This window comes from Stenotrophomonas sp. FBCC-B152 (assembly GCF_059134105.1).
Genome location: NZ_CP101442.1, coordinates 3,970,001 through 4,027,024 on the forward strand (window position 1 = coordinate 3,970,001; position 57,024 = coordinate 4,027,024).

Here is a 57,024-nt window from a genome sequence, read left to right on the forward strand (position 1 = left end):
CGGCTGGATCGGGGTGGTCAATACCGTGTTGGCCCCGTTCGGCGCCTACGGCCTCAACCTGGCGGCGATCACGGCGGCCATCTGCATGGGCCGCGAAGCGCATGAGGACCCGGCCCGGCGTTATACCGCCGCCGTGGCCGCCGGCGCTTTCTACATAGTGGTGGGTCTGTTCGGGGCGACGGTGGCCGCAGTGTTCGCCGCCTTCCCTAAAGAACTGGTGGCCTGCGTGGCCGGCATCGCGTTGTTTGGCACCATCGCCAACAGCCTGGCCATGGCCCTGCGTGAGGAAAGCGACCGCGAGGCCGCACTGGTCACCTTCCTGGTGACCGCCTCGGGCCTGTCGCTGGCCGGGATCGGCTCGGCGTTCTGGGGCCTGGTGGCCGGTGGCATCTGCCTGGTGGCACTTCGGCCGCGCGCTCGCGCCCTGCCCTGAGCGCTGGCCGCGCTTACAGGGGCAGGACGCGGAGGGTCTGCACCAGGCTGTGCTGCGCGCCCGGGGCCAGGGTGACCACGTCCGGGCCGGCGTTGGCCGCCTCCAGGCACACGTAGTTCTTCCAGCCGGCGCCGACGTCGGCCATCCTGGCCGCGCCTGCTTCGCCGGGGTTCCAGGCCACCAGCGAGCGGCTGCCCTGGGTGGTGATCTCGATGCTGCGCTTCAGCCCGGGGTCCTTCAGCACGTAGCGGCCGCCGGCCTGGGTATAGATGCGGTCGCTGCGGCCGGGGTCACGCGGGTCGTTGAGCGACCAGTCGCCCTGCTGGATGCGCGGGGTGGCGTAGTTCTCGAACTTGTCCAGGTAGGCCAGGCCATCCAGCCCGGACACGCTGACCTGCATCGCGTCGCTGACCTTGAAGTAGTTGTGCAGGGCCTGGGTGAAGGTGACCGGCTGACGACCGGTGTTCTCGGTGACCAGGCGCTGCTCGAGGGTGCGGCCTATCCGCAGCTGCATGGTCAGGCGCAGATCGAGGTTGTCCAGCGCGGGCGGAGCCAAGGTCAGCACCACGGTGCCGTCGGCGTCGCGCTGCGCGCTCTGCAGGGTCCACGGCACGTTGCGCACGAAGCCGTGCGAGGGCACGTCACTGCCCTGCCCCTGTTTGCCGAAGTACGGCCAGCACACCGGGCTGCCGCCGCGGATCGGGGTCGGCAGCGCCTGCGCGGTGGGCGACAGCCACAGCACGTCCTGGCCACCCTTGGGGACGAACGAGAGCAGCTGCCCGCCGAACACCGAGATGGCGGCGCTGGCCAGCGGCGTTTCCACCTTCCAGGCCGGGAAGCCCTGGATGTCGACGATGCTCAGGCCCTCGAGCTTGGGCAGCGCGGCGCCGGGGGCGGCCGGCGACTGGACGAGGCGGGCATGGTTGGGCGGCAGGGAAAACGCGGTGCTGTCGGGCATGGCGGTAGTGGGCTTGGGTAGAGGAGGTGCGCTGCGCAGCGCGGTGAGGATGCGTTGGCCGGCACGGCCGTCCGGATTGGGCCAGCCCAGCGCCTGCTGTTCGGTCTGGATCGCGCGCCGGGTGGCAGTGCCGACCATGCCATCGGCGGCACCGATGTCGTGGCCGCGGGCGAGCAGCAGGGTCTGCAGCTCGCGGCGCTCGGTGCGCCCGATGCCGGGATCGTCGGTGGGCCACGCCGCCACGATGCCGGGGCCGCCGCGCAGGCGGTCGGCCAGGGTGGCGATGGCCAGGGCGTAACTCTCGGCGGCGTTGTAGGCGTAGATCGCGTCGTAGTTGCGGAACACCAGCCAGGCCGGGCCCTTGGCGCCGGTGGGCAGCAGCAGCGCGGCGTTGGCATCCCCAGGCAGGCCCGCAGGCGCGAGCGCGCCGCCCCCGATCGGGGCGATGCCCAATGCACGCCAGGCCGCGAGCGGCTTGCGCTGGGTGCGCCCGGCCAGGTTGGCATTGAAGCCGGCGGGGATCTTCACTTCAATGCCCCACGGCTGGCCGGTGCGCCAGCCGGCCTGCTTGAGGTAATTGGCGGTGGAGGCCAGCGCATCGGGAATGCTGGCGACCAGGTCGCGGCGGCCATCGCCATCGCCGTCCACCGCGATGCGCGCATAAGTGGAAGGCATGAACTGGGTGTGGCCAAAGGCGCCGGCCCAGGAGCCGGTCAGGCCATCGGCACTCAGATCCCCGGCGTCCAGCAGCTTGAGCAGGGCCAGCAGCTCGCCGCGGAAGAACGGCTGGCGGCGGCCGTTGCAGGACAGGGTGGCCAGCGACTGCAGCAGCGGGCGCTTGCCGAACACGCGGCCGTAATCGCTCTCCACGCCCCAGACCGCGACGATGGTGGCCGGATCGACGCCGTATTGCGCCGATACGCTGGCGAGCAGGTCGCGGTGCTGGTCGAGGCGGGCGCGGCCGTCGTCGACGCGCTGGGTATCGACCAGGGCGGCCAGGTAATCCCACAGCGGCGTGGTGAACTCCGGCTGCGCATCCAGCAGCGGCAGCACGCTCAGGTCCGGGGTGAGGCCGGCGGTGAGCCGGGTGAACCCGGCCGCGCTGACGCCCTGCTTGAGCGCCTGCGGCTGCAACGCGGCCAGGCAGCGGTCGAAATCGTCCTGCGGCGCGGCAGCGACCGGGGTGCTGGCGAGCCACAGCGCGCCCAGCAAGCCGACGGTGGAAACCCTCATTGGCGTGAATCCCTGCAGCCAAGTGTTACCGCATCATAGCGGCAACCCATGCGGTTCAGGCCCGTTCCAGCAACCGCAGGCCGAAGGCGGGGGCATCGGCATTCCACTGCATGCGCACGCGCAGGCCGGCCTCTGCGATCAGCGCGCCGAAGGCGGCGTCGGTGTATTTGTGGCTGTATTCCACCGTCATCGCTTCCCCGTCGGCGAAATCGAACGCGCGGCCGGCCACGTGCACCCGCTGTGCGCAACGGCTGACAAGCTCGGTTTCAATGCGCAGGCGCGGCACGCTGTAACGCGCGCGGTGCTCGAAGCCGTCCAGGTCGAAGTCGCTGCCGATCTCGCGGTTGAGCCGGCGCAGCAGGTTGAGGGTGAACGCCGCCGTGACCCCGGCCGCGTCGTTGTAAGCCGCTTCGATCAGTGCCGGGTCCTTGTGCAGGTCGATGCCGATCAGCGCCAGCCCGGTGGACCCCATGGTCTGGCGCATGGCATCGAGCAGCGCCACGGCATCGTCGTGGGCGAAGTTGCCGAGCGTGGAACCGGGAAAGAACAGCAGCCGGCGTGCCGGTTCGCGCTGCGGTTCGGGCAGCGTTACCGGGCGGGTGAAATCAGCGCAGACCGGCAGCATCTCGATCTCCGGCAGCGCTTCAGCCAGCCGTGCCACGCTGTCGAGCAGCGCCGCGCGCGAGATCTCGATCGGGGTGTAGGCCACCGGATCGGCCAGTGCATGCAGCAGCAGTTCGGTCTTGCGGCCACTGCCACTGCCCAGTTCCACCACGTGCAGGTGCGGCCCCACCGCGCGGGCGATCTCGGCGCTGACCTGCTGCAGCAGCTGCAGCTCGGTGCGGGTGGGGTAGTACTCGGGCTGGCGGGTGATCTGTTCGAACAGCTGCGAGCCGCGCGCATCGTAGAAATACTTGGACGGCAACTGGCGCGGATGCTGGGACAGGCCATGCAGGATGTCGGCGGTGATCCGCGCGCAATCCGGTTGCAGGTCGGTCAACGCATCCAGGGCATCACTGACGGTACTCATGCGGCATCCTTGGCCAGGCGCAGGCCGGCGAACTGCCAGCGCGCCGACGGTGCGAAGAAATTGCGGTAGCTGGGACGGATGTGGTCGGCCGGGGTGGCGCAGCTGCCGCCGCGCAGCACCCACTGCCCGCACATGAACTTGCCGTTGTATTCGCCGAGGTTGCCCTCGAAAGTGCGGAAGCCCGGATAGGCCCCGTAGGCGCTGCTGGTCCATTCCCAGACATCGCCGAACAGCTGCACGTGGCCCTGTGCGCTGTCGTGGTCGGGTGCGGCCGGATGCAGGCGCTCGCTGTCGGCGAAGTTCCCCTGCGGCGCCTGCCCGGCGGCGGCCGCTTCCCATTCGAATTCGGTGGGCAGGCGCGCACCGGCCCAACGGGCGTAGGCGTCGGCTTCGAAGTAGCTGAGGTGGCAGACCGGTGCATCGGGGTCGAGCGGGCGCCAGCCAGCCAGGGTGAACTCGCGCGCCAGCGCGTCATCCCAGTACAGCGGGTGCTGCCAATGTTCCTGCTCGCACAGGCTCCAACCCTCGCTCATCCAATGGGCCGGCTCGCGATACCCCCCTGCTTCGACGAAGCGGCGGAACTCGGCATTGCTGACCGGGCGATTGGCCAGTGCATGGGCGGGCACCAGCACGCGGTGCACCGGTGATTCGTTGTCGTAAGCGAACGCGGCATGCGCCGGCCACGCGGGCGCGCCGATCTTGACGATCTGCTCGGGGCTGTGGATCCACGCCAGCGGCGAGGCGGTGCCGGTGCTGCGCGGCAGGTCGTCGCGGTAGGCCGGCTGCAGCGGGTTGCTCCACAGCGCGTGCTTGATGTCGGTGAGCAGCAGCTCCTGGTGCTGCTGTTCGTGGTGCAGGCCCAGCATCAACTGCCGGGTGGCCTGCTCATCCAGTGCATCTGCCTGCAGCGCCGCCAGCACGCGCTGGTCGACCAGGCTGCGGAAGCGCAGCACCTCGTCCAGTGACGGCCGTGACAGCAGGCCGCGCTGCGGCCGGGCATGCGCCGGGCCGATGCTCTGGTAGTAGCTGTTGAACAGGTAATGCCAATCGGCGTCGAACGGGACGTAGTCCGGCTGGGTCGCCAGCACGAAACGTTCGAAGAACCAGGTGGTATGGGCCAGGTGCCATTTGCTCGGGCTGGCATCGGGCATGCTCTGCACCATCGCGTCTTCGGCGCTGAGCGGTGCGGCCAGGGCCACGCTGCGGGCGCGTACCCGGGCGAACTGGGCCGCCAGCGCGATGGCGGCGGTGACGGCGGAAGGAGGCGGGGCAACGACGGCGTTCATCGCACGAAGGATCGGCGAGCATGGGTGAGCGCGATGTCATGGCGCGGCGTACGTGGTGTTACGCCGTTCAAGTTGAATAGGCGATCAGGGCAGCGCGTCGAGATAGAACCAGCGCCCATCAAGGCGCACGAAGCGGCTGTGCTCCTGCATCTTCACCGCGCTGCCGCCGCCGATCCGGTAGCGCGCGGTGAAGCGCACCTGGGCGTGGTCGGCATCCTGCAGGGTGTGTTCGTGCACGGTCAGGCCCAGCCAGCGCGTGCGCTGCCCGGCCGGTTCGTCGAGCGACAGGGTCTCGGGGCGGGTATCGGGATGCCAGCTGGCCAGCAGGTAGGCCGGCAGCTGTTGCACGTACGCGCTGTAGCGCGAGCGCATCAACGCCTCGGCATCGGGCGCGGGCTCACCGCCGTGGAATCGGCCGCAGCAGGCGGCGTAGGCGACGGGGCGGCCGCAGGGACAGGGATCGGCAGGGGTCATGGGCGTATTGTGCCGCGAGGAGGCGTATGCTGGCGCGCTTTCCGCCGTGATGCGCTGCCGTGTTCGAGCTGGTTCCCCCTGAACTGTTGTGGTTGGTGGCGATCGCCTTCATCGCCGGCCTGGTCGATGCCGCCGTGGGGGGGGGTGGGTTGGTGCAGCTGCCCGGGCTGTTCACGGTGCTGCCGCAGCACACCCCGGCGATGCTGTTTGGTACCAACAAGTTCAGCTCGATGTTCGGCACCGCCGCAGCGGCATTCCGCTACGCGCGCAACGTGCGCTTCCCGTGGCGACCGGTACTGTTCGCGGCGGCCACGGCGTTCGTGTTCTCGTTCGCCGGGGCCACGGCGGTCAGCCTGCTGCCCAAGGACGCGGTACGCCCACTGGTGCTGGTGCTGCTGGTGGCGATGCTGGGCTACACATTGTGGAAGAAGGACTTCGGCGCGCTGCACCGGCCGCGCGAGATCGGCCGCAGGGAGCTGGCCACCGCGCTGGCGATCGGCGCGGTGATCGGCTTCTACGATGGCTTCTTCGGGCCGGGCACCGGCAGCTTCCTGATCTTCCTGTTCGTGCGCTTCTTCGGGCTGGATTTCCTGCGCGCCTCGGCTGCCTCGAAGGTGGTCAACCTGGCCACCAACGTGGCCGCGATCTCGTTCTTCGTGCCGACCGGCAACATCCTGTGGCTGTTCGCCATCCCGATGGCCACCGCCAACATCGTCGGTTCGGTGGTCGGGACCCGGCTGGCGCTGCGCGGCGGCACGCCGTTCATCCGCAAGCTGTTCGTAGGCCTGGTGGTGGTGCTGATCGCCCGGATGGGCTGGGACACGTTCGCCGGCTGAGCAGGTCAGTCCTCGACCTGCTCCGCCACCGCGCGGGTGCGCTCGGGCAGCTTGAGCCGCTTGCCTTCTTCGTCGTACTCGATCAACAGCACGCCGGAGTCGTGGCGGCCGCTGATCTCGACGAAGCAGGCGCCGCCGATGAAGGGCTCCAGCGTCATCACTGATTTCAGCGGGGTGGCCACCACCATCTGGAAGCCGAAGTTCTCGAAGATGTTCATCGCCAGGGCGGTGAACTCGTTGTCGGCCTTGTCGAACGCTTCGTCCAGCACCACGGCGGCATAGCTGGGCAGCTGGCTGTCGGCGCCGCCGAGCTGGTAGCGCAGCGCCGCCGCCAGGCAGGTGGTGGCCAGCTTCTGCCGCTGGCCACCGGACTTGCCGGCGCCGCTGCGGTAGATCTCGACCTGCTGGCGGGTGGCGGCGTCCAGCTCGACACCGATGAACTCCACATGCAGGCGCACGTCGAGCACGTTCTCGCGCCAGCGCTTGTCCTCGCCTTCCTGCGAGCCCAGCCGCTTGACCAGCTCGCGCAGCACGGCGAACTGGGTCTCGGCGACGTCGCGCTCTTCGGTCTGGTGATGCGACAGCACCTCGCGCAGGTGCTGGTGGAACTCGAGCACCTCCGGCAGGCGCCGGTCGCTGAGCTCGATGGTCAGCAGGGTGCCGCGGTTGAACGGCACCTGCTCCAGCGATGCGTTGACCTCATCCAGGCGCTGGCCGATCGACTTGCGCGCTTCGGCGCTGTGCCGCTGCAGGGCCAGCAGGTTGTTCTTGCTCTGGTTCTGCAGCAGGTCGAAGAAGCGCTCCTCGTGCTGGGGCAGGCCATCGCGCTCCAGCCGCGCCAGGCGGGCCAGGTAATCCTCCGCGGAGGCCACCGATGCGGTGAAATCACCGGACTCCTCCGGCCATGCCTGCGCGAAGCGGCGGAAGCAGCCCACCAGCTGGGTCTCGACCCGGTGCACGTCCTGCTGGGACGAGGCGAGGCTTTCGTTGATGCCCTTGCTGATCTCGCGCATGTGCGCTTCCAGCGTTTCCAGGCTGAGCCCGCCGAGGATGTCCAGGCGCTTCTTCAGCCCGGCTTCCTGGGTGGCCCCCAGCGCCGGCAGCACCAAGGCGCGGCTGCGCTGGCGCTGGGCATCGAGCTTGTCGCGTTCGCGCGAGAGCTGGATGAGTTCGACCCGGGTGTCTTCGTAGGTGCGCCGGGCCTGCACGATGTCCGCACGGGCCTGGTCGATCTGCTGGGCCAGGCGGGCCAGGTCGGTATTGCCTTCGCGCAGTTCGCGCAGCGCGGTTTCAATGTCCTGCAGGCGCTGCAGCGCGGTGGCGACGTCGACCTCTTCCCACACCACGTTCACCAGCTGGTGGCAGGCCAGCCGACGTTCGTTGTCGAGGTCACGCTGGCCACGCAGGCGCACGACATCCTCGTCGCAGGCGGCAATGCGCTGCGCCAGCTCCTGCGCCTCGCGGCGGAACACCGCCAGCTTTTCCTGGTTGTTGAAGCCCAGCAGCCAGCGACGGCGGTCGCCGATCGCGCTGCGGTCATCCTTTTCGAAGCGGTCGCCGGGATGCTTGACCTGGCCTTCGCGCGAGATGCCGCGTTCGACATCGCGCAGCTGCCTGGCATCGACGCACTCATAGTCGAAGCGCTTGCCCAGCTCGCGGCGCAGCCACGGCTCGAACACGCTGTCGCGCAGCTCGAGCTTGTGCAGCAGCGAGCGCGCGGAGGGCGAGCGTGCAATCGCGTCGTCGTTGCGGCGGACCCGATAGTAGGTCAGCCGCATGCCCAGCTGGGTGCGATTCACCCAGGCGTTGATCTCGTTGTAGTGCTTGTCTTCGACCAGCAGCGACTGTGCGAAGCCGAACAGCACGCGCTCGATCGCGCCCTGCCAGGCCGCCTGGTCGTCGTGGACCTGGATCAGCTCGCCCACGAACGGCAGTGCCGCCTCGGGCACGCCGGTCTCTTCGGACATCCGGCTGCGCAGCTTCTGCAGCGGGGCGGGAATGCTGGAGGGGTTGCGCTCCATGGCCTCCAGTTCCGCGCGGACATCGGCGAAACGGCGGGTATCGTCCTGCTTGCCGGCCTGGCGCTCGGAGATGGCGTCATCCAGCGCGGCGGCGGCCTGCTGGCGATTGTCGAGTTCGCCCTGCGCGCGCGCGATCAGCGCAGCGAATGCATGGGCGTCATCGGGAAGTTCATTCTGCAGCTTGGCCGCAGCCTGGCGGGCCTGTTCGCGCTTGGACTGGCGGCGATCCTGCTCGGCCTGGGCGCGGCCCTGTTCGCGTTCGAGTTCCTCGATGCGCTCGCCGCCCTGCTGGCGACGCTGCAGCTCGAGCTCGGCCAGGTGCTCCTCATGGTTGCCCAAGGCCTGGCGGCGCTGGGTTTCCTCACCCTGCAGGCCGCGATTGCGCACGTCGATTTCCTGCAGGCGCTTCTCCAGCAGCAGCTGCAGGCGCGATTCGCGGAAACTGTCCAGGCCCAGCTTGAGCGTCTCCTCGTCGGCACGCTGCAGGTTCATCGCCTTCAGTTCGGCATGCAGCGCGCGCGCCGGCAGCAGGGTCTCCACCTGCAGGCGGGCGGTGACCACCGACTTGTGCGCGCCGTCCAGTTCGGCGAAATCGCTGACCAGCCGTTCGGCGGCGTCGAAGGTGCGCGGCGTATCCAGCATGAAGTCGCGCAGGAAGACGTTCAGGTCGCCCAGGTTCTTGGCCGACTGCGTCTTGTGCAGCAGGCGCAGTGCCATTTCATTGTCGATGCCCAGCAGGTGCCGGAAGCGCTCGGCGTAGCCGGTGAAGCTGTCGAAATGATGCACATCGCCCAGGCGCTGCTTGAGCTTGCGCAGGTCCAGGTCGAAGCCGCCCAGGTCCTTGGCGATATCGAACGGGCGTTCGGCGATCAGGTAGTGCTTGCGCACGTCGGCCGCCGCCGCGCCGTTGCCGGCGATCCAGAACAGCCGCACCAGGCTGACCACGCGACCATCGCCGGCGCGGTACTCCAGCACCAGCGCGGTCCAGGTGGCGCCCTTTCGCAGGTACTGGGTGGCGATTTCGCCGGTGCCACGGTCCTGCTGGTCAGCCCACGCGCCACGCACGTACGACACCAGGTTGCGGTCGCGGCCGCTGCGTTCGGCTTCGCGCGCGGCGGCGTTGAAGTCGACGATCGACGGCGGCACCAGCATCGCCGACATGGCATCGAGCAGGGTCGACTTGCCCGAGCCGGAACGGCCGACGAACAGGAAGCCGCGCTCGGCGATCGGAACCTCGGTCAGGCCGTTGAAGGTGCCCCAGTTGTGCACCTGCAGCCGGCGCATGCGGAACTGCTGCTGGCGCGGGTCCGGCAGCCCTTCGGTGAACAGGGCAGGAGTGTTCTTGGAGATGGCCATGCGTTATCGGTCGTTCCGTTCAGGCTTTGGCAGCAGGGGTTTCGCGCAGCTGGCGGTACACCGACGAGAGTGCGGACACGTCTTCGGCGGAGAACAGCAGCTTCAGTGCGGGCGATACTTCGTGCCGGTCTTCCTGGCCCGCCAGGCGGGTCAGGATGTGGTTCTCTTTCATCTTCTGCACCGCCGACGCGACGCGACGGTTGAACCCGGCGCGGTCGGTGGAGAGGTTCTTCTCATAGATGGCCAGGGCTTCGGCCATCTCGGTGTCGGCCACGACCGCGCGATTGCCACGGGCGTCGGCCTCGGCCAGCTGCTGGCGCAGGTACAGCAGCAGCACCGAGTCGATGAAGGTCAACGGCGAGCTGCGCAGCAGTACCGGTGCTTCAACGTCTTCGGTGTCGGCCTGGCGGGTGAACGCCACGCCGCTGTCGCGGTCCAGCACCAGTTCCAGGAACAGGTCGGCCAGCGACGAGCGGATGGCCGCTTCGCTGCGGATCAGTGCCGGCCACAGCTTGGGGTGGCGCAGTTGATCGATGCTGGGGCCGATCAGCAGCTGGCACAGCGCGCGGCGCCCTTCCAGCGGGAGGCGGCCGGTATCGCCCAGGTAGTAGACGTCGTTGTTCCGCCGCGGCAGCGGCGTGACCACGACCGGCTCTGCATCGAGGTCGTGTGCGTCGCCGTCGATCAGGGCGGCGTCGTTGGAATCTTCATGCCAGTTCATGGCGTTTCTCCTGGGTGAACCAAACCAACGGGATACGGGCCCGCCGCCACTGTCCATCGCCGCCGCGCCAATGCGCGGTTTCCTGTTCGCCTTCCACCACCGTGCCGTGGCGCGTGCCCAGCGACAGGTAGCCGATCACGCTGCCCAACCCCTGCGGCGCCTCGCGCTGCGACAGCGCCTGGGCAATGCTCAGTTTCGGCTGGATGGCCAGCAGGTCGTGGAGGTCGCGGCGCAGGGTGCGGAAGTCGATTTCCGACGAGGCCACCAGGTCGCCGACGCTTTCCAGCGAAATGCTGGCGGCATCGTTGCGTTGCACGCTGCCATCGACATGGGCGCTGCGCGGGTCATGCAGTTTCCACTGCGACCACGAGCGCAGGCGGCTGGTGGTGAGCTGCAGGTCGCGGCCGATCGGCCGCTGGGCGGTGAATTCATCGCGCAGCGCCAGGGCTTCGGACTGCGCCTGCTTGAGCAGCTGGTTGAGCCGGCGCTGCTCAAGATACCCGCGGCTCTGCACGAAGCCGCGCAGGCTGCGCGCGAAGTGCTGCAGGACATCGTGGACCTGGCCACCGCGGTCGAGCATGGTGCCGGTGAAGCCGCGCAGGAAGGCGCGCTCGTCGCGGTCCAGCTTGCGGGCGAAGCCGCGCGCGAGCACGGTTTCCAGCGCCGCATCCAGCTGGGCGCTCTGTTCGGCATCGTTGAGCAGCCGCCAGAAGGCCTGGAAGCTGCGCCCGGCGTCGCTGTCGCCGATCACATCCACGCCTTCGAACAGCCGCGACAGCACGTCGCCGCGCTCGCTCTCGTCGTCGATGATGCGTTCACGGAACTCGCGGTTCAGGCGCTCGAAGTCGTCGCGGACGCGGCGGAAGTCTTCGGTGAGGTCGTCGGCCAGGCCGATGATCTGGCGCGCGCGTTCCAGCGCGCGCTTGCCATCCAGGGTGGCCACGCGGCCAACGCCGACCCGCGCGATCTCCGCGTCGATGCGGTCGCGCTCGTCGCGCAGTGCCGACAGGCGAGCGTCCGGATCGGATTCGGTCTGTGCGGCCAGCTGCGAGAGCTGCTCGATGACCAGCGCCAACCGGCTTTCGGTGGCGGCCACGCGGCTCTGCTCCAGACTGTCGGCGAAGCGGATCGCCTGCAGCGCCTGGGTGGATAGTTCGTACTGCTCCTGGTCGGCGCCCTCGGGCAGGCGCCGCTCCAGCCAGCCCTGCGCCAGCCAATGGGCGATGTAGGCCTGGGCGGTGCGCGGCAGCTCGCGCGACAGTTCTTCGCCGTTGAGCTGGTCCAGGGCGCGCTGCAGGCGGTCGTGCAGCACGGCCGCCGGCAGGGTGCGCTCGCCGTCCATCAGCAGGCTCTGCAGCAGGCCGATGATTTCCGGGGCATTGGCAGCGGCCAGCAGCTTCCACTGGGGCTGCTCACGCAGGGTGCGGTAACGGGTGATGCGTTCGCGGTGCTTCATGCAGCCAGGACATCCGGATAGACGCCGCGCGGCCAGGCGCCGCGCAGCGGGAGGGGCACCGGCCCGGCAAGGTATTGCCGGGCGCGCGAGGGTCTCAGCGCTTGCCGCCCACTTCAATGAAGCGCAGGAACTCGGCCCGGGTGCGGGCATCTTCGCGGAAGCTGCCCAGCATCTTGGAGGTGACCATGCTCACGCCGCGCTTGTGGATGCCGCGGGTGGTCATGCACTCGTGCGCGCCTTCCACCACCACGCCCACGCCGATCGGCTGCAGCACGTCCTGGATGCACTGGGCGATCTGCGCGGTCATCTTTTCCTGGACCTGGAAGCGGCGGGCATAGGCCTCCACCACGCGGGCCAGCTTGCTGATGCCGACCACCTTGCCGGCCGGCAGGTAGCCGACGTGCACGCGGCCGATGATCGGCGCCATGTGGTGTTCGCAGTGGCTTTCGTACTCGATGTCGCGCAGCACGATCAGCTCGTCGTAGCCGGCAACCTCTTCGAAGGTCCGTTCCATGTAGGCGCGCGGGTCGTCGCGGTAGCCGCTGAACCAGTCGCCATAGGCTTCGGCGACGCGCCGCGGGGTGTCCAGCAGCCCTTCACGGGTGGGATCTTCACCGGCCCAGCGCAGCAGGGTGCGCACGGCCGATTCGGCCTCGTCCTGGGTCACCGGGGTCACGTCGTTGTCTTGTTTGCTCATTACATACAGCACCCGAAGGGGGGCGAGCATCGTACCCGACAGACCCCCCGGGCGTCCCCCGGGCGTTGGGCTGCGGTTGGGCCAAGGGTATTGATAGGAATGAAATTAGTAGTATCCTATCGATCTGCCATGAAACGCTCCCTCGACGAACGCACCCAGCTGCAGATGCAGCTCAGCTCCGGCCTGCTCCACTCAGGGCGGCAATGGCAGCGCCTGGCCGACCAGGCCTTGGGCAGCTATGGCATTTCGGCCGCCTGCACCATGCCGCTGCTGATGATCGGCCGGGCCGGCGGGGGTATCCGCCAGGTCACCCTGGCCCAGCAGCTGGGCATGGAAGGCCCCTCGCTGGTGCGCCTGCTGGACAAGCTGTCGGCCAGCGAACTGGTCCGCCGCGAGTGCGATGCCAGCGACCGCCGGGCCAACCTGCTGTGGCTGACCGACAAGGGCGAAGCGCTGGTAAGCGAGCTGGAAAGCCAGCTGATCGGCCTGCGCCAGGACGTGTTTGGCGAGTTGAGCACCGAGGAACTGCGCACCGTGCTGAAGCTGTGGAAGCTGCTGGCCGATGCGTCCGACCGCGTGACGTAAGCCGCTGCCCTGCCCCACCGCCCGGTGTTGTCCTGCGACGCCGTGGCCTTCCCCTTTCCGCTTTCCTGCGAACTTCCTGCCCCGATGTACGGTGAATTCAGTCTCTATGGTGTGTTCGTCCCGACCCTGCTCGGGCTGATGCTGCTGGCCTACCTGCTCAAGAGCGGGCTGCGCCTGGTCCTGCAGCGCACCGGCGCCTATCGCCACATCTGGCACCCCGCCCTGTTCAACCTGGCCGTGTACGTGATCGTGCTCGGCGGGTTGTTTTCCCTGATGCGTTGGATGCAATCGTGAACAAGATCCTCAAGCACACCTTCCCGGTCGTCCTGACCGTGGTTGCCGTCATTGCCGCCCTGCTGGTGCTGCGCCACCTGTGGTCGTACTACATGGACGAACCGTGGACCCGCGACGCGCACGTCAGCGCCGACGTGGTCCAGGTCGCGCCGGACGTGTCCGGGCTGGTGGAAGCGGTGAAGGTGGCCGACAACCAGCCGGTGAAGCGCGGCGAGGTGCTGTTCGTGGTCGACCGCGCGCGTTACCAGATCGCGCTGGAACAGGCCCAGGCCACCCTGGGCGAACGCCGCGCCACGCTGGAGCAGCTGCGCCGCGAGATCGCCCGCGACCGCAGCCTGCAGGACCTGGTGGCCACCGAGGACGCCGAAGTGCGCCGCGCCAAGCTGCAGGCCGCGCAGGCCTCCACCGCCACCGCGCAGGCCGCGGTGGACCTGGCCAAGCTCAACCTGGCCCGCACCGAAGTGCGCAGCCCCAGCGACGGCCATGTCAACGACCGCACCGTGCGTGCCGGCGACTACGTCACCGCCGGCCGCCCGGTAATGGCGGTACTGGACACCGGCTCGTTCCGGGTGGACGGCTACTTCGAGGAAACCCGCCTGCGCGGCGTGCATGCCGGGCAGAAGGTCGACATCCGCCTGATGGGCGAGGCGCAGCCGCTGCAGGGCCACGTGCAGAGCATCGCCGCCGGCATCGAGGACCGTTACCGCAGCGAGGGCTCCAGCCTGCTGCCGAACGTGACCCCGGCGTTCGACTGGGTGCGGCTGGCCCAGCGCATCCCGGTGCGCATCCACATCGACAACATCCCCACCGGGGTGAACCTGATCGCCGGGCGCACCGCCACGGTCACCATCGAGCCGGACGCCGCCACTGCCACCCCCACGCCGGCGCAACCGGCACGGCCGGCCCTGTGAACCGCCCGGCCCTGCACCGCATCGCCTTCGCCCTGGCGCTGACCAGCAGCCTGGCCGCATGCCGCACGGTCGGCCCGGATTACGCGGTACCCGCCGGTTCGGCGTTCCAGCGCCCCGAGGCCAATGCGGCCTTCATCGACACCGGCAACCCGCAGGTGGCGCCGGGCGCCGCGCTGCCGGCACGCTGGTGGGAGCTGTACCAGGACGCCACGCTCAACGGGCTGGTGGAACAGGCGCTGCGCGACAACGTGGAACTGAAGGTGGCCGATGCCAACCTGCGCCGCGCCGCCGCCGTGTACGAGCAGGCGCTGGATGCCGGTGGTTTTGAGTACGAAGCCGAGGCCGGGGTCAGCCGCGCGCAGCTGTCGGCCGAATCGTTCCTGCTCGAGCACGAGCTGCCGCCGATCAACCTGGCCGACGGCAAGTTCGCGGTGTCCTACCAGTTCGACCTGTTCGGCAAGCTCAAGCGCGCCTCCGAAGCCGCGCGGGCCGACGAGCAGTCGGTGGCCGCCGCGATGGACCTGGCGCGGGTCTCGCTGGTGGCCCAGGTGGCCGGCAGCTACGTGGAGATCTGCCACGCCAACCACGAACTGCACGTGGCCGAGCATTCCCTGCAGTTGCAGCAGCGCAGCCGCGAGGTGACCCAGCGCCTGATCAGCGCCGGACGCGGCACGCCGCCGGAACTGGCCCGCGCCAATGCCCAGGTGGCGATGCTGGAAGCCGCACTGCCGCCGCTGCAGGCGCAGCGCCAGGCCTCCGAATACCAGCTGGCCGCCCTGCTCGGCCGCACCCCGGGCCAGCTGCCCGAGGGCGTGGACGCGTGCGACCGCGCCCCGACCCTGGCCCAGCCGCTGCCGGTGGGCGATGGCCGCACGCTGCTGCAGCGCCGCCCCGACATCCGCCAGGCCGAACGCAAGCTGGCCGCGGCCACCGCGCGGATCGGCGTGGCCACGGCCGAGCTGTACCCGGACATCCGCCTGGGCGCGTCGCTGGGCGCGGCCGGCCTGCTCGCCGATTTCGGCGAGCCGCTGACCCAGCAGTGGTCGTTCGGTCCGTTGATCTCGTGGACGCTGCCGTCCTCGGGCACCCACGCGCGCATCCACGCCACTGAAGCCGGGGCCGATGCGGCGCTGGCCGAGTTCGACCACAGCGTGCTGCAGGCGCTGCGCGAGACGCAGACCGCGCTGAGCCGCTACGCACACGACCTGCAGCGCCTGCAGTCCCTGCAGCAGGCGCAGGCCCAGGCCGCACTGGCCGCCGAGCAGAACCGCCGGCTGTACCAGGGCGGGCGCACCCCGTACCTGTCCAGCCTGGATGCCGACCGCACCCTGGTCTCGGCCGATGCCACGCTTGCCCAGCAGCAGGCGCAGGTCTCGCGCGACCAGATCCAGCTGTTCCTGGTCCTCGGCGGCGGCTGGAACGCCGACGCGGTGGCACAGGACTGACCCATGCTGCTGCTCGACCGCCAGGCCTGGCTGTTCTCGGTAAAAACCTTCCTGGCCGCCCTCGCCGCGCTCTACATCGGCCTGGCCGGCAACCTCTCGCGCCCGTACTGGGCGATGGCCACCGTCTACATCGTGACCCAGCCGATGCTGGGCCCGACCCGGGCCAAGGGCGTGTACCGCATCGTCGGCACGCTCATTGCCGGCGCGGCCACGCTGTGGATGCTGCCGCACCTGGTGGAAACCCCGCTGTTGCTGAGCGCAGCGATGTCGCTGTGGCTGTCGGCGTGCCTGTTCATCGCCCTGCTCAACCGCGGCCCGCGCGGCTATGCATTCCTGCTGGCCGGTTACACCACCGCGTTCATCGGCTTCCCCGCCGTGACCTCGCCGGACACCATCTTCGACACGGTGGTGGCGCGCAGCGAAGAAATCATCCTGGGCACGGTAGTGGCGGTGCTGTTCGCCTCGCTGTTCTTCCCCACCTCGGTGCGGCCGATGCTGCGCGCGCGGATCGGGGGCTGGATGGGCGATGCCGCGCAGTGGTGCCGGCAGATCCTGCTGCGCGGCCAGGCACATGGCCCGCGCAACCGGCTGGCCGCCGACCTGGTGCAGTTCGAGGCGTTGATCGAATTCCTGCGCCGCGATGACCCGCGCCATGCCGGTGCGGCGGTGTCGATGGAACGGCTGCGCGAGCGCATGCTGCTGATGCTGCCGGTGCTGTCCTCCATTGCCGACCGGCTGGGCGCGCTGCGCGCCGGCGGTCGCGCGCTGCCGCCGGGGCTGGAGCCGCTGGTGAACGACATCGCGCACTGGCTGGAACGGCCCGGCCGTTCCAGCGCCGACGACTACACCGCCCTGCGCGCGCGGATCCTGGCGCTGAAGCCGGCGGTGGATGGCGAACTGGACCACCTGCTGCTGGTGACCCTGCTGCTGCGCCTGGAAGAGCTGGTGGACCTGTGGCAGGACTGCGCCACGCTGCAGGACGCCATTGAACACGGCGGCGCGCCGCGCGATACCGCCCATTACCGGGTGCGCGCCAAGCGCGTGGGCGCGGCCCGCCACGTGGACTACGGGATGGCGCTGTTTTCCGCCGCCAGCGCCGGCGTGGCGCTGATGACCTACTGCGCGCTGTGGATCGGGCTGGGCTGGGAAGGCGGTGGCAACGGCGCGATGATGGCCGCAGTGGCCGCCGCGTTCTTTGCCGCGCAGGACGACCCGGCGCCGAGCATGCTGCAGTTCCTGCTGTGGGCGATCGTGGCCAGCCTGGTGGCCGGCGTGTACCTGTTCGGCGTGTTCCCCGCCGTGCACGACTTCGGCAGCCTGGCGCTGGTGCTGGCGGTGATCTTCCTGCCGCTTGGGCTGCTGCTGCACCGGCCCAAGACCGCGCTGATCGGGTTGCCGCTGACGGTCAACCTGGTGGCCCTGCTGAACGTGCAGAACACCTACAGCGCCAACATCCAGAGCTTCATCAATTCGGCCGTGGCGATGTTCATCGGCATCGGCTTTGCGGTGGTGATGACCCGCCTGTTCCGCTCGGTGGGGGCCGAATGGACCGCCCGCCGGCTGGTGCGCCAGGGCTGGACCACGCTGGCCGAAGCGGCCGAAGGCCGTGGCCAGCAGGACCGCCAGCAGTTCGCCACGCGCATGCTGGACCTGCTGGGCCTGCTCGCCCCGCGCCTGGCCGCCACCCCCGAAGGCAGCGACATCGCCTCGGTGGACATGCTCACCGAGGCCCGCATCGGCCTGAACATCCTGCAGCTGCGCCGCGCGCGGCATGGGTTGCCGGCGGCGAGCATGCAGGCGATCGAGGCGATCCTGGACGACGTGGCCGCGCATTACCGCGCCCAGGTGGCGCTGCGCCGGCCGCAGCCTGCGCCGCCCGCATTGCAGGCCAAGCTGGAGGCCTCGCTGAAACGGGTGCAGACGGTGGAGGCCGGCAAGGCCCGTGACGAGGCGCTGATGGGCGTGCTGGGGCTGCGTTATGCACTGTTCCCGGAGCAGCCGGCGGTCACACAGGGGGGAGTATCCTGACGCCCTGCATTCCTGCATGGAACAAGGTGATCCCCAATGAGTTACGACGTGATGGTATTCGACCCGGCCGTGGCGCCACGCGACGCCGAGGCGTTCCTGCAGTGGTACGACGCGCAGACCGAATGGAACGAGAAGCACGAGTACGACGATGCCGCCGTGTCGGTGCCGGCGCTGCAGGCCTTCTTCGCCGAGCTGGCCGAAGACTTCCCGCCGATGGACGGTCCGCTGTCCGATGACGAGGATGACCGCCCGCAGGTGACCGACTACAGCATCGGCACCCACGTGATCTATGCCTCGTTCGACGACGAGGTGGCCGAAGATGCCCATGGCCAGGTGCAGATCCTGGCCAACAAGCACCAGGTGGGCTTCTTCGACGTCAGCGGCGACGGTGCGATCGTGTATCCGGATGGCACCGTGCTGATCCCCGGGGAAGAAGAAGAAGAAGGCGACGCCTGATTCTGGAAGGTCTGGTAGAGCCGGTCTCTACCAGAGTTCGCCCTGGGCGGGCGCCGCCGCCGCATCGATCGTCGTGGCGCCCGCGCCCAGCCGCTGTGCCAGCCCGGACAACCGGCTGGCATGCCGCGCCAACGCGGCCTGCAACACCTCCGCACTGCCCAGTACATGCAGCGCCTGCCGCGCGCGGGTCATGCCGGTGTACACCAGCTCGCGCGACAGCACCCGGTTGTCGCGCCGCGGCAGCTGCAACCAGACCTCATCGAATTCCGAGCCCTGTGCCTTGTGCACGGTCATGGCGAAGGCGCTTTCATGCGCGGGCAATGCCGCCGGGTGGAACGCGCGCGGCTGCTCGGGGCTGTCGCCCGGGAACCAGGCCAGCATCGCGCCTTCGCGGCTGCGTAGGCATAGCCCGATATCGCCGTTGAACAACCGGTGCCGGTAACTGTTTTCGGTGATCAGCAGCAGCCGCCCGTGGAAGTAGCGCGGGCCACTGCCCGGGCGCGCGCTGCCGGCCAGGGCGGCTTCGATCCGCTCGTTCAGGCCGCGCGCACCCTGCGGGCCCTCGCGCAGCGCGGTGAGCAGGCGCAGCCGGCCGGCCTGCGCCAGCGCCTGCACCGGATCATCGGCGTCGCCCAACCCGCGCCAGTGCGCCAGCAGGGTGTGCCGGTGATGCAGAAGTGGATCGACCTGGTCTTCATGGAAGGCCACGCCCGCCAAGATGTTCCCGCGCAGCAGCTGCAGCGCGGCGGCGCTGTCGCCTTCGCGCACCGCGCGCGCCAGCGGCGCCAGGTCCAGCGCATCGCTCTGCCGGTAGCCGCGCTGCAGCTGCACGCGGCGGCCGGCGAACGCGCGCGGCGGGGCCAGCGGCAGCAACGCAGGGGCGGCCAGCAGCGGTCGCAGCGCGGCCGCATCGTCGGCCTGGGTGCCCAGGCCGTCGCCACTGGCCTGCAGGATCGCGCTGAGCACATCGCCGGCCTCCACCGACGGCAGCTGGTCCGGGTCGCCCAGCAGCACCAGCCGGGTCCCGCTGGCCACCGCTTCGACCAGCTTGGTCATCAGCGGCAGGTCGATCATCGAGGCCTCGTCCACCACCACGATGTCGTACGGCAGCGGGTTGTCGGCATGGTGGCGGAAGCGTGGCGAATCGGGAATGACGCCCAGCAACCGGTGCAGGGTGGCGCCGGTGGTCGGCATGGCCTCGGCCAGTTCGGACGCCACACCCACCAGGCGCAGCCGCTGCAGCGCCTGGCGCAGGCTGTCGGCCATGCGCTCGGCGGCGCGGCCGGTGGGCGCGGCCAGTGCCACCCGTGGCAGATCCGCACCGGCCTGCTGCGCCTGCGCGGCCAGCAGCACCAGCAGGCGTGCGATGGTGGTGGTCTTGCCGGTACCGGGACCGCCGGTGACCAGCACCAGCGGATGGCGCAGCGCCACTGCCGCCGCGCGCGCCTGGTGGTCGATGCCGTCCAGCGCCTGCGGGAACAGCTGGGCGAACAGCGTTGCCAGCCCGGCCGGATCGTGCGCCGGCAAAGAATGCGCGGCGATGCGCTGCAGGCCCAGCGCCAGGCGGCGTTCGTATTCGCGGTAACGGCGCAGGTACAGCAGACCGTGTTCGAGTACCAGCGGTGCATCGGCAGCCAGCGCGTCATCGCGTTCGGGCGATGCCACCCATGGCGATGCCTGCAACTGCGCCAGCCACGCCTCCGGTGCCGGCCAGTCCAGCTCGGCATCCACCAGTTTCCTGGGGGCGGCCGGGTCCACCCCGGCGTGGCCCTGCGCCACCGCCAGCGAGGCCAGCGCAGCCGCGGCCAGCACCGCATCCGGGGTGTCCGGCTGCAGCCGGCGCAGGCTCTGCGCCAGCGCATGGTCCAGGGTGCGCAGGGTGCCCTGCTTCAGCAGTGCGTCAAGCAGGCTCATGCCTCACCCCGCGCGCGTGCCACCAGCTCGGCATGTTTCTCCGGGCCACCGGCGAACAGCGCATCCATCGCCTCGACCAGGGCCGGGGCGAAGCGCTGCGCATGCACGCCCGGCGCGTCCGCGCGCCCCGCTTCCAGGCCGCGGCAGAACAGATAGCGGATGCCGCCCAGGTCGCGCTCCTGTGTATAGCCGCTGCCCAGCCGGAAGCGCAGCCAGCGATGCAGTGCCACGGTGTAGATGAGCGCCTGCAGGTCGTACTCGCTGCTTTGCATGGCGGCGGCCAGGCGCGCGGCGTCATAGCCGGGCAGCCGGTTGGATTTGTAGTCGAGCACGTACCAGCGCCCATCGCGCACGTAGGTAAGATCGATCTTGCCGGTCATCAGCCCTTCCAGCTGGCGCCGCGTGCCGAAGCTGCGGCGGTCCAGTGCCACGCCGTGGTGGTGCAGCAGCTGCAGCAGCGCCGGCACGGCGGTGGGCTGCATGGCGAAGTGGAACTCGATTTCAGCCCGGCGTTCATGCGCGGGCAGGCTGTGCAGCGCGCCGCCTTCGGGCAGCTGCACGGTCAGGGTCTGGCCGACCAGTGGCACCAGCACTGCCACGCCGTCGTCCAGGTCGGCATCGGCATAACCTTCGTTGCGCAGCGATTCGCGCAGCACGTCAGCCTCGTCGCCAGGTGCCGGGTCGCCCGCCCGCCAGTCGGCCCAGCGTGCGAAATCGGTGTTCTCCAGCGCATCGTGCAGCACGTTGCCGAAGCGGCTGCCCATGAAGCGCGGGTCGATCTCCGGCTGCGGTTCGCCCGGCGCCGGCGGTTCCACTTCCAGCGGCAGCTCGGGACCGGCGGGTTCATCGGCGGCCGGTGCCGGTGCTTCGGTGGCCACCGCGTCGGTGTCGTGGCCGGCATCGGCGTGCGCCAGCTGGGTGAAGCTGTATACCCACCAGTCGTGCGGCACCCGCCGGGTGATCGCGCGCACCGGCGGCAGTTCGCCTTCGCGCTGCACCGGCAACTGCGCCGGGCGCGGCTCCACCGGGCCTTCGATCACCGCGATGTCCGGGTGCGCGCGCACTGCATCCAGGCCCGACAGCATCGGCGCCAGCCGGGTCTTCGCCAGCCCGGCCAGGTCGCCGGCCGCAATCCACAGCGCGTGTTCGGCGCGGGTCAGGCCCACGTAGAGCAGGCGCGCGTCTTCGGCGCGTTGTTCCTGCGCGCTGCGGTCGCTGGCCGCGCTCCAGGCCTCGTCCTTGTCCAGCTTCCAGTGCAGCTCGCGGCGGCCATCGGCGTACACGGTGCAGTTGGAATCGGTGGTGCCGCCGCCGCTGTCGATGCCCACGAACGGCAGGAACACCAACGGGTACTCCAGGCCCTTGCTCTTGTGCAGGGTGATGATCTGCACCCGGCGCGCGTCCGATTCCAGCCGCAGCAGCTGTTGTTCGTCGTCCTGGTCGGCATGCGCCATCTGCACCTGCAGCCAATCCAGCAGGCCGTGCATGCCCAGCGCCTGGCCGGCCGCCTGCTGCAGCAGCTCCCCCAGCTGCAGGTAATTGGTGAGCCGGCGTTCGCCATCCAGCAGGCCCAGCAGGCGTTCGGCGTGTTCGGCGCACAGGTCGGCGATGACCGCGAACGGCCCGCCGCGCAGCCAGCGCTCGCGCCACAGCAGCAGCCGGGTCTGGAACGCACGCTGTGGGTCGCCGTCGCGCTCCATCGCGTCGATGGAGGCGGCGTTCTCGCCCAGCAGCACGGTCGACAGCGCCGCACGCAGGCGGCCTTCATCGGCCGGCTGCAGCAGCGCCAGCAACAGCACGCGCAGCTCGCGGGCTTCGGCGGTGGCGTACAGGCTCTGCTTGCCGGCAGCGACCGCCGGGATGCCCACCGCGCTCAGCGCGCGCTGGATGCGGGTGGCTTCATGGTGGCGGCGCACCAGCACCGCGATATCGCCCGGCTGCACCGGTTGCCCGCGCAGCAGTGCGCGGCCTTCGCGGCCGGCCAGCAGCACCTGGTGGATCGCGGCCACGCAGGCATCGGTGGCCTGCTGGCGCGAGGGGTCGGCCTTGAGGTCGGCACCATCGTCGCTGCGCAGCAGGCGCAGGGTCAGACCGGGTGCAGGCTGGCCATCGCGCAGGAAATCGGCATCGCTGCGGGTGCTGCCCGGCAGCACCGGCTCGAAGGCGATGTCCGCTTCCAGGAACGCGCGTTCGCCCGCGGCGTCATACAGCGCCTGCAGCGCGCGCAGCACGCCGGGGCGCGAGCGGAAGTTGCGGTTCAACGCCGGCGCGGCCACTGCCTCGCGCTTGGCCTTGAGGTAGGTGTGGATATCACCGCCGCGGAACCCGTAGATGGCCTGCTTGGGATCGCCGATCAGGAACAGCGCCGGCGCCAGCCCGGCCTCGCGGGTTTCGGGCGAATTGCCGAACACGCGCTGGAAGATGCCCCACTGGCGGTCGTCGGTGTCCTGGAACTCATCCACCAGCGCGATGGCGTACTGCGCGCGCAGCTGCTGCACCAGCGCCGCGCGGTGCGGGCCTTCCAGTGCGGCGGCCACGCCGTCGATCAGGTCGTCGTAGGTCTGCACGCGGCCGACCCGCTTGAGCTCGTCCAGCCGCTCACGGGCCTGCCCGCGCAGCTGGTGCAGCAGCAGCAGGGCCTGTTGGCGCAGCCACTGCTCGTAGGCATCGGCAGCGTGCCACCAAACCTGCAGCGCATCGAACAGCGGCGAGGCCGGGCAATGGCCCTGCTGGTCTTCCTTGCAGAAGGCAAGCAACGCCACCGGCAGCAGCTTGCCCAGGTGCGATTTGTCACTGCGTGGCCAGCTGCGCGCCGCACGCCCGGCCAGCAGCTCGGCGAAGGCTTTGTCGAAGCTGGGGCGGCGCGCGCGGCGGCCGTCGAAGATCTTGCGTTCGAAGGCGTTGGCGATGCTGGCCTGGGCGGCTTGGACGTGCGCGTCGACCGCAATGGCGAGCGCGTCGGCGGCCGCCTGCAGCGCTACGCTGGGATCCTCCAGTTGCTGCTTCGGCAGCGCGGGCAGCAGCGGCAGCGGCTTGATCAGCGCCGACAGGTCGCGCGCCAGCGCATCGGGCGTGGACCACAACCGGGTCAACGCCTCCACCGTGGCCGGGTCGTTGGCGTGCACGCGCCACAGGTCGGCGGCCAGCTGGTCGTGCAGTTCGCGTTCGCTGGGCAGCAGCGTGGGCGGGTCGAAGGTGTGCCCGCTTTCGAGCGCATGCTCGCGCAGCACGCGGGTGCAGAAGCCATGGATGGTGAAGATCGAGGCCAGGTCGATCTCATCGGCGGCGGTCTGCAGGCGCTGCGCCAGCGCGGCGGGCGTTTCCCGGCCCAACGCCAGTTCGCGCTGCAGCAGGTAACGGGTGAGCTGCACCTCGGGCGCTTCATCGGCGGCCGGCGCGCGCGCCAGCAGCTGCGCGGCCAGCGCCAGGCGCTCGCGGATGCGCTTGCGCAGTTCCTGCGTGGCGGCGTCGGTGAAGGTTACCGCCAGGATCTGGCCGATGCGGTAGCCCTGCTCCACCACCAGCCGGGTGAACAGCGTGGCCAGGGTGAAGGTCTTGCCGGTGCCGGCGCTGGCCTCGATCAGGCGCACGCCGTCCAGCGGCAGCGACAGGTACGGGTCGTCCTGCAGCATCAGCTCGCTCATGCCACGGCTCCTTCGTCGCTGAAGCCCTGGAACACCCGGCCCTCGCGGACCGCGCTGAACACCACGAAGCTGGTGTGCAGCAGCTGTTGATAACTGTCGGCATCGGCGAAGGGATCGCGGCCGCGCAGGGCCAGCTGCACCGCATCGCCGCTGGCTTCGCCCCAGCGGCGGTCGCCGCCATGCCATTGCGCCCAGCCTTCGCCCTCGCGTTTGGCGGCGGGTGCGCGGTACAGCGTCCAGGCGGTGTACGGCCCGTACAGCAGGGGCGTGCACATGCCGTCGCGGCGCAGCTGCAGCAGCGCCTGCAGTGCGGCCTTGGCCGCCGGTGCGGGCAAGGCGGGCAGCACATGCGGCCCTACCCCGTCGTCGCCGCCATCGTGGAACTCGACCAGCGGCAACCCATCGCCGGCGGCGTTGGCCAGCAGCCAGTCCAGGCCGTGCCGGATCGCCGCCGGGCCGTTCAGGCTGCCCGCGCGCAGGCGCACGATCCCCTGCGGGTGGATGTCGTCCACCCGCCCATGCAGGCGCACCCCATCGACCTCCACCTCATAGCGGCGGCTGTCGGCATCGCTGTCGCCGCGCCATTGGGCCAGCGCCAGCGCATACGGGCGGGTCTGCTCCTGCAGTGCCTGGAACTGGCGTTCGCCCAGTGCACCGGAAGGCAGCAGCGCACGGGCGCGCAGGCGGGCGTACAGGGGCGTGTCATCGCCCTGCAGGGTCGCGTCGATCACCGCGTGCTGCAGCAGGCGTTGTTCCAGCCCACGCCCCGCCAGCACCAGCGGCTCCAGGTCATCGGCGGTGGTGAGATCATCGGGCAGGCGCAGGCCGAGCCGCTGCGACAGGAACTGCCCTGCAGGATCAACCAGGAAGCGGCGCAGCGCGTCCAGCGAGAGTTCGGGCGCGCCTTGCTGTTCCAGCGGCGCCAGCGCCTGCTCGAACCACGCCGGCGGCGCGCGGCGCACGCTGCCCAGCGAACCGGCGGCGGGGTGCCACTGCTGGCGATAGCTGAAACGGCGCGGCTCATCGCCACCACCGAACGCGGCCGGCGAGAACGGCTGCAGCGAATGGCGCACGGTCAGCTGCCTGGTCGCCGCTGAGGGGTCCTCGTGGTATTCGGCAGCGGCATCGATCAGCTCGCTGACCAGCACCGAGGGCTCGCGCACGCTGCCATCGCGCGGATCGGCGCCCAGGTAGCTGAGGTAGAACACATCCTGCGCCGAGGCGAACAGCTGCAGGAACAGGAAGCGGTCGTCCTCGCGCAGCGAGCGGTCGCCGTGGCGGCGCTTGTCGGTACCCAGTTCGGCGGTGAGCTGGTTGAGCCCGGCCGCGGGGTCGCGGCGCGGGAAATCGCCATCGTTCAGGCCGAGCACGCAGATTACCCGGAACGGCAGCAGCCGCATCGGCACCATGCGTCCGAAGCTGATGCCGCCGGTGAGCAGCGGCGCGCGCGTGTCGGCCTCGCTCAACGCACCGGCGAAATGCGCGCGCACCACGTCCGGCGGTACCGCGCCGGCGAATCCGGCGCGTTCGGCATCGCGTGCGAACTCGTTGATCAGCTTGCGCAATCGCTCCAACGCACGCTGGCTGCTGGCCGCTTCCGGTGCCTCGGGCAGCAACGCATCCAACAGTGCCAGCAGGCGTTGCCGCCATTGCGCCGGGGTCAGTGCATCCCCCAGCGCCCGCTGGTAACGCGCCAGCACCCGCATCAGTCCCAGCAGGCGGTCCAGCGCGTCCAGCGCGCTGCCTTCCAGCTCCGGCCACGGCGCCACCCCGGCAATGTCGCCGTCGCTGCCGCTGGCATGGCCCAGCAGCAGGCGGTCCAGCGCGAACTGCCAGGTGTAGGCATCGTCGTCCGGCGCCTGGTGCTGGGCGCGGTGCGCCGCATTCAAGCCCCAGCGCGCGCCCGCAGCCTGCAGCCAGTCGTGCAGGCGGTCGAACGCGGGCGCGTCCAACCCGGCCGCTTCGGCCAGCGGCGCGCTGGCCAGCAGGTCCAGCACTTCATTGAGGCCAAAGCGCGACACCGGCAACCCCAGCAAGTGCACGAACACATCGGCCAGCGGTTCTCCGGTCAGCGGGCTGGTATCGGCCAGGGCATAGGGAATGTGGTCTTCGCCGCCACTGCGGCCGCCGAACACCGCTTCCAGGTACGGCACGTAGGGGTCGATGTCCGGCGCCAGCACCGCGATGTCGCGTGCCTGCAGCGGCGGGTCGAAGCGCGGGTCCTGCAGCAGCGCGCGCAGCTGGTCGTGCAGCACCTGCAGTTCGCGCAGGCGGGTGTGGCAGGCATGCACCTGCAGGCTGGGGTCGTTGCGCGCCAGTGCGGGGCGCAGCGCGCCCGCCGGTTGCGCGCGGCGGTGGAACAGGTCGCGCTGCAGGCGGTGCAGCAGGCTGTCGGACAGGCCGCCGTGCGCCATGTCCGGACGCGCGTCCTCTTCCGGATCGTCGTATGCGGCGATCTCTCCGGACGGATGCACCACTTCATAGCTGCCCAGCACCGCCATGAAGTCGCGGCCGGCCGCTCCCCAGGCCTGCAGCAGGCGGTTCTCGTCGCTGCCGTTGCCGAACGGATCAACCGCGCCCGAGCGCAGCCGCCCGCCCAGGGTCTGCAGGTCGCCCCAGTAGGAACGGGTCGGGGTGGGCAGGTAGAAGTGCAGCGTGCCAACCCGCGCCTGGGTGGCGACCACGCGCAGCACATCGGGCGAGACATTCAAGGTGGCGAAGGCGAACAGGCGCGGCGGCAGCCCCGCCGGCAGCGGGCGGTCGGCGCCTTCGAAGCCTTCGAGGTAGGCATGGATGCGGCGCGCGCGGTACTGGTGCCCGCTGCCGATGTGGCGCCACAGGATCGCCTGCGGATCCAGCGGGTCGGCGCCGGCCTCCCAGCGCAGCAGCCAGTCGCGGCGCCAGGCCTGGTACTTCTCGAACACCGAGGCCAGCTCCGCCGCCAGCGCCCACGGCTTGAGCGGGTCGGGCTGGGACAGGTAGGCCTGCAGCGCGCGCAGCGGCGGCTGCGCCATCAGGCCCGGGTCGGTCAGCGCGGCGTACAGCTTCCAATGCAGCGCGGCAGCGGTGAGGTCGTCATGTTCGCCCGGCACATTGGCATTGAGCGCGCGGGCCACGAACTCACCGGGGGTCAGGAACGCAAGGTTGGCGGCAATGCCATACTCCGCCGCCAGGGTGGACTGCAGCCAGCGCCGCATCGCCACCTGGGGAATCAGCACCACGTCCGGCTCCAGGATCGACTGCCCGGCCACCGGCTCGCGCAGGGTGCGGGCCAGCAGCGCGGCCAGCACGTCGAGCGAATTGGAGTGGTACAGGCGGAAGTCTGAAGCGGGGTCGGTCATCGCGGCAGTGTGCCGCAGCCCGGCGCCAATCTCGACCCTCGCCGATACGGGGAGGCCGGCCAGTGACGTCTGTGGCCGCCCGCACGGATCAGGGCGGTACGCACTGTTGCGGCCCGGGAACCGTGCCGCGGCGGGGCTGGGGACCCCGACATGCGACAATACTGCACGGTCCAGTTCGGTTTTGTTCAGCCTCCCACCACGATCTTACAACGTTGGAATTTTGTTAATGGCGTCCATGACGGCTTCCGCAGAATCGCTGGTGCAGTTGAACAACGTGCGTATCGATCGCGGCGGTCGGGCGATCCTGCGCGACGTTTCGCTGTCGGTACCGCGTGGCAGCATCACCGCCGTGCTGGGTCCGTCGGGCAGCGGCAAGTCGACGCTGCTGGCCGCCCTGACCGGCGAGCTGCGCCCCGCGGCGGGCAGCGTGACCCTGTTCGGCAATCCGATTCCCACCGGCAGCAGCGCGTTGCGCGCGATGCGCCGCAGCGTCGGCGTGCTGCTGCAGGGCAATGGCCTGCTCACCGACCTGACCGTGGCCGAGAACGTGGCGCTGCCGTTGCGCACCCATACCCAGCTGCCGGCCCCGGTGCTGCGCCGACTGGTGGACATGAAGCTGCACGCGGTGGGCCTGTTGGCCGCAGCCGATGCCTGGCCGCGCGAGCTGTCCGGCGGCATGGCGCGCCGGGTGGCACTGGCCCGCGCGCTGGCACTGGACCCGCCACTGATGATCTACGACGAACCGCTGACCGGCCTGGACCCGATCGCCAGCGGCGTGATCATGAGCCTGATCCAGCGCCTCAACCACAGCCTGGGCCTGACCAGCATCATCGTCAGCCACCATGTGCACGAGACCCTGCCGATCTGCGACCAGGTGATTGCGATCGCCAATGGCGGCGTGGTCTTCCAGGGCAGCCCGGCCGCGCTGGAGTCCAGCCAGGACCCGCTGCTGCGCCAGTTCCTGCACGGGCAGCCGGACGGCCCGATCCCGTTCGATGCCGCGCCCCGCGCGAAGGTGGCCTGATGCCGTTCGTTGAAAGCACCCGTTCACTGGGCCGGGCTGGGCTGTTCTCGCTGACCGTGCTCCGTGGTTCGCTGCCGACCGCCGATTTCCTGGCCGAGCTGACCCGCGAGATCTACAAGGTGGGTGCGCGTTCGCTGCCGATCATCGCCGTCGGCGGTGCCTTCGTAGGCCTGGTGCTGACCCTGCAGGGCTACCGCACGCTGACCACGTTCGGCGCGGCCGATGCGCTGTCCACCCTGCTGGGCCTGTCGCTGTACCGCGAACTGGCGCCGGTGCTGACCGCGCTGCTGTTCATTGGCCGCGCCGGCAGCTCGATTGCCGCCGAACTGGGGCTGATGCGCGCCACCGACCAGATCAAGGCGCTGGAGCTGATGGCGATCGACCCGGTGGCCAAGGTCGTCGCGCCGCGCTTCTGGGCGGCGGTGCTGACCGTGCCATTGCTCACCGGCATCTTCTGCTCGCTGGCGATCAGCGCCAGCTACTTCGAGGCCGTGCACGTGCTGGGCCTGGACAACGGCGTGTTCTGGTCGGCGCTGAGCAACAGCGTGGACTTCTGGGACGATTTCGGCGTGGCAATGCTGAAGTCGGCCATTTTCGGCGGTACCGCCGCGCTGGTGGCGTCGTACGTGGGCTTCCACGCCGAGCCGACCATCGAGGGCACGTCGGTGGCCACCACCCGCGCGGTGGTGAACGCTTCGCTGCTGGTGCTGATGTTCAACTTCGTGCTGTCGGCCATGATGTTCCGCTGACCCGCACCCCCCTTTGATCAGATACGGTGAGATGAACATGGCCATCCGCGGTCCCAGACTCGAATTTTCCGTCGGCGCATTCCTGCTGCTGGCGCTGGCCTCGCTGCTGGTGCTGGCGATGGCATCGACCAACCAGCGCTGGGGCTTCGGCAGCGAGGGCTATGAACTCAAGGCGCGCTTCACCCAGATCGGCCAGCTGCGCAAGCAGGCACCGGTGAAGATCGGCGGCGTGGTGGTGGGCCAGGTGGGCAACATCGACCTGGACCCGACCCGCTTCGATTCGATCGTGACCCTGAAGCTGGACCCGAAGTTCAAGGATCTGCCGGCCGACACCTCCGCCGGCATATTCACCAGCGGTTTGCTCGGCGAAAGCTATATCGGACTGCAGCCGGGTGGTGACCCGGAGGTGCTCAAGTCCGGTGACGAGATCGTCTTCACCCAGCCGGCCGTGGACCTGATCCAGATGGTTGGCAAGTACATGTTCAGCGGCCCGGGCAATGCCGGCGCCGCTTCCCAGGAAGCTCCCGGCGCGGAAGCGCCGGCAACGGAACCGCAGAAATGAAAAAGACCCTGATCAAGGCGCTGCTCGCGTCGGCCCTGCTGGCCACCCTGCCCTCGCTGTCGTTCGCCCAGCCCGCACCGGCCGCCACCGCCGCCTCGCAGGGCGCTGGCACCGAAGTGCTGGCCGCCAGCACGCGCATCCTGTCCACCCTGCAACAGCGCAAGGCGGAATTCAGCAAGAACCCGGCCGCGCTGCGCAGCTACATCGACAGCGAACTCAACCGCACCTTCGACCGTGACTACGCAGCCCGCCTGGTGCTGGGTGCCAATGCGCGCGGTGCTTCCGACGCGGACGTGAAGCTGTTTGCCGATGCCATGGCCGACAACCTCATGCAGCGCTACGGTTCGGCCCTGCTGACCATCCAGGGCAAGCCCAGCTTCCGCCTGAAGGGCGAGCAGCCGCTGCCGGGCAACCGTGGCGTCAAGGTATCCACCGAACTGCTGCGCGCCGGCAGCGAGTCCACCCCGGTGGAGTACATGATGCGCAACGTGAACGGCCAGTGGAAAATCTTCGACGTCAACATCGAAGGCATCTCCTACGTGCAGACCTTCCGTACCCAGTTCGACGCGCCGCTGCGCCAGAAGGGCATCAAGGCGGTGGCCAACGACCTGCGCAGCGGGTCCCTGCAGGCCGGGCCGGCCGGCAATGGCAAGTAACGCCACCGTGCAGCTGGACGGTCCGCGCGCCCGCATCACCGGCGTGCTGGACCGCGATGCGGTGGTCGCGCTGTGGCCCAAGCTGAAGGCGCTGCCTGACGCGGTGACCCAGCTCGACCTGACCGCCGTGGAGCGTGTCGACAGCGCCGGCCTGGCGTTGTTGGCCGAGCTGTCCGCTCACGCCCGCGCCAACGGGCGTACGCTGGCACTCAACGGCACGCCTGCTGGTTTCAACGAACTCAGCGCCGCCTACCGGCTGGCGCCGTCCCTGGATTTCAATGCCCCTTCTGCCGCGAGCTGACATGAACGTCGTACGCACCGCTTCCCTTCTCCTGCTCGCCGTGGCGCTCAGCGCCTGTGCGGCCAAGCCCGCACGCGACAGCGCGCCGGCCAGCGTGGCGGTGCCGCCCGCAGCCGTGGCGCCCGCCGCAGCCAGTGACGTGGCCGCTGACGCGCCGGCCATAACCGCTGACGCGACCGATGCCGCTGCAGCACCCGTGGCTGCCGCAGAGGGCGCCGATGCCACCTCGGCACCGGCCGCGACCACCGAAGCGCCGCCGACCGGTGCCGAGGACGACTTCGCCGCGCTGTACGGCGGTCCGGCGCCGACCGCCGATGGCGCCGAACCGGGCCGCTCGCCGTACGACCCGTGGGAAGGCTTCAACCGCCGCGTGCACGCGTTCAACAACGTGGTGGACCGCGCCGTGGCCCGCCCGCTGGCCACCGCCTACACCAACGTGGTGCCGCGCTTCGCACGCACCGGCGTGACCAACTTCTTCAGCAACCTGCGCGCCCCGGTGACCATCACCAACCAGCTGCTGCAGGGCCGCCCGGGCGATGCCTGGGACAGCCTGGGCCGGTTCGTGATGAACTCCACGCTGGGCATTGGTGGCCTGTTCGACCCGGCCAGCCGCGCGCTGGTGCCGCGCCGCAGTGAAGACTTCGGCCAGACCCTGGGTGCCTGGGGCTGGCGCAGCTCGCGTTACGTGGAACTGCCGTTCTTCGGCCCGCGTACCGTGCGCGATGTGTTCGGCCTGGCCGGCGACATCCCGCTCTCGCCGATCCGCACGATCGAGGAAGACAAGATCCGCATCACCCTGCAGGGCCTGCAGCTGGTGGACATGCGCTCGCAGCTGCTGGCACTGGACGACATCCGCGACAACGCCGTGGACGAGTACGCGCTCACCCGCGATGCCTGGCTGCAGCGCCGCAACTACCAGATCCAGAACGACCTGCGCGGCCGCCGCGACCGCGGGCATGACGACGACAGCGCACCGATCCCGGTCGACGCGATGCCGATGCCCAACTGGGGTAACTGATCAAAAGAAAAACCCCGCCTTGGCGGGGTTTTTTTTGCATCGACGGTGGCTGTCAGATCACGCGGCGAGCGCGGCGTCGATGGCCGCGACCAGGCGCGCGTCGTCGGCGGGCACGTCCGGCGCGAAGCGGGCGATGACCTGGCCATCACGGCCGATCAGGAACTTCTCGAAGTTCCACAGCACGCCCGGGGCCGGGTTGACCACCAGATCCGGGTACTTGGTTACCAGGCCATCCAGCTTCTCGCGCATCGGGCCTTCGCCGGTGGCGGTCGGCTGGGCCTGGGTGAGCTGCTGGTACAGCGGGTGGATGTCAGCGCCGGCCACGCTGAGCTTGGCGAACATCGGGAAGCTCACGTTGTATTCCAGCTGGCAGAACTGCTGGATCTCCGTGTCGCTGCCCGGCTCCTGGCCCAGGAAGTTGTTGGCCGGGAAACCCAGCACTTCCAGCCCGGCCGCGTGCTTGTCGGCGTACAGCGCCTGCAGGCCTTCATACTGCTTGGTCAGGCCACACTTGGAGGCCACGTTGACCACTAGCAGCACCTTGCCGCGGTAGTCGGCCAGCGAGCTGGGCTGGCCTTCGATGGTGGAAACGGGAATGTCGTAGACGGTCTGGCTCACGGGAAATCCTGTGGGGTGGGAATGAAACGGAATCAATCTACGCAGATCGTGCCCTGCGCCACGCCGTTGTCGATGCGCTGGCGGCAGCCGAAGTTCTGGCTCACGTCGGTCTGGCAGGTACCGCGCGCCTTCGCACCGGCCACGAGCTCGGTTTCGCCGTCGGCCAGGCACTGGCCGGTGCAGTCGGTCCTGGCGCTGCAGGCCTTGCCCGCGTCGGCATAGGGCTTCACGCACTGCACGCGCTGCAGGCGACCGAGCGGGCGCATTTCACCGCCGGCGGCGGCACAGCTGGCTGCGTCCGCAACGGCTGCTTCGGTGCCGGGCGCAGCCGCGGTGGTATCGGTCGGGTGGGACGCGGTGCTGCAACCGGCGAGCACGAACATCAGGGACAACATCAAGCCAAAGCGCATCGGTTCAATCCTTGTGGAAACCATGAAGGCGGGGGGTGCAGTGTGCGGGCAGGAGGTGTCAGTCCTGCGCGAGGGGGGTCTCATCCGCGCCGGTATCGTCATCGTCGCCACTGGCATCGCCCAGCAGCAGATCGGTCTGCTCGCTGCCCAGCGATTCCACCCCGCGCAGGCGGCGTTCGATGGTGCGGGTCTTGCGGCTGGCTTCGCCCAGGCTGCGGCCGACGGTGCTGATCTGCTTTTCGGCCTTTTCCAGGATGCCGGCGAACTTGCCGAACTCGCTTTTCACCGCGCCCAGCAGGCTCCAGACTTCGCTGGAGCGCTGTTCGATGGCGAGCGTGCGGAAGCCCATCTGCAGGCTGTTGAGCAGCGCGGTCACCGTGGTCGGCCCGGCCACCACCACGCGGTGCTCGCGCTGCAGCAGGTCCACCAGCCCCGGGCGGCGGATCACCTCGGCGTACAGGCCTTCGGTGGGCAGGAACATCACCGCGAAATCGGTGGTGTGCGGCGGCACGATGTACTTGTCGCAGATCGACTTGGCCTGGATCCGGATCGCGCGTTCCAGCTGCGCGCCCTGCACGCGTACGCCATCGGCGTCGCCCTGTTCCTGCGCATCGAGCAGTCGCTCGTAATCTTCGCGCGGGAACTTGGAATCGATCGGCAGCCACACCGGCGTGTCGTCATGGCCGCGCCCGGGCAGGCGCACCGCGATGTCCACCATTTCGCCGCTGTCCGGGCGCACCTTGACGCCGCGCGCGTACTGCTCCTGGGTGAGGGTCTGCTCCAGGATGTTGTCCAGCTGCACTTCGCCCCAGCTGCCGCGGTTCTTGACGTTGGTCAGCACGCGCTTGAGGTCGCCCACGCCGGTGGCCAGCTGCTGCATTTCGCCCAGCCCGCGCTGCACCTGCTCCAGGCGGTCGGAGACCAGCTGGAACGACGCGCCCAGGCGCGCTTCCAGCGTGGTCTGCAGCTTCTCGTCCACCGTGACCCGCATCTGGTCCAGCTTCTGCGCGTTGTCGGCCTGCAGGTTCTGCAGCTGCTGTTCCAGCGTGGCGCGCATTTCGCCGATGCGCTGCTCGTTGCGCTGGGTCATCTCCTGCAGGCGCAGGCCGAGCGATTCGGCCAGGCGCTGCTGCGACTGCCCCGTTTCGTCACGGCCCAGGCGGGCGTCGTCGGCCAGGGTCTGACGCAGCGCGGCCAGGTGCGCGTCGTTGCGCTGCTGGGCCTGCCCGGCGTCCTCGCGGGCCTTGCGCGCGTCTTCGCCCAAGGCATCGCGCAGCAGGTCCAGGCGCTGGTCGGTACGGGTGGACAGATCGGTCAGCGCGCGCGCGAAGGTTTCCAGCCGTGCGTCCTGCTGCCGGCCCAGCCCTTCGAGCTGCTCGCGCAGTTCACTGCGGCCGGTCCGCGCCTCTTCACGCAGGCTCTGCTCAAGGTCGCCATGGCCGGAACGCCGCAGCAGGGCTACCAGCTGCAGGATGAGGACGGCACACAGCAGGCCGCCAAGGATGAGGAATTCAGGTTGCATGGAAGAAGTGTAGGCTGAGCCGGTCTCATTCGCTGCGCCGGATCGCTCCATGCTGGATCTTCTTGGAAAGTCGACCTCGATCAACGTGCGCAAGGTGCTCTGGCTGTGCGCCGAGCTGGGCCTGGAATACCGCCAGCTCGGGGCCGACGGCCACGATGCGGATTTCCTCGCGGCCCTGCACCCGCTCAACCCGAACGGCCAGGTGCCGGTGATCCGCGATGGCAACTTCGTGCTGTGGGAGTCCAACAGCATCTGCCGCTACCTGGCCGCGCAGGCCGGCCGCCACGACCTGCTGCCGCGCGACCCGCAGCCGCGCGCGCGGGTGGAACAGTGGATGGACTGGCAGGCCACCGACCTCAACACCGCCTGGCGGCACGTGTTCATGGCCCGCGTGCGGCAGCACCCGGCCTACCCCGACGATGCCGCCGCGCAGGCCAGCCTCACGCAGTGGAACCGGCTCATGCAGCACCTGGAGCAGCAGCTGGCCGGCACCGGGGCCTACGTGGTCGGCGAGGACTTCACCCTCGCCGACATCGTGCTGGGGCTGTCCACCCAGCGCTGGCGCCTGACCCCGGGCGACAAACCCGAACTGCCGGCGGTGGCGGCGTGGTTCGACCGCCTGGGCACGCGGCCCGGGTTTGCCCGCCACTGCGACAACGGCGTGGCCTGAGGCTCAGAAGCCTTCCAGCACCACCTTGCCCACCGCGCGGTGACTTTCGATGTGTGCGTGCGCGCGGCGCAGGTTGGCCGCATCGATGCGGCCGTAGTTCTCGCCCAACGTGGTGCGCAGCACGCCGGCGTCGACCAGATCGGCCACCCGGTTGAGCAGCACGTGCTGCTGCTGAAGGTCGGGCGTGCTGAAGCTGGAGCGGGTGAACATCGATTCCCAATGCAGCGACAGGCTCTTGCGCTTGAGCGCCATCACATCGAGCTGGCCGGGGTCGTCGATCAGGGCCAGCTGGCCCTGCGGCGCGAGTGCGCTGACGATCTGCGCGTAGTGCTGGTCGGTGTGGGTCAGGCTGGCCACGTGGGTGACGGCCTCGATCCCGATCCGGGCCAGGCCTTCGGTGAGCGGCTGGCTGTGGTCGATCACGTGATGGGCGCCCAGCGCGTACACCCAGTCCTGGGTATCCGGGCGCGAGGCGGTGCCGATCACCGTCAACCGGGTCAGCTGGCGCGCCAGCTGGACCAGGATCGAGCCCACCCCGCCGGCCGCGCCGATCACCAGCAGGGTCTGGCCTTCGCCACCGCCCTCGGCGATGCGCAGACGGTCGAACAGCAGCTCCCATGCGGTGATCGCGGTCAGCGGCAGCGCTGCGGCGGCGGCATCGTCCAGGCTGGCCGGCTTGCGGCCCACGATGCGCTCATCCACCAGTTGGTACTCGGCGTTGCTGCCGGGGCGGTTGATGTCGCCGGCGTAGAAGACTGCATCCCCCGGCTGGAACAGGGCGACCTCGCTGCCCACGGCGTCGACGATGCCCACTGCGTCCCAGCCCAGCACGCGCGGGGCCTCGACTGCCACGCCGCGGCGGATCTTGGTGTCCACCGGGTTCACCGACACCGCGCGAACCTGCACGCGCAGATCGCGCGGGCCCGGCGCCGGCACCGGCAGGGTGAGGTCGACCAGCGCGGTCGGGTCGGTGATGGGCAGGCCGTGCTGGGTATAGGCGATGGCTTTCATGGGGGCGGTCCGTGGATGAGGCGCTCAGGTTGGCCTGCGCTGCCCCGTCCGGAAAGGCGCAGAATGCAGCAGCACTTTCTCTCCTGGAATGAAAATGGTCCGTTTCGAGGATCTGCAGCTGTTCGTCCGCACCGCCGCGCTGGGCAGCTTCTCCAGCGCAGCGCGCGAGGCCGACCTGTTGCCCGGCCAGGTGGCCGCCGCCGTGGCCCGGCTGGAGCGGGAGCTGGACCTGCGCCTGTTCGTGCGCTCCACCCGCAGCCTGCGCCTCACCGCCGAGGGCGTGCTCTACCTGCCCTACGCCCAGGACCTGCTGGACACCCTGCATGAGGGCCAGGCCCGGGTGCGCGGCGAAGATGCCGAGCTGCGTGGCGTGCTGCAGGTGGCCGCGCCGTCGGACCTGGGCCGCAACGTGCTGCTGCCCTGGCTGACCGAGTTCCGCGCCGCGCATCCGAAGCTGCAGCTGCGCCTGCTGTTGTCGGACCAGGTCGCCGACGTGTTCCGCGATCCGGTGGATATCGCGTTCCGGCTGGGCCGCTTCGACACCGCCAGCTACGTGGCGCTGCCGCTGCTGCCGGGCAACCGGCGCGTGCTGTGCGCCGCGCCTTCCTACCTGGAGCGGCAGGGCACGCCGGCCTCGCTGGACGCGCTCAAGGACCACCACTGCCTGGTCTACCAGCTCGCCGGGCGCCCCTATGACCGCTGGAGTTTCGAGCAGGACGGCCGGCGCGTGGTGGTGCCGGTGCGCGGCCAGCTGGTGTGCGATGACGCCGACGTGGTGCGGCGCTGGGCGGTGGCCGGCGAAGGCGTCGTGTTCAAGTCGTGGCTGGACGTGGCCGACGATGTGCGCGCCGGGCGCCTGCAGGTGCTGATGGGGGGCGCAGGCGACAGCCTGCCGTTGAACCTGGTGTGCCCGCACCGCAAGCAGTTTTCGCCCGCGATCCGCCAGCTGCATGCGTTGTGCGCCCAGCGCCTGCAGCCGATGCTGGCTGATCTGCCGGGACGTGCGCTGTAGCGCTGTCGGCACCGGGCCGGGTAGCCGACAATGGCGGCCCCCCGAATTCGAGTCATCGCCATGCCGTGGATGGGCATCCAGGACCTGTGGACCTTCGTCATCGCCGTGCTGGTGTTCCTGGCGCTGCCGGGCCCGGGTACCTTCACCCTGCTCACCGCCACCGGGCGCGGTGGCGTGCGCGGCGGCTATACCGCCCTGTTCGGGCTGCTGCTGGGCGACCAGATCCTGATGTGGCTGGCGGTGGCCGGCGTGGCCGCCCTGCTCAAGGCCAACCCGCTGGTGTTCCACGCGGTGCAGTACCTCGGTGCGGCCTACCTGGTGTGGGTGGGCATCGGCCTGCTGCGGCCCGCGCCGGCCAGCGGTGACACCGGCGGCATCCGGCTGCAGCCGGGGCACTACTTCCGCCAGGCGGTGCTGATCAGCCTGCTGAACCCCAAGGCGATCATCTTCTACATGGCGTTCCTGCCGCTGTTCATCGACCCGGCGCGGCACCAGGGCGTGGTGACGTTCGCGACCATGGCGACGCTGATCTTCGTGCTCAGCCTGGCGTACTGCTCGGTGCTGATCGGGGTGGGCAACCTGTTGCGCCGTCGGATCATCCAGCACCCGCGTGTGGGGGTAGTACTGAAGCGCATCGCGGGGGTTTTCCTGATCGGGTTTGGCGTGCGCCTGGGGCTGAGTGGCTGAACGCTTGGGGGGCGGGTGTTTGGCCTGGGATCCCGGCCTGGAGCGATAGACCGCGTCATCGAAGCGGCCCCCGGCGATCGATAGCGCGTAATTCTTCCCGGGCGCCGGCCGGTGTCCAATCGGTGCCATCGCGGGCATCCGACCCGTGGCGAGGCACCTTCGAGATGACCACCCCCGTGTACTTCGTGCAGCACCTGGCCGGCCACGACGAGCGCCTGCTGGCATTGAGCACCGACCGCGTCGACCTGGCCCACCCCTCGGTCCAGCGGATCATGGCGGACCTGCAGCCGCTGGATCGCATCGAGCTGCGGGGTTGTCGCTTCGATTGCGCTGCCAGCCTGCTGCTGGGGCTGCGCCGGCGCATCTGCGAAGCCGAGGCCGACGCCTGCGGCTGGCGGGTATTCGATGAACGGGGGGTCCTGCGCTGCAAGAAACTTCCCGACGACACCTGCGTGGTCTATCCACAGGGCGCCGCCGATGTGGCGCGCTGGGGCCCCTTGATCGCGGCCAGCCGGGTTGTGCCAAATTCGTCAACGTGGGCTATTTGAAATGATCGTCAAGGGATTCACGACGTCCGGCAGTAGTAATGCTGCGCCGCGTTCGGTCACACTCGGAAAATTGTCGATACCAGTCACTCTGTGAGGTTCCATGTCATCGCTGCTACGGCGCAAGTCGCTCGATTCCGTCACTGTCCATGAAGCCGGCAGGAGCCTCCTCCGCACCCTGAGCTGGCCGCACCTGATCGCCATGGGCATCGGTGCCATCGTGGGTACCGGCATCTACACGCTGATCGGCGTGGGTGCCAATCTCGCCGGCCCGGCGGTGCTGATCTCCTTCGCCATTGCCGGCGCGGTCTGCGCCTGCGCGGCGCTGTCCTACGCCGAGCTGTCCACCATGATGCCGGCCGCCGGCAGTGCCTACACCTACAGCTACACCGCGTTGGGCGAAATCTTCGCCTGGGTGGTCGGCTGGAGCCTGATCCTGGAGTACTCCCTGGTGGTGAGTACGGTGGCGGTGGGGTGGTCCGGCTACTTCGTCGGCTTCCTGGAATGGATACACGGCAACACCGGCATCGACATGCGGCTGCCGTTGGCCCTGTCGGCCGGCCCGCACGTGGAAGGCGGCGTGTTCAACCTGCCCGCCGTGATCATCACCTGGGTGGTCGCCGGTGGCCTGATGCTGGGCACCAAGGAGAGTGCCACGCTCAATGCGATCCTGGTGGTGCTGAAGATCATCGCGCTGGGTGTGTTCGTCGCCGTGGCGCTGCCCGCATTCGATTCTGCCAACCTGCACCCGTTCATGCCGCATGGCTTCGCCAAGACGCTGGGCCCGGATGGCGTGGAGCGTGGCGTGATGGCGGCGGCCGCCATCATCTTCTTCGCCTTCTACGGCTTCGATGCCATCTCCACCGCAGCCGAAGAAACCAAGAACCCGGGCCGTGACCTGTCGATCGGCATCATCGGCTCGATGGTCGGCTGCACCATCATCTACATGCTGGTGGCGTTGGCCGCCGTTGGCGCAATGAGCTACGCGGTGTTCGGCCACAGCGCCGAACCGCTGGCCCTGATCATGCGCGAACTGGGCCAGCCCAAGGCGGCGGCGGTCATCGGCGTGGTGGCGATCATCGCGCTGCCCACCGTGCTGCTGGCCTTCCTGTTCGGCCAGAGCCGCGTGTTCTTCGTCATGGGCCGCGATGGCCTGCTGCCGCGCGGCCTGTCGGCAGTGAACAAGCGCACCGGTACCCCGGTGGCCACCACGTTGTTCAGTGCTGCCGTGGTCTCGGCCCTGGCCGGCGTGGCGCGGCTGGACGAGATTGCCGCGCTGGCCAATGCCGGCACGCTGGCGGCCTTCACTGCCGTGGGCATCTGCCTGGTGGTGATGCGCAAGCGTGCACCGGATGCCAAGCGCACCTTCCGCACGCCGATTGCCTGGTTCATCGGGCCGGCGGCGGCGCTGGGCTGCATCTACCTGTTCATCAGCCTGCCGAGCAGCACCCAGCTGTACTTCCTGATCTGGAACGTGATCGGCCTGGCGGTGTATTTCCTCTACAGCCGCCGCAACGCGCTTATCGGCCGTTGAGGCCTTGACGGTAGGGGTGCCGGGCGTTGCCCGGCACCCGACCGGTCATTTTTTACTGGCATGATCCTGCGCCTGCTGCAGCACACGCAGCAGGTTGCCTCCCCAGATCCCCGCGATCTGCTTCTCGGTGTAGCCCTTGCGCAGCAGCCACGCGGTGATCTTCGGTAGATCGCTTACGTCCTGCAGGTCGGCCAAGCCACCGCCGCCGTCCCAGTCCAGCCCGATGCCCACATGCTCGGGACCGACCACGGCCAGGATGTGCTCGAAGTGCGCAAAGAAGTCGTCCAGGGTCGCCTTGCGCAACGGCAGGCGCTGGTCGATCTCCGCCAGACCCTGCTTCAGCTGCACGCCCTGGGCCATGCTCAGGTCATCGTAGTCGGCACCGATCTGCTTCATCAGCGCGTCTTCGGCCTGCTTGCGCGCCTCGTTCTTGCCGGTGTCGATCAGGTAGCCGCCATAGGCGTTCACCTGGATCACCCCACCGGCCTTGGCCAGCTGCCTCAGGCGCACATCGTCCAGGTTGCGCGGGTGGTTGTAGATCGCCTTGGCCGAACTGTGCGACAGCACGAACGGCACCGGCATGCGCTGGATCAGATCGTCGAACACGGCATCGGAGGCATGCGACTGGTCGATCACGATGCCAAGACGCACCGCCTCGTCCACCAATGCCTTGCCGGCCGGGCTCAGGCCCTTCCATTCGGGGCCCTTGCTGTCGGTGGCCGAATCGGCGAACTCGTTGTTGGCGAAATGCACCGTGCTGAGCAGGCGCAGGCCGGCCTGGTGGTAGAAGCTGAGCAGCGTGGGGTCGTCGACCAGCGGGCTGGCGTTCTCCATGCTGATGTAGACCACGCGCTTGCCGGCTGCCTTGATCCGGGCGGCATCGGCGGCGGTCAGTGCCAGCGCGAAGGTATCCGGATGCGCGGCGAGCATCTCGCGGATTTCCATCAATCGCAGCAGGCCCGCATCGCGGTCGTGCTGGTGTGCGGCCGGGCTGCGGTCGCCCTGGTCGGTGTAGATGGCCCAGAAGCCGCCGTCCAGTGCGCCGTCCACCATGCGCGGAAGATCCACCTGCGACAGCGCGTTGTGGTCGTGGCGCTGCTGGATGTCGAAGCCTTCGCGGTGGAAGTTCGCCGGCGTGTCCAGATGGCTGTCGAGGGTGAGCAGTTTTTTCTGCAGGGTGGCAGCGCGCGCAAGCTCCTGCGCGCTGAATTCGATGGCCTGGGCCGACAGCGGCGCACACAACGCCAGTGACACCAGCAGGGACAGACTGCGCAACGTCATGACGCCTCTCTTTGTTTGGGTTGTCTTACGTCGTAGAGCCACGCCCTGCGTGGCTGGGCTTCGATCCGGTCCGCGCAGCCACGCAGGGCGTGGCTCTACGGCGGGTGTCGCGTGCCGGGCCAAGCCCGGCACTCAATCAATCCAATACGCGGCAGAACACGGCCTTGAGGTAGCGCGATTCCTGCACGTGGGCCATGAACGGGTGATCCGGGCCGGCGCCGGAGACCTTCAGGATCTGGATGGTGCGGCCGGAGTAGAACGCCGCGCGGCGCAGCATGTCCAGGAACTGGTCCTCGGCCACCAGGCCGGTGCACGAGAACGTGGCGAACAGGCCGCCCGGCTTGACCACGCCCAGCGCCAGCTTGTTCATGTCCAGGTACTTCTTCAGCGCGGTGATCACCTGGTCGCGGTCGCGGGTCATCTTCGCCGGGTCCAGGATCACCACGTCGAACTGCTCGCCGCGGTTGGCCGCGTCGCGCAGCCACGGGAAGATGTCGGACTGCACGAAGCGCGGGCGCACGTTGTTCAGGCGCGCATTGCCCTTGGCGATGGCGATCACGTCTTCATCGATATCGATGCCCAGCACGTCCGAGGCACCGCGCGCCGCGGCATACACCGCAAAGCCACCAGTGTTGCAGCACAGGTCCAGCACCGACTTGCCTTCCACTTCCTGGCTCAGCCACTGGCGGTTCTCGCGCTGGTCGGCGAAGAAACCGGTCTTGTGCGCACCGGCCGGGTCGGCGCGGAACTTCACGCCGTACTCGGTGATGACCGAGGCTTCGGTGGTGGTGTTGCCGTGGAAGTCGAAACTTTCCTGCTTCTGCACGTGTTCGTCGGCGAAGCTGTGGAAGCGGCAGCCCGGGAACTGCTCGCGCAGCGCCTCGTAGACCCACTCGCGGTGGCGGAACATGCCGGCGGCGAAGAACTCCACCACCACCAGGTCGCCGTAGCGGTCCACCACCAGGCCGGACAGGCCGTCGCCCTCGCTGTGCACCACGCGCCAGGCATTGGAAATTGCGTCCAGCTTCAGGACATCACGGCGCAGCGACACCGCCTGGGCGATCTTCCGCGAGAACCAGCCGGCATCGACGGGGACGCGCTGGTCGGTCTCGAGGATACGCACGGCGATGCGCGAATGACCGTTGTAGAAGCCACGCCCAATCCACTCCCCATCCACGCCGACCACGTCGACGATGGCGCCGGGTTTCGGGCGGACGGCGGGCTTTTCGACCAGTTTCTGGAAGATCCACGGGTGGCTGGAGCGCCAGGCGTTTTTAAGGCGGACAACGGGAGTGGGGACGGTATTCATCTGCCTATTGTAGACGGGCGCCATGGCCCGGCAGGCCGCCGATTTGACGCCAACCCATTCAGCCCGCAGAATCGGCCCCAGAAGGGGAGTAGCTCCCAGACGTTGTCGCCGTCAATTCGAGCCCGCAGGCTCCGGTGCAACGGCAGTCCCACCCGGTGGGACTGCGAGCGAGACCTTCGCCGTATGGCGAAGCTCTGTCCCCGGATCCCCTCCGATCCTCCGTTGCAGATCCTCGCCGTCCGGCTTGAGGCATTTCATTCATTCAACGGACAAACTCATGCAGACGATCGGTAATTTGTGGTTGTGGGGCGGCTTCGGCGCGGTGGTGATCATCGCGCTGCTGGTCGATCTGGTACTGATGCGACACGGCGGCCCGCACAAGGTGACCTTCAAGGAGGCCCTGTGGTGGTCGATCGGCTGGGTCGCCCTCGCCCTGGCCTTCAACGGTGGCCTCTGGTACTACCTGAACGAGACCGCCGGCCAGGTGGTGGCCAACAAGGTCGGCCTGGAGTTCCTGACTGGTTACCTGGTCGAGAAGGCCCTCGCGGTAGACAACATCTTCGTGTTCCTGATGATCATGGGTTACTTCGCCGTGCCCGAGGAACAGCGCCAGAAGGTGCTGATCATCGGCATCCTGGGTGCGATCGTGCTGCGTACGATCATGATCTTCGCCGGCAGCGTGCTGCTCACCAAGTTCCATTGGCTGCTCTACGTGTTCGGCGCGTTCCTGCTCTTCACCGGCTGGAAGATGTGGTTCTCGGCTGGCCAGGAGCCTGACCTGGAGACCAACCCGGCCCTGCGCTGGATGCGCAAGCACCTGCGCCTGCTGCCCGATTACGCCGGCAATGCCATGAGCGTCATGCGCGACGGCAAGCGCTGGTACACCCCGCTGTTCGTGGTGCTGATCCTGATTGCCGTGACCGACGTTATCTTCGCGGTGGATAGCATCCCGGCCATCTTCGCGATCACCACCGACCCGTTCATCGTGCTCACCTCCAACGTGTTCGCGGTGCTGGGTCTGCGCGCCATGTTCTTCCTGCTGGCCGGCATGGCCGACCGCTTCCACCTGCTTCCGTACGGCCTGGCCCTGGTGCTGGCCTTCATCGGCGCCAAGATGATGCTGATCGACATCTTCAAGATCCCCACCCCGATCTCGCTGGGCGTGGTCGCGCTGATCATTGCCGCCACCGTGGTGCTGAGCCTGAAGAACCCGCCGAAGACCGGCGACGCGTAACCCCTGATCGCCGTCGGCGGGATTGTCCCGTCGGCGGCACCTCTGTCTCCCGTCGCGTTGCCCTTGTGTTCAGGCGGACGCGACGCAATCCCTTTGGGTATGAACGCCAACCTGCCCCTGCCTGCCGGCGAGCCGCCGGCCTCTCCCCGCAACGACCGTGGCCGTGTGGTGCGGGCGTTCAACCTGAGCCTGGCCTTCGTGCTGGTGCTGGTGGCGGTGTTCACCGCGCAGGGCCACTTCGATTGGCGCCCCTGGGCCGTGGCCCCGCTGGAAAGCGACGGCCTGCTCGGCATCCTCGGTGCGCCGCTGCTGCATGGCTCGGTCCAGCATCTGGCCGCCAATAGTTTTGCTCTATTGATTCTTGGCACTTTGGCAGGAAGCGTCTATCCAAAGGCGACCCTGCGTGCCTTCCCGCTGCTGTGGATCGGTTCCGGGCTGGGCGCGTGGCTGCTGGGCGATATCGGCAGCCGCCACCTGGGCGCCAGCGGCATCACCCACGGCCTGATGTTCCTGGTGTTCGTGCTCGGCCTGCTGCGCCGCGACCGCCCGGCCATTGCCGCCGGCCTGATCGCCTTCCTGTTCTACGGAAGCATGCTCATCACCATCCTCCCACACGAACCGGGCGTGTCCTGGCAGTCGCACATGGGCGGCGCCTTCGCCGGCATCATCAGCGCGCTGCTGTTCCGCCTGTCCGACCCGATGGCCCCGCGCAAGCGTTACAGCTGGGAAGAGGAAGACGAGGACGCGCTGGACGCACAGCGCGACAGCGACCTCGAACCGCCCTCCCCGCACCGCGTGCCGGTGCTGTGGCAGCCGCGCGAAGGGCAGGATTTCGTCGTGTTGCCGTTCCGTCGGCCCGACGAACGTTGATCAATTGTTCCCGTCCACCGCACGCCGGCCCAATGCCGGGTCATCGGTGAAGAACGCATCGATCCCTGTTGCCAGGTAGGCGCGCATCTCCGCCACCGATCCTTCGGGATTGCGCGTGTTGGGCTCGCCCTTGCGGAACTCGGCGGCCATGAAGGCATTCTCCGGTCGGAACGTATATGGCACCACCAGCAACCCGGCCGCATGCGCATCGCGCACCAGCGTGGTCGGCGTGCCCAGGCGGCCCGCGGCATCCAGCGGAATCACCATGCGCAGGCTCGGCCCGATGCCGTCGGCATACCCGGCAATCTGGTCCAGCCCGGCCGGCGTGATCATGTCCGCGTAGTGCTGGCTGCCCTTGGCGGCCAGTACATCACCTGGCTGCTGCTTCGGGTCACCCAGCAGCTGCAGCAGGCGGATGTTGCTGTCGCGGCCGAGCTTGCTGCGCAGGTAGCGCAGGTTGCCTACCTCGAACGACTGGATCGTCACCGGCGCCACGCGGGTGTAGGGGTTGGCCTGCAGCGTTTTCACCAGCAGGTCTTCCATCGGCAGGCCGATGCCCTTGAAGTAGGTGCCGTGCTTGATCTCCGGCACCAGGCCAATCCCGCGCCCGGCGCGGCCGGCCTGCTGGACCAGGAAGGTGACGATCTCGTCCAGCGTGGCAATGCGGAACTGGCCATCGAAGGCGGTGCTGCGCAGCTGCGGCAGGCGCTCGCGGGCGTACAGCGTCTTCAGCTCGGCCAGGGTGAAGTCTTCGGTGAACCAGCCTTCGATGCGTTCGCCATCGATGGTCCTGGTCGTCTTGCGGTCGGCGAACTCGGGATGGGTGGCCACATCGGTGGTGCCACTGATCTCGTTCTCGTGGCGCGAGACCAGTACGCCGTCCTTGGTCATCACCAGGTCCGGTTCGATGTAGTCGGCGCCATCGGCGATGGCCTGCGCGTAGGCGGCCAGGGTGTGCTCGGGCAGCAGCGCGCTGGCGCCGCGATGGCCGTACACCGCCGCCTTGCGCGGCGCGGGTGGGGAAGATTCAGCGCTCATGGCCACCGATGGTGCCACGGCCAGCGAGAACAGCAACGCACAACCCCACAACGACTTCGACACTGCAAACCCCTGTTGGTACCGCCCCGCCGATGCGGCGGGGCCGGATAAGACGTGGCGCATTCTGCCAGTGCGGTGTTACAGCCGGAAGAAGACCTTACTTGCCAATACAGAAGCTCGAGAAAATCCGCCCCAGCAGGTCATCCGCACTCATCCGCCCGGTGATCTCGCCCAGCGCCTCGTGTGCCAGGCGCAGCTCTTCGGCAGCCAGCTCCAGGTGTTCGTGCACCAGCTCGGCTTCGGCGCGCTCGGCGTGGCCGATGGCCAGGGTGATCGCTTCCACGTGGCGGGCGCGGGCGGAGAACTCACCCTCCACGCTGTCGCCGGCGCTGCCGCTGGCCAGCTCGCGCAGGCGGGTGTGCAGCAGGTCCAGGCCCTGGCCGGTGGCGGCCGAGACGTGCACCACGTTGGCGTCGATGTCGGCCGGCAGCGCCTCGAGCAGGTCGCTCTTGTTGTGGATCCACAGTTGCAGCGGCACCTCGGCAATCGCATCGGCCACCGCCGCGTGGCCGGCCTGCGGGTCGCGCGCGTCGAGCACGATGATGGCCAGGTCGGTGCGCTGCATCTCGGCGCGCGCACGGCGCATGCCTTCGCGTTCGATGGCGTCGCCGCCTTCGCGCAGGCCGGCGGTGTCGACCAGGGTCAGCTCCAGCCCATCAATGCGGATGGTCTCTCGCAGGGTGTCGCGGGTGGTGCCGGCAATGTCGGTCACGATGGCGCGTTCGCTGCCGGCCAGCGCATTGAGCAGCGAGCTCTTGCCTGCGTTGGGCGGGCCGACCAGCACGGCGTGCAGGCCATCGCGCAGGCGGCGGCCGCGTTCGGCATCGTCGCGCAGGGCCACCAGCGCGCGCAGGACGTCGCCCAGGCCCAGCCGCACCTGCTCACCGCCCAGCGTATCCAGCGGCTCGTCGGCGAAGTCGATCGCCGCTTCCACATGGATGCGCAGGCGCACCAGCTGCTCGCCGGCCGCGTCCACGCGGCGCGAGAACACGCCGTCCAGCGAGCGGCGCGCCGCGCGGGCGGCACGGGTATCGCTGGCCGCGATCAGGTCGGCGATGGCCTCGGCCTGGGCCAGGTCGAGCTTGCCGTTGAGGAAGGCGCGCTCGCTGAACTCGCCGGGCCGCGCCTGTCGCGCGCCGAGTGCGATGCAGCGACCGACCAGCTGCTGCAGCACCACCGGGCTGCCGTGGCCCTGCAGCTCCACCACGTCTTCGCCGGTGAAGCTGCGCGGATTCGGGAAGTACAAGGCAATGCCGTCATCCAGCACCTCGCCAGCGGCGTCGCGGAAGCGCGCGTAGTGCGCGTGCCGCGGCTGCAGTGGCGGGCAGCCCAGGTCCACGGCGATGCGCAGCGCCTGCGGGCCTGACACGCGCAGCATGCCCACGCCGCCGGCACCGGGCGCGGTGGCGATGGCAACGATGGTGTCGGTGGCGGCGTTCATGGCTCAGAGCTTCTCCAGCTGCGCGCGGGCCTGGGCAGCGCCGCTGCCCTGCGGCTGCAGCGCCAGGTAGGTGGTGTAGGCCAGCTTGGCCTTGGTCTTGTCGCCGGCGTGGAAGTACGCATCGCCCAGGTTGAGGTGGGCCACCGCGCGCGACGGGTCGATCTTCAGCGTGTTTTCCAGCCAGCGCGCCGCTTCAGCGTAACGCTGCTGGCGGTAGTAGACGAAGCCGAGGTTGTTGGCGGCCTGGGCGAAGTCCGGGCGCAGCTTCAATGCTTCGGTGAACTGGGCAACCGCCTCGTCATAGCGCTTCTCGCGGTACAGCTGCAGGCCACGGTCGTTGGCCTGCTGCGCGCGCTGGCGGTCGGAGGTCGGCACGGCCGCCGGCACCACCAGCGTGCTCTTGCCGCCCTGCAGGTCGGCCACGGTCACCGGCGCCTCGCCGGGCGGCTTGGCGTCCTGCGCGGCATCCACCCGGTTGTTGAGCGCGATCGCGTCGGCCGAGAGCTGGCTGGTATCGGCGTTGAGGTATTCCTGGCTGTCGGGCACCTGGAACACGAACTCGCCGCCCTGCGAACCGGGCAGGCTGCCGAACGCCGGGGTCTGCCGGGATACCGCCGATACCGCCGGGGCCACGTACGCTGCCAGTTCGGTGCCGGTGATCAGGCCATCGCCATTGAGGTCGCCCTTGCCTGCCAGCGCCTGCAGAAGCACCCAGGTGAACACCGAATGGCCGTTCGGGCCGCTGTCGGCGACCTGCTGGTCGCTGCCGCCGGCGGTGAGCATCTGCCGCGCGCTGCGCTTGGCGTTCTCACGCAGGAACGCCGACGACGACGGGCCGCCACGGGTCAGGCCCAGGCCGCTGTAGCAGGCATCCATCACGAACATCACGTGCTTGGCCTGCATGCTTTCAGCGATGTTCTGGATGTCGGTCATCGCGATGGCATCGGTGGCGAACTCATTGGGGTCCGAATCCACCGGGATGATGTAGCCCAGGTCGCGGCCCGACGCCAACCGGCGCGTGGCGCCATGCCCGGCGAAGAACACGAACACGCGGTCGTTGCGGCCGGTGCGGTCATCGGCCAGGCGGTCGTGGAACGCGGCCAGGATGTTGTTGCGGGTGGCCTGCTTGTCCTTCAGCACGATCACCTGCGAGGACGGGAACTTGAACTGCCCGGTCAGCGTATCGGCGATGGCCTGCGCATCGTGGCTGGCGTATTCCAGCCGCGGCCACTTGGCGTACTCGTCGATGCCGATCACGATCGCCCACGACTTCTCGTAGCCGGTGGTGACGGTGGCTTCGCTGGCGGCGGCGCTGCGTGGGCGGCTCACGGTGAACTCCCGGCCATTCCAACCGGCGAACTGGTAGCCCTCGGCAATCAGCCGGTCCAGGATCTGCGGCAGCGCCTTCACCGCGCGGTCGTGGATGTCGTGGAACAGGATGATCCCGCGCTGCTCCTTCTGCACCTGCCCCAGCACGCGCTGCACGATCGATTCGGGCACCGGGTCGGCCCAGTCCATCGAATCGATGTTCCACATGATCGACTTCAGGCCCGCCTCGTTGAGCAGCTGCAGGCCTTCGGCGTTGCGTGCGCCATAGGGGAAGCGGAACAGCGGCGCGCGGCGCTTGTCCACGTCCTTGAGCAGCGTGTCGGTCACCAGCACCTGCTGGCGCAGCGCCTCGCCGGTGGTGCGCGACAGCTGCGCGTGGGTCAGGCTGTGGTTGCCCACGGCGTAGCCCTGTTCCATCAGGTTGCGGCTGATGCCGGCCATCGGGCCCAGCTTCACGCTGCCATCGGCATGCACTTCGCCCAGGTTGCGACCCACTTCGAAGAACACGCCCGGCACGTCGTAGCGCTTGAGGATGGCCACCACTTCGTCGGTGTAGGCCTTGTGCGGGCCATCGTCGAAGGTGAGCACCACCGTCTTGGGCGGCAGGTCGCGGCCGAAGATCTCGCGATCGCTGTCCTTCATCGACATCGGGTACGGCTCGATCACGCCGTAATCGCGCAGGATCGCCTCGCGGCTGTACTGCTTGTGCAGGTGGGCGAGGTAGTCGTCCCACTTTTCGCGCTTGAGGGTGATCGCGCGGGTGCGGTCGAAGCGGCTGAAGATGTTGGTGATTTCCTGGTTGTAGTTGCGCTCGATTTCATCGAGCGCGTCCAGGTCCTCGCCCACGCGCTGGTGCAGCTTCACCGCCGGCAGCGAGGAATCGGTGCCGATGCGCTCGTGCAGGTCGCGCAGCACTTCGCGGAACGCCAGGCGATCGGCGTCGTACAGTTCCGGTGCCGATTCGATGTAGTCCAGCACCGTGCCCAGGGTGGTGAAGCGCTGCGGGCTGCTGCCGCGCAGCAGCGCATCGAACTGGGTGGCGATGGCCTGGCGCTGGTCCAGCCCATCGTGGAACAGCTGCTGGCCGATGCGGCTGGAGGTGTCACGGTCGCGCGCCGACTGCTGCGCTTCGTCGGCCAGCAGCACGATGATGCGGCGGTGGCCGTCGAGCTGCTTCTGCAGGGCGGTGAGCAGCGGCGCGGCCGCAGGATCTGCAGATGCCGCGGCCTGCGCGCTGGGCTGCGTCGGAGTCGGCGTTGCCGGGGCGGCGGGGTCGTTGTTGCCGCAGCTGGCAACGGCCAGGGTCAGCAGCAGCAGGGACGGCAGGCGGAACAACGACGACGCACGGGGCATGGAGGGCTCGGTGGGTGATGCGGGTGGGTGAATGCAAGCGATTGTATCGCCGGCAAAGAAAAACCCGCCGGAGGGCGGGTTTTTCAGGGGTTATTTCTTTTTGGCGGGGGTCGCGGTGGCCGGGACCGGGTCGCCGCCGTGGCGCTTGGTCATCCACCACTGCTGCAGCAGGCCCAGGCCACCGTTGACCACCCAGTACAGGACCAGGCCGGACGGCATGAAGGCCATCATGACGCCGAAGATCAGCGGCATCATCTGCATCATCTTGGCCTGCATCGGGTCCATGCCCGGTGCCGGGGTCAGCTTCTGCGTGGCCCACATCACCGCCACGTTGATCACCGGCAGGATGAAGTACGGGTCGCGTGCGGTCAGGTCCTGGATCCAGCCCAGCCACGGGGCCTGGCGCAGTTCCACCGATTCCACCAGCACCCAGTACAGCGCGAAGAAGATCGGCATCTGGATGAGGATCGGCAGGCAGCCGCCCATCGGATTGATCTTTTCCTTCTTGTACAGCTCCATCATCGCGGTCTGGAACTTCTGGCGGTCATCGCCATAGCGCTCCTTGAGCTGCGCGATGCGCGGCTGGAAGCGACGCATCTTGGCACCGCTCTTGTACTGCACCGCCGACAGCGGATACAGCACCAGCTTCAGCAGCACCACCAGGCCCACGATGGCCCAGCCCCAGTTGTTGACGACCTTGTGGACCTGGTTCAACACCCAGAACAGGCCCTGGCCGATCACGGCCATGATCGAGAAGCGGCTGTAATCGACAACGCGATCCAGGCCCGGCACATCTTCCTTGGCGATCTGGTTGACCAGCTTCGGGCCCACCCACAGGCGTGCCTCGCTGCTCACCTGCTGGCCCGGGGCCACGGTGAACGCCGGGCCGGTGGCCTGGATCTGGTCGCGGCCGTCATGCTGGGACAGCGAGTAGTTCGCGGCCTGGTCCTTCTGCGGCACCCACGCGGTGAAGAAGTGGTGCTGCAGCATCGCCACCCAGCCACCGGTGACCTGCTGGTTCAGCGGGCCGTCGTCCAGGTAATCCTTGAAGGCACGGCGCTGGTACTTGCCGTCCTTGTCGAGCCAGGTCGCGCCGTTGAAGCTGAACGAGTCCGGGTTGGTCATGCTGCGCGACAGGATCGTCGGCGTGCGGTCCAGGGTGCGGTACACGTAGCCGCTCCACGGGGTGGTGCCGGCGTTGATCACTTCGTCCTTGACCTTGACCGCGTATTCATTGCGGTTGACGGTGAAGGTACGGCGGATACTCACGCCGTTCGGGCCATTCCACACGAACGGGATCTGCAGTTCGTTCTGGCCCTTGGCCAGCACGAAGTCCTTGGCATCGCCCACCAGCGTGAAGCCGTTGGCTTCCGGCACCGGCATGCTCTTGTCCTGGCTGGTCCAGCCGGTCACCGCGCGGTACGGGTGGGCCGGGTCTTCGGTCAGCAGGCGCACCGGCGGGCTGCCGTCGTCCTTGGTCTGCGGGAACTGCAGCAGCTCCGCATCCAGCACGGTGCCGCCATCGAGCACCAGGCGCAGCACGTCGGTGGTGACGGTCACGCGCGGCGCGCCGGCCTGGGCCTGCGCGGTCGGCTGGGTGGCCGGGGCGCTGCCCGGGGCCTGCGGCACGTTGGCACCGGGCACGGAGCCCGTTACGCCCGGCACCGGTGCCTGGGTCTGGGCGGCCACCGGGGCGGTGGGCGCCGGCTGTGCCTTGTCGCTACCCCACTGCATCCACAGCAGGATGGCCACCATCAGCCAGGCAACAATCAGGAAAACGCGGGTCTGGTTCATCAGCGTGCAGGCTCGACGGGGCCGGCAGCAGGTGCCGGCTCGGACTGGGAAAGGGGTGCAACCCCGGGCGGCGGCATTGTGCCGTCCGCGCCCGGCATGGGCAATGCGCCCAGCCGGCGCAGCAGGCGCTCGAAGGCCTGGCGGATCTCGGAATTACTTGCGGTACGGGCGGAACTGCGGGCAGCTACGACATAATCGCCGGCAGTCATCCACGGCCGTAGGTGGCGTGTGGCATCGCGCAGCACACGCTTGATACGGTTGCGACCCACGGCTCGGGGATCGACTTTGCGCGAAACGGCAAGACCCAGCCTGGCCGGCGTGTCGCTCTTCAGCCAGTGCAGGGTCATCAGCGGTTCGGACACACGGCGGGCGCCGTTGAAGACCGTTGTATATTCGGCACGCGTACGAACCCGCGCAGAGCGAGGAAATCGCTTGCGCGGGTCGGAACTGCTCACAGTCAGGATTGCGTCTGCCGCGGGAAGCGGCATTGCAATCAAGCGCTCAGGACTTTACGGCCCTTGGCGCGGCGACGCGACAGGATCTTGCGGCCGTCAGCGGTCTTCATACGGGCACGGAAGCCATGGTCGCGCTTACGCTTGAGGTTGCTGGGTTGGAAAGTGCGCTTGGTGGCCATGCGGGCCTCTATATGAAGGGGACGGAAAGAACCGGAAATTCTATAGACCTACCCCGGGGCGCGTCAAGCCCATGTCACTACGGGATTTCACCGGCCTGTGCAATAGCTGTGGATCATTTTGTGAATAACTTCGGGACAACCATTCCCGGCACCCCGCGTCGGTGGTAGTCTGCGCCATCCATTCTTTCCCCTTCCGGCCTGCGGCACGGCGGCTTTCTGCGCCCCAACCGCTGGCCCCAGACGATTATTGCCGATGGATGCCTGGTCCCGTTGTCTCGAACGCCTTGAGGCGGAGTTCCCGCCCGAAGATGTTCACACCTGGTTGAAGCCGCTGCAGGCCGATCTGCGCGCGGACAGCCTGGTGCTTTATGCGCCAAACGCCTTCATCGTCGACCAGGTCCGCGAGCTGTACCTGGCGCGGATCAAGGAACTGCTGGCGCACTTCGCCGGTTTTGGCGACGTTTTTCTTGAAATCGGCTCGCGTCCGCGGGCCGTGGAGGCGCAGATCGCGCCGATTCCGGGCCATTCCGCGCCTGCTGCGCCGGTTGAGCCGCTGGTGCCGTTCGCCGGCAACCTGGATTCGCACTACACCTTCACCAACTTCGTGGAAGGCCGCAGCAACCAGCTGGGCCTGGCCGCGGCGTTCCAGGCGGCGCAGAAACCGGGCGACCGGGCGCACAACCCGCTGCTGCTGTACGGCGGCACCGGCCTGGGCAAGACCCACCTGATGTTCGCCGCCGGCAACGCCATGCGCCAGGCCAATCCGGCCGCCAAGGTGCTGTACCTGCGCTCGGAACAGTTCTTCAGCGCCATGATCCGTGCGTTGCAGGAAAAAACCATGGATCAGTTCAAGCGCCAGTTCCAGCAGGTGGACGCGCTGCTGATCGATGACATCCAGTTCTTTGCCGGCAAGGACCGAACCCAGGAAGAGTTCTTCCACACGTTCAACGCCCTGTTCGACGGCAAGCAGCAGATCATCCTCACCTGCGACCGGTACCCGCGCGAAGTCGAAGGGCTGGAAGCGCGCCTGAAGTCGCGGCTTGCCTGGGGCCTGTCGGTCGCCATCGAGCCGCCGGACTTCGAAACGCGCGCGGCGATCGTGCTGGCCAAGGCCCGCGAACGCGGTGCTGAGATTCCCGACGATGTGGCGTTTCTGATTGCCAAGAAGATGCGCTCCAATGTCCGCGACCTCGAAGGTGCGCTCAATACCCTGACCGCCCGTGCCAACTTCACCGGCCGCGCGATCACCACCGACTTCGCCCAGGAAACCCTGCGCGACCTGCTGCGTGCCCAGCAGCAGGCCATCAGCATTCCCAACATCCAGAAAACCGTGGCCGACTACTACGGGCTGCAGATCAAGGATCTGCTGTCCAAGCGCCGGACCCGTTCGCTGGCCCGTCCGCGACAGGTCGCCATGGCCCTGACCAAGGAACTGACCGAGCACAGCCTGCCTGAAATCGGCGATGCCTTTGCGGGTCGTGACCACACCACGGTGCTGCATGCGTGCCGGCAGATCCGGACGTTGATGGAGACCGACGGCAAGTTGCGGGAAGACTGGGACAAGCTGATCCGGAAGTTGAGCGAATGATGCATGCACGCCGCACGGGCGTCATCGCATAAAACGGTGCAAAATCCGGGTGTAAGCGAGGGACAGGCTGTGGATAAAAAACCCGTTTGAGTTGGCGGGATTTTTATCCACAGGCTTCCCCACCCCTTGGGGGGTAGTAGTGCAGAGGGTTTCGAGGCCATAAAAGCCTTTATTTACAAATACTTAGATGTGTTTTCCCGCAATTCTGGCTCTACCATCACCACCAAGCTTTTGATTTATTCCACATCTTTTTAAAGCATAGGGGCACGGAACCACATGCGTTTCACACTGCAGCGCGAAGCCTTTCTCAAGCCGTTGGCACAAGTCGTCAACGTGGTCGAACGCCGCCAGACCTTGCCGGTTCTGGCTAATTTCCTGGTCCAGGTCCAGAACGGGCAGCTGTCGCTGACCGGTACCGACCTGGAAGTGGAGATGGTGTCGCGGATCGCGGTGGATGATGCCCAGGACGGCGAGACCACCATCCCGGCACGCAAACTGTTCGAGATCATCCGCGCCCTGCCCGACGGTAGCCGGATCACCGTCTCGCAGACCGGTGACAAGATCACCGTGCAGGCCGGCCGCAGCCGCTTCACCCTGGCAACGCTGCCGGCCAACGACTTCCCGTCGGTGGACGAAGTGGAAGCCACCGAGCGCGTGGCCATTGGCGAAGCCACCCTGAAGGAACTGATCGAACGCACCGCGTTCGCCATGGCCCAGCAGGACGTGCGCTACTACCTCAACGGTCTGCTGTTCGACCTGCGCGGCGACGCGCTGCGCACCGTCGCCACCGATGGCCACCGCCTGGCGCTGTGCGAAACCGACCTGGAAAAAGCCAGTGGCGCCAAGCGTCAGATCATCGTGCCGCGCAAGGGTGTGACCGAACTTCAGCGCCTGCTGGAGAGCGGTGATCGCGAGATCGAGCTGGAAGTCGGCCGCAGCCACGTGCGCGTCAAGCGCGACGATGTGACCTTCACCTCCAAGCTGATCGACGGCCGCTTCCCGGATTACGAGGCCGTGATTCCGATCGGTGCCGACCGCGAAGTGAAGGTCGATCGCGAAGCCCTGCGTGCCTCGCTGCAGCGTGCCGCGATTCTGTCCAACGAGAAGTACCGCGGCATCCGCGTGGAAGTGTCGCCGGGCAACCTGAAGATCAGCGCGCACAACCCGGAGCAGGAAGAAGCCCAGGAGGAGATCGAAGCGGATACCACCGTGAGCGATCTGGCCATCGGCTTCAACGTGAACTACCTGCTGGACGCCCTGTCCGCACTGCGCGACGAGCACGTGGTGATCCAGCTGCGCGATTCCAACTCCTCGGCCCTGGTGCGCGAAGCCAGCAGCGAGAAGTCGCGTCACGTGGTGATGCCGCTGCGTCTCTGACCTGACGCTTGGTTCCACGTGGAACCGCGGTAACCAGGAAGCCCGGCCAAGTGCCGGGTTTCTTTTTGCCCAAACGTTCCACGTGGATCATCTGACGAACTGTGCTACATCGCCGCCTCCTGCGTGGCTACCTTCGATCTCGCGTCTTGTCCCGTGAATCTCTGCGCCTCGATCTGGATTGCCATCAACCCGGAGATCGTTCGATTTTCTACGGAAAGAGCAGCCACGCAGGGCGTGGCTCTACGGGGTTCGAAGAACGCCTTGGGTTGCCCCTGGTTCCCAGCTCTAAGCTTTTAAAAACTGTATATAAATCTAAAGCTAGGTGGTGGTGGTAGAGCCAGATTTGGTTGAAAAGTACCTTATCTAATTGAATCTAAAGGAGAATATGCACCTGAAACCCCCGGTAAAACAGGGTCTGAGCCTGGGGTTCAACCTGTGGATATCTTTCAGGGGTACCCAAGGCCTCTTTTTTATCCACAGATTGCACAGAGATTGTGCATAAGTCATACAGGCCCCCTGTGGATAGCCGAAAATGGAAGGCCTCAATCTCGCGAGATCTGAGAACGCCTACCCTGCCCCGCTCTTCAGATTTCAAAGAATCGAGAGCGTCGTCGGATTGGGCAGCCACGAGTCCGATCCAGAAATGGCGCAAATTCCTTGAAATCTGCACGGCTACACCTATGGTGCTCTTCCAGATTTCAAAGAATTCAGGGGGTCTTGGAGGTGCGGCGAACGCACCCCGATGCAGTAAGCTGATCGATTCCCCCAACCCTTCTGCCGCATCCGCGGCCCAGATCCGATCGCATGTACATCCGTCGTCTGTCCCTGCACCAGGTTCGCCGCTTTGACAGCGTGGAACTGGCCCCGCAACCGGGCATCAACCTGATCACTGGCGACAACGGCGCGGGCAAGACCAGCGTGCTGGAAGCCCTGCACGTGATGGCGTACGGACGCAGTTTCCGCGGGCGGGTGCGCGATGGCCTGGTGCGCCAAGGCCAGGATGCGCTGGATGTCTTCGTCGAATGGGACGAACAACGTTCCGGTGCGGATTCGGCTACGCGCCGCAAGGCCGGGCTGCGCCACAGCGGCCAGGAATGGAAGGGACGGCTCGATGGCGAAGACGTCGCGCAGCTGGGAAACCTCTGCGCAGCCCTTGCTGTGGTTACCTTCGAGCCGGGCAGCCACGCGCTGGTCAGCGGCGGTGGCGAACCGCGTCGTCGGTTCCTGGATTGGGGTTTGTTCCACGTGGAACCAGACTTCCTTGCCCTGTGGCGACGGTATTCGCGGGCCCTGAAGCAGCGCAATGCCCTGCTCAAGCAAGGCGGGCACCCGAATGCACTGGATGCGTGGGATCGGGAGCTGGCGGAGGCCGGCGAACCGCTCACCACCCGCCGCCAGCACTACCTGGACCGCCTCCAGGACCGGACCATCGGCCTGGCGCAGGATCTGGCCCCGAACCTGGGCATCCAGTCACTGACCCTGAGCCCCGGCTGGCGCAAACACGAGCTTTCCCTCTCCGACGCCCTGCTGCTGGCCCGGGAGCGCGACCGCTTGGCGGGCTACACCTCCGTGGGTCCGCACCGGGCTGACTGGAGCGTGGGGTTTGCCACCATTCCCGGTCGCGATGCGCTCTCGCGCGGCCAGGCCAAGCTCACCGCCCTCACCTGCCTGTTGGCCCAGGCCGAGGATTACGCCGAACAGCGCGGCGAATGGCCGGTGATCGCGCTGGATGACCTGGCCTCCGAGCTGGATCGTACCCATCAAGCCCGGGTACTGGACCGCCTGCGTGCAGGCCCCGCGCAGATATTCATCACCGCCACCGAGACCCCCGCCGCACTGCAGGACCGCACCGATATCACCCGGTTCCACGTGGAACATGGCCAGGTCCAGCTTGTGCCATAGTGCTGGCAGGGGCGGAAGCGCCCGGCTGGTATAATTGCTGTTGCAACCCCTTATCCATCGGCGCCCCGCTTCCTGCGGCGGCCCGACCTGCGGAGCCTATGGCAAGCGCAATGACTGAAGAACAGAACACTCCGGCACCTACCGGCAATTACGACGCCAACAGCATCACCGCCCTGGAAGGCCTGGAGGCGGTCCGCAAGCGGCCCGGCATGTACATCGGCGACGTCCATGACGGCACCGGTCTGCACCACATGGTGTTCGAAGTCGTCGACAACTCCATCGACGAAGCGCTGGCGGGCCACGCTGACCACGTTGCGGTGACGATCCACGCCGACGGCTCGGTCTCCGTGTCCGACAACGGCCGTGGCATCCCCAC

47 protein-coding genes and 1 pseudogene (2 of these 48 only partly in view) are annotated in these 57,024 nt (G+C 68.3%); 25 read left to right on the top strand and 23 right to left on the bottom strand.

All coding sequences use genetic code 11. The annotated features are described in order from the left end of the window. Positions 1–433 carry the 3' portion of a benzoate/H(+) symporter BenE family transporter gene (locus NMB40_RS18025; protein WP_494359319.1) on the top strand. The gene continues 761 nt to the left of window position 1, outside the view, so 433 of the gene's 1,194 nt are visible here — the last part of the coding sequence; its start codon lies beyond the left edge, outside the window; its stop codon occupies positions 431–433. Positions 434–446: 13 nt separating this feature from the next. Here NMB40_RS18025 and NMB40_RS18030 read toward each other — a convergent pair whose 3' ends face one another. The 4 genes from NMB40_RS18030 to NMB40_RS18045 all read right to left on the bottom strand — a co-directional run bounded on the left by NMB40_RS18030 (position 447) and on the right by NMB40_RS18045 (position 5,414). Further along, positions 447–2,624 carry a lytic murein transglycosylase gene (locus NMB40_RS18030; RefSeq protein ID WP_494359320.1) on the bottom strand — a complete coding sequence of 726 codons (2,178 nt, stop codon included), beginning with the start codon at positions 2,622–2,624 and terminating at the stop codon, positions 447–449. Between the two features lie 55 nt (positions 2,625–2,679). Next, positions 2,680–3,654 (bottom strand): L-histidine N(alpha)-methyltransferase, encoded by a 975-nt coding sequence (gene egtD, locus NMB40_RS18035; RefSeq protein WP_494359321.1) that lies wholly within the window; start codon positions 3,652–3,654, stop codon positions 2,680–2,682. After that, positions 3,651–4,940: an ergothioneine biosynthesis protein EgtB gene (gene egtB / locus NMB40_RS18040; protein ID WP_494359322.1), complete on the bottom strand. Its 1,290-nt coding sequence runs from the start codon at positions 4,938–4,940 to the stop codon at positions 3,651–3,653. The genes egtD and egtB overlap by 4 nt, the downstream gene beginning before the upstream one ends. Before the next feature lie 84 nt (positions 4,941–5,024). Further along, positions 5,025–5,414: a YchJ family metal-binding protein gene (locus NMB40_RS18045; RefSeq protein WP_494359323.1), complete on the bottom strand. Its 390-nt coding sequence runs from the start codon at positions 5,412–5,414 to the stop codon at positions 5,025–5,027. Positions 5,415–5,473: 59 nt separating this feature from the next. Between NMB40_RS18045 and NMB40_RS18050 the strand changes: the two genes are divergently transcribed. Further along, positions 5,474–6,250 (top strand): sulfite exporter TauE/SafE family protein, encoded by a 777-nt coding sequence (locus NMB40_RS18050; RefSeq protein WP_494359324.1) that lies wholly within the window; start codon positions 5,474–5,476, stop codon positions 6,248–6,250. A gap of 5 nt (positions 6,251–6,255) precedes the next feature. On the opposite strand, the gene NMB40_RS18055 is transcribed toward NMB40_RS18050, so the two are convergent. From NMB40_RS18055 to folE, 4 genes are all read right to left on the bottom strand, one after another. Continuing rightward, complete coding sequence (locus NMB40_RS18055) at positions 6,256–9,627, bottom strand: ATP-binding protein (RefSeq protein ID WP_494359325.1); 3,372 nt, start codon at positions 9,625–9,627, stop codon at positions 6,256–6,258. A 19-nt stretch (positions 9,628–9,646) separates the two neighbouring features. Next, on the bottom strand, positions 9,647–10,348 hold the full coding sequence (locus NMB40_RS18060; RefSeq protein ID WP_494359326.1) for a DUF4194 domain-containing protein: 702 nt from the start codon (positions 10,346–10,348) through the stop codon (positions 9,647–9,649). Further along, a complete protein-coding gene (locus tag NMB40_RS18065; protein ID WP_282246574.1) occupies positions 10,335–11,804 on the bottom strand; it encodes a DUF3375 domain-containing protein in 1,470 nt (489 codons plus the stop codon). The genes NMB40_RS18060 and NMB40_RS18065 overlap by 14 nt, the downstream gene beginning before the upstream one ends. A gap of 94 nt (positions 11,805–11,898) precedes the next feature. After that, positions 11,899–12,501, bottom strand: a complete 603-nt coding sequence (gene folE / locus NMB40_RS18070) for a GTP cyclohydrolase I FolE (RefSeq protein WP_068847956.1) — start codon at positions 12,499–12,501, stop codon at positions 11,899–11,901. Positions 12,502–12,630: 129 nt separating this feature from the next. On the opposite strand from folE, the gene NMB40_RS18075 reads away from it, so the two are divergent. The 6 genes from NMB40_RS18075 to NMB40_RS18100 all read left to right on the top strand — a co-directional run bounded on the left by NMB40_RS18075 (position 12,631) and on the right by NMB40_RS18100 (position 18,220). Further along, positions 12,631–13,086, top strand: coding sequence for a MarR family winged helix-turn-helix transcriptional regulator (locus NMB40_RS18075; protein WP_494359327.1), 456 nt, complete (start codon positions 12,631–12,633; stop codon positions 13,084–13,086). Between the two features lie 84 nt (positions 13,087–13,170). Beyond that, complete coding sequence (locus NMB40_RS18080) at positions 13,171–13,380, top strand: DUF1656 domain-containing protein (RefSeq protein ID WP_017354740.1); 210 nt, start codon at positions 13,171–13,173, stop codon at positions 13,378–13,380. Next, positions 13,377–14,291, top strand: a complete 915-nt coding sequence (locus NMB40_RS18085) for an efflux RND transporter periplasmic adaptor subunit (RefSeq protein ID WP_494359328.1) — start codon at positions 13,377–13,379, stop codon at positions 14,289–14,291. Before NMB40_RS18080 ends, NMB40_RS18085 begins: the two co-directional genes overlap by 4 nt. Further along, a complete protein-coding gene (locus tag NMB40_RS18090; protein ID WP_494359329.1) occupies positions 14,288–15,736 on the top strand; it encodes an efflux transporter outer membrane subunit in 1,449 nt (482 codons plus the stop codon). Before NMB40_RS18085 ends, NMB40_RS18090 begins: the two co-directional genes overlap by 4 nt. Positions 15,737–15,739: 3 nt before the next feature. Next, entirely contained in the window at positions 15,740–17,764 is a 2,025-nt protein-coding gene (locus tag NMB40_RS18095; protein WP_494359330.1) for an FUSC family protein, read from the top strand. Positions 17,765–17,800: 36 nt separating this feature from the next. Further along, the gene (locus NMB40_RS18100; RefSeq protein ID WP_448143930.1) at positions 17,801–18,220 is read left to right on the top strand and encodes a hypothetical protein; all 420 of its coding nucleotides are present in this window, start codon (positions 17,801–17,803) and stop codon (positions 18,218–18,220) included. Positions 18,221–18,247: 27 nt separating this feature from the next. Here NMB40_RS18100 and recD read toward each other — a convergent pair whose 3' ends face one another. From recD to recC, 3 genes are read right to left on the bottom strand one after another with little or no spacing between them, the layout of a single operon-like run. Then, a complete protein-coding gene (gene recD / locus NMB40_RS18105; RefSeq protein WP_494359331.1) occupies positions 18,248–20,134 on the bottom strand; it encodes an exodeoxyribonuclease V subunit alpha in 1,887 nt (628 codons plus the stop codon). After that, positions 20,131–23,778, bottom strand: a complete 3,648-nt coding sequence (gene recB / locus NMB40_RS18110; RefSeq protein WP_494359332.1) for an exodeoxyribonuclease V subunit beta — start codon at positions 23,776–23,778, stop codon at positions 20,131–20,133. The genes recD and recB overlap by 4 nt, the downstream gene beginning before the upstream one ends. Further along, on the bottom strand, positions 23,775–27,119 hold the full coding sequence (gene recC / locus NMB40_RS18115; RefSeq protein ID WP_494359333.1) for an exodeoxyribonuclease V subunit gamma: 3,345 nt from the start codon (positions 27,117–27,119) through the stop codon (positions 23,775–23,777). The genes recB and recC overlap by 4 nt, the downstream gene beginning before the upstream one ends. A gap of 235 nt (positions 27,120–27,354) precedes the next feature. Here recC and NMB40_RS18120 point away from each other — a divergent pair, with 235 nt between their 5' ends. The 6 genes from NMB40_RS18120 to NMB40_RS18145 are packed head-to-tail and all read left to right on the top strand — an operon-like array spanning position 27,355 to position 31,429. Next, complete coding sequence (locus NMB40_RS18120) at positions 27,355–28,143, top strand: ABC transporter ATP-binding protein (RefSeq protein ID WP_282246565.1); 789 nt, start codon at positions 27,355–27,357, stop codon at positions 28,141–28,143. Beyond that, entirely contained in the window at positions 28,143–28,892 is a 750-nt protein-coding gene (locus NMB40_RS18125) for an MlaE family lipid ABC transporter permease subunit (RefSeq protein WP_068847974.1), read from the top strand. The genes NMB40_RS18120 and NMB40_RS18125 overlap by 1 nt, the downstream gene beginning before the upstream one ends. Before the next feature lie 37 nt (positions 28,893–28,929). Further along, positions 28,930–29,454, top strand: a complete 525-nt coding sequence (gene mlaD, locus NMB40_RS18130; RefSeq protein ID WP_282246564.1) for an outer membrane lipid asymmetry maintenance protein MlaD — start codon at positions 28,930–28,932, stop codon at positions 29,452–29,454. Next, on the top strand, positions 29,451–30,110 hold the full coding sequence (locus NMB40_RS18135) for an MlaC/ttg2D family ABC transporter substrate-binding protein (protein WP_494359334.1): 660 nt from the start codon (positions 29,451–29,453) through the stop codon (positions 30,108–30,110). Before mlaD ends, NMB40_RS18135 begins: the two co-directional genes overlap by 4 nt. Further along, positions 30,100–30,411 (top strand): STAS domain-containing protein, encoded by a 312-nt coding sequence (locus NMB40_RS18140; protein WP_448143936.1) that lies wholly within the window; start codon positions 30,100–30,102, stop codon positions 30,409–30,411. Before NMB40_RS18135 ends, NMB40_RS18140 begins: the two co-directional genes overlap by 11 nt. 1 nt (position 30,412) lies before the next feature. Next, positions 30,413–31,429, top strand: a complete 1,017-nt coding sequence (locus tag NMB40_RS18145) for an MlaA family lipoprotein (protein ID WP_494359335.1) — start codon at positions 30,413–30,415, stop codon at positions 31,427–31,429. Between the two features lie 57 nt (positions 31,430–31,486). On the opposite strand, the gene NMB40_RS18150 is transcribed toward NMB40_RS18145, so the two are convergent. The 3 genes from NMB40_RS18150 to NMB40_RS18160 are packed head-to-tail and all read right to left on the bottom strand — an operon-like array spanning position 31,487 to position 33,979. Next, entirely contained in the window at positions 31,487–32,047 is a 561-nt protein-coding gene (locus NMB40_RS18150; RefSeq protein WP_494359336.1) for a glutathione peroxidase, read from the bottom strand. Positions 32,048–32,079: 32 nt separating this feature from the next. Next, positions 32,080–32,457 carry a hypothetical protein gene (locus NMB40_RS18155; RefSeq protein WP_494359337.1) on the bottom strand — a complete coding sequence of 126 codons (378 nt, stop codon included), beginning with the start codon at positions 32,455–32,457 and terminating at the stop codon, positions 32,080–32,082. A gap of 58 nt (positions 32,458–32,515) precedes the next feature. Beyond that, positions 32,516–33,979: a DNA recombination protein RmuC gene (locus NMB40_RS18160; RefSeq protein WP_282243941.1), complete on the bottom strand. Its 1,464-nt coding sequence runs from the start codon at positions 33,977–33,979 to the stop codon at positions 32,516–32,518. 49 nt (positions 33,980–34,028) lie between these two features. Here NMB40_RS18160 and NMB40_RS18165 point away from each other — a divergent pair, with 49 nt between their 5' ends. Beyond that, positions 34,029–34,649, top strand: a complete 621-nt coding sequence (locus tag NMB40_RS18165; protein WP_494359338.1) for a glutathione S-transferase family protein — start codon at positions 34,029–34,031, stop codon at positions 34,647–34,649. A gap of 3 nt (positions 34,650–34,652) precedes the next feature. Here NMB40_RS18165 and NMB40_RS18170 read toward each other — a convergent pair whose 3' ends face one another. Next, positions 34,653–35,660: a zinc-binding alcohol dehydrogenase family protein gene (locus NMB40_RS18170; RefSeq protein WP_494359339.1), complete on the bottom strand. Its 1,008-nt coding sequence runs from the start codon at positions 35,658–35,660 to the stop codon at positions 34,653–34,655. An 88-nt stretch (positions 35,661–35,748) separates the two neighbouring features. Between NMB40_RS18170 and NMB40_RS18175 the strand changes: the two are divergent. The 4 genes and pseudogenes from NMB40_RS18175 to NMB40_RS18190 all read left to right on the top strand — a co-directional run. Next, a pseudogene (locus NMB40_RS18175) lies at positions 35,749–36,716 on the top strand (LysR family transcriptional regulator); the annotation flags it as partial. A gap of 16 nt (positions 36,717–36,732) precedes the next feature. Then, positions 36,733–37,359: a leucine efflux protein LeuE gene (gene leuE / locus NMB40_RS18180; protein WP_336618846.1), complete on the top strand. Its 627-nt coding sequence runs from the start codon at positions 36,733–36,735 to the stop codon at positions 37,357–37,359. Between the two features lie 164 nt (positions 37,360–37,523). Then, complete coding sequence (locus NMB40_RS18185; protein ID WP_282243950.1) at positions 37,524–37,907, top strand: hypothetical protein; 384 nt, start codon at positions 37,524–37,526, stop codon at positions 37,905–37,907. A gap of 100 nt (positions 37,908–38,007) precedes the next feature. After that, positions 38,008–39,438 carry an amino acid permease gene (locus NMB40_RS18190; protein WP_494359340.1) on the top strand — a complete coding sequence of 477 codons (1,431 nt, stop codon included), beginning with the start codon at positions 38,008–38,010 and terminating at the stop codon, positions 39,436–39,438. Positions 39,439–39,483: 45 nt separating this feature from the next. On the opposite strand, the gene NMB40_RS18195 is transcribed toward NMB40_RS18190, so the two are convergent. Both NMB40_RS18195 and NMB40_RS18200 read right to left on the bottom strand, forming a co-directional pair. After that, on the bottom strand, positions 39,484–40,719 hold the full coding sequence (locus NMB40_RS18195) for a dipeptidase (protein WP_494359341.1): 1,236 nt from the start codon (positions 40,717–40,719) through the stop codon (positions 39,484–39,486). 136 nt (positions 40,720–40,855) lie between these two features. After that, complete coding sequence (locus NMB40_RS18200; RefSeq protein ID WP_494359342.1) at positions 40,856–42,028, bottom strand: class I SAM-dependent rRNA methyltransferase; 1,173 nt, start codon at positions 42,026–42,028, stop codon at positions 40,856–40,858. A 277-nt stretch (positions 42,029–42,305) separates the two neighbouring features. On the opposite strand from NMB40_RS18200, the gene NMB40_RS18205 reads away from it, so the two are divergent. Together NMB40_RS18205 and NMB40_RS18210 are read left to right on the top strand one after the other, a co-directional pair. Beyond that, complete coding sequence (locus tag NMB40_RS18205; protein ID WP_494359343.1) at positions 42,306–43,262, top strand: TerC family protein; 957 nt, start codon at positions 42,306–42,308, stop codon at positions 43,260–43,262. Positions 43,263–43,361: 99 nt separating this feature from the next. Beyond that, on the top strand, positions 43,362–44,132 hold the full coding sequence (locus NMB40_RS18210) for a rhomboid family intramembrane serine protease (protein WP_282243956.1): 771 nt from the start codon (positions 43,362–43,364) through the stop codon (positions 44,130–44,132). Here NMB40_RS18210 and NMB40_RS18215 read toward each other — a convergent pair whose 3' ends face one another. The 6 genes from NMB40_RS18215 to rpmH form a co-directional block, all read right to left on the bottom strand. Next, a complete protein-coding gene (locus tag NMB40_RS18215; protein ID WP_494361099.1) occupies positions 44,133–45,170 on the bottom strand; it encodes a glycerophosphodiester phosphodiesterase in 1,038 nt (345 codons plus the stop codon). 157 nt (positions 45,171–45,327) lie between these two features. Beyond that, on the bottom strand, positions 45,328–46,671 hold the full coding sequence (mnmE, locus tag NMB40_RS18220; protein WP_494359344.1) for a tRNA uridine-5-carboxymethylaminomethyl(34) synthesis GTPase MnmE: 1,344 nt from the start codon (positions 46,669–46,671) through the stop codon (positions 45,328–45,330). A gap of 3 nt (positions 46,672–46,674) precedes the next feature. Beyond that, positions 46,675–49,353 carry a polysaccharide deacetylase family protein gene (locus NMB40_RS18225; protein ID WP_494359345.1) on the bottom strand — a complete coding sequence of 893 codons (2,679 nt, stop codon included), beginning with the start codon at positions 49,351–49,353 and terminating at the stop codon, positions 46,675–46,677. Between the two features lie 90 nt (positions 49,354–49,443). Further along, a complete protein-coding gene (gene yidC / locus NMB40_RS18230; RefSeq protein WP_494359346.1) occupies positions 49,444–51,147 on the bottom strand; it encodes a membrane protein insertase YidC in 1,704 nt (567 codons plus the stop codon). Further along, positions 51,147–51,635, bottom strand: coding sequence for a ribonuclease P protein component (rnpA, locus tag NMB40_RS18235; RefSeq protein WP_494359347.1), 489 nt, complete (start codon positions 51,633–51,635; stop codon positions 51,147–51,149). The genes yidC and rnpA overlap by 1 nt, the downstream gene beginning before the upstream one ends. Positions 51,636–51,640: 5 nt before the next feature. Continuing rightward, positions 51,641–51,781, bottom strand: a complete 141-nt coding sequence (gene rpmH, locus NMB40_RS18240) for a 50S ribosomal protein L34 (protein WP_006404565.1) — start codon at positions 51,779–51,781, stop codon at positions 51,641–51,643. A 253-nt stretch (positions 51,782–52,034) separates the two neighbouring features. On the opposite strand from rpmH, the gene dnaA reads away from it, so the two are divergent. The 4 genes from dnaA to gyrB form a co-directional block, all read left to right on the top strand. Beyond that, a complete protein-coding gene (gene dnaA, locus NMB40_RS18245) occupies positions 52,035–53,369 on the top strand; it encodes a chromosomal replication initiator protein DnaA (protein WP_068848017.1) in 1,335 nt (444 codons plus the stop codon). Positions 53,370–53,645: 276 nt separating this feature from the next. Next, the gene (gene dnaN / locus NMB40_RS18250; RefSeq protein ID WP_068848019.1) at positions 53,646–54,746 is read left to right on the top strand and encodes a DNA polymerase III subunit beta; all 1,101 of its coding nucleotides are present in this window, start codon (positions 53,646–53,648) and stop codon (positions 54,744–54,746) included. Between the two features lie 804 nt (positions 54,747–55,550). Beyond that, positions 55,551–56,648, top strand: a complete 1,098-nt coding sequence (recF, locus tag NMB40_RS18255) for a DNA replication/repair protein RecF (protein WP_282244016.1) — start codon at positions 55,551–55,553, stop codon at positions 56,646–56,648. Between the two features lie 110 nt (positions 56,649–56,758). Next, positions 56,759–57,024 carry the 5' portion of a DNA topoisomerase (ATP-hydrolyzing) subunit B gene (gyrB, locus tag NMB40_RS18260; RefSeq protein ID WP_282244018.1) on the top strand. Its footprint extends 2,194 nt past the window's final position, so 266 of the gene's 2,460 nt are visible here — the first part of the coding sequence; it begins with the start codon at positions 56,759–56,761; its stop codon lies off the right edge, out of view.

Bases quoted from the DNA above. Each gene is read 5' to 3' on its own strand.
- NMB40_RS18030 (WP_494359320.1), bottom strand. From the start codon at position 2,624: ATGAGGGTTTCCACCGTCGGCTTGCTGGGCGCGCTGTGGCTCGCCAGC.
- egtD (WP_494359321.1), bottom strand. From the start codon at position 3,654: ATGAGTACCGTCAGTGATGCCCTGGATGCGTTGACCGACCTGCAACCG.
- egtB (WP_494359322.1), bottom strand. From the start codon at position 4,940: ATGAACGCCGTCGTTGCCCCGCCTCCTTCCGCCGTCACCGCCGCCATC.
- NMB40_RS18045 (WP_494359323.1), bottom strand. From the start codon at position 5,414: ATGACCCCTGCCGATCCCTGTCCCTGCGGCCGCCCCGTCGCCTACGCC.
- NMB40_RS18055 (WP_494359325.1), bottom strand. From the start codon at position 9,627: ATGGCCATCTCCAAGAACACTCCTGCCCTGTTCACCGAAGGGCTGCCG.
- NMB40_RS18060 (WP_494359326.1), bottom strand. From the start codon at position 10,348: ATGAACTGGCATGAAGATTCCAACGACGCCGCCCTGATCGACGGCGAC.
- NMB40_RS18065 (WP_282246574.1), bottom strand. From the start codon at position 11,804: ATGAAGCACCGCGAACGCATCACCCGTTACCGCACCCTGCGTGAGCAG.
- folE (WP_068847956.1), bottom strand. From the start codon at position 12,501: ATGAGCAAACAAGACAACGACGTGACCCCGGTGACCCAGGACGAGGCC.
- NMB40_RS18075 (WP_494359327.1), top strand. From the start codon at position 12,631: ATGAAACGCTCCCTCGACGAACGCACCCAGCTGCAGATGCAGCTCAGC.
- NMB40_RS18080 (WP_017354740.1), top strand. From the start codon at position 13,171: ATGTACGGTGAATTCAGTCTCTATGGTGTGTTCGTCCCGACCCTGCTC.
- NMB40_RS18095 (WP_494359330.1), top strand. From the start codon at position 15,740: ATGCTGCTGCTCGACCGCCAGGCCTGGCTGTTCTCGGTAAAAACCTTC.
- NMB40_RS18100 (WP_448143930.1), top strand. From the start codon at position 17,801: ATGAGTTACGACGTGATGGTATTCGACCCGGCCGTGGCGCCACGCGAC.
- recD (WP_494359331.1), bottom strand. From the start codon at position 20,134: ATGAGCCTGCTTGACGCACTGCTGAAGCAGGGCACCCTGCGCACCCTG.
- recB (WP_494359332.1), bottom strand. From the start codon at position 23,778: ATGAGCGAGCTGATGCTGCAGGACGACCCGTACCTGTCGCTGCCGCTG.
- recC (WP_494359333.1), bottom strand. From the start codon at position 27,119: ATGACCGACCCCGCTTCAGACTTCCGCCTGTACCACTCCAATTCGCTC.
- NMB40_RS18120 (WP_282246565.1), top strand. From the start codon at position 27,355: ATGACGGCTTCCGCAGAATCGCTGGTGCAGTTGAACAACGTGCGTATC.
- NMB40_RS18125 (WP_068847974.1), top strand. From the start codon at position 28,143: ATGCCGTTCGTTGAAAGCACCCGTTCACTGGGCCGGGCTGGGCTGTTC.
- mlaD (WP_282246564.1), top strand. From the start codon at position 28,930: ATGGCCATCCGCGGTCCCAGACTCGAATTTTCCGTCGGCGCATTCCTG.
- NMB40_RS18135 (WP_494359334.1), top strand. From the start codon at position 29,451: ATGAAAAAGACCCTGATCAAGGCGCTGCTCGCGTCGGCCCTGCTGGCC.
- NMB40_RS18140 (WP_448143936.1), top strand. From the start codon at position 30,100: ATGGCAAGTAACGCCACCGTGCAGCTGGACGGTCCGCGCGCCCGCATC.
- NMB40_RS18145 (WP_494359335.1), top strand. From the start codon at position 30,413: ATGAACGTCGTACGCACCGCTTCCCTTCTCCTGCTCGCCGTGGCGCTC.
- NMB40_RS18155 (WP_494359337.1), bottom strand. From the start codon at position 32,457: ATGCGCTTTGGCTTGATGTTGTCCCTGATGTTCGTGCTCGCCGGTTGC.
- NMB40_RS18160 (WP_282243941.1), bottom strand. From the start codon at position 33,979: ATGCAACCTGAATTCCTCATCCTTGGCGGCCTGCTGTGTGCCGTCCTC.
- NMB40_RS18165 (WP_494359338.1), top strand. From the start codon at position 34,029: ATGCTGGATCTTCTTGGAAAGTCGACCTCGATCAACGTGCGCAAGGTG.
- NMB40_RS18170 (WP_494359339.1), bottom strand. From the start codon at position 35,660: ATGAAAGCCATCGCCTATACCCAGCACGGCCTGCCCATCACCGACCCG.
- leuE (WP_336618846.1), top strand. From the start codon at position 36,733: ATGCCGTGGATGGGCATCCAGGACCTGTGGACCTTCGTCATCGCCGTG.
- NMB40_RS18185 (WP_282243950.1), top strand. From the start codon at position 37,524: ATGACCACCCCCGTGTACTTCGTGCAGCACCTGGCCGGCCACGACGAG.
- NMB40_RS18190 (WP_494359340.1), top strand. From the start codon at position 38,008: ATGTCATCGCTGCTACGGCGCAAGTCGCTCGATTCCGTCACTGTCCAT.
- NMB40_RS18195 (WP_494359341.1), bottom strand. From the start codon at position 40,719: ATGACGTTGCGCAGTCTGTCCCTGCTGGTGTCACTGGCGTTGTGTGCG.
- NMB40_RS18200 (WP_494359342.1), bottom strand. From the start codon at position 42,028: ATGAATACCGTCCCCACTCCCGTTGTCCGCCTTAAAAACGCCTGGCGC.
- NMB40_RS18205 (WP_494359343.1), top strand. From the start codon at position 42,306: ATGCAGACGATCGGTAATTTGTGGTTGTGGGGCGGCTTCGGCGCGGTG.
- NMB40_RS18210 (WP_282243956.1), top strand. From the start codon at position 43,362: ATGAACGCCAACCTGCCCCTGCCTGCCGGCGAGCCGCCGGCCTCTCCC.
- NMB40_RS18215 (WP_494361099.1), bottom strand. From the start codon at position 45,170: ATGAGCGCTGAATCTTCCCCACCCGCGCCGCGCAAGGCGGCGGTGTAC.
- mnmE (WP_494359344.1), bottom strand. From the start codon at position 46,671: ATGAACGCCGCCACCGACACCATCGTTGCCATCGCCACCGCGCCCGGT.
- NMB40_RS18225 (WP_494359345.1), bottom strand. From the start codon at position 49,353: ATGCCCCGTGCGTCGTCGTTGTTCCGCCTGCCGTCCCTGCTGCTGCTG.
- yidC (WP_494359346.1), bottom strand. From the start codon at position 51,147: ATGAACCAGACCCGCGTTTTCCTGATTGTTGCCTGGCTGATGGTGGCC.
- rnpA (WP_494359347.1), bottom strand. From the start codon at position 51,635: ATGCCGCTTCCCGCGGCAGACGCAATCCTGACTGTGAGCAGTTCCGAC.
- rpmH (WP_006404565.1), bottom strand. From the start codon at position 51,781: ATGGCCACCAAGCGCACTTTCCAACCCAGCAACCTCAAGCGTAAGCGC.
- dnaA (WP_068848017.1), top strand. From the start codon at position 52,035: ATGGATGCCTGGTCCCGTTGTCTCGAACGCCTTGAGGCGGAGTTCCCG.
- dnaN (WP_068848019.1), top strand. From the start codon at position 53,646: ATGCGTTTCACACTGCAGCGCGAAGCCTTTCTCAAGCCGTTGGCACAA.
- recF (WP_282244016.1), top strand. From the start codon at position 55,551: ATGTACATCCGTCGTCTGTCCCTGCACCAGGTTCGCCGCTTTGACAGC.